Source organism: Chryseobacterium sp. WG14 (assembly GCF_024586945.1).
In the GTDB taxonomy this organism is placed as follows: Bacteria; Bacteroidota; Bacteroidia; order Flavobacteriales; family Weeksellaceae; genus Chryseobacterium.
This window is the reverse complement of the sequence record NZ_JALCZD010000005.1, coordinates 288357-346027: the sequence shown is the minus strand read 5'-3', so window position 1 is coordinate 346027 and position 57671 is coordinate 288357. Positions and strand designations below refer to the sequence as shown.

The following is a 57671-nucleotide window of genomic DNA, read 5'->3' as shown; positions in this document are numbered from 1 at the left end:
AGATTAGAATAAATTTACAATACAAAAAAAATAATTTATGGATAAGGAAACTTCTCACTTCTGGCTGGGATATTTTAAAAATGAGGAAGACTTTTATGACTTTGTAGAAGAGGATGAAAATTTTTATATAGAAGAAGAAACTGATGACCAATATGTTTCAAAATTTGCAGAATCACAGAATATAAAATGGTTTGATGACGATTTTATAGAGTATGGCTTTGAGAATGAAAATCTGGGAATTTATGAAAAGTTTTCAGAGTATTCGTATGCAGACCAATGGCTTCCTGTACTGGAAAGCAAACTCAATGAGCTTAGCCTCGATACTCCGGTCAACGCCATTATCTTTGCCAGCAGATTTGTTATTCCTAACCCTGTTTCTGTAGAGCAGGATGACAACAAACTGTATTATATTGGTGAGATTGAATTTGACGTTTAAATTATAACAGAGGTTTTCACATTCTTATGAACAGGAAATTCTTACTTCTTACTATCATCCTGATCCTGCTTACCATAGCAGTTTACATTTTTGAATATTATGTAGGGAATTATCCGCGCATGTTTAACCTCATCTATAGTAGTAAAGAATGCAGATTAGAATACCTGGCTGTAATATTCGGTGTTACAGCTTTGGTTTCTTATCTGATAAGCAGCTTGGATATTAAAGGTTTAAGTTTCAAAACTAAATTTTTAAGGATCTTTCCGATAGTCAATTTTCCGGTTCTGGCATTTTTTATTTATTTATCAATCAACGGATGGGTAGAAAAACAAAGAAAAGTCTCAGCAATAGAAAATAGGTATTCCCAACAGGCTACCCAGGATATTAAAAATGATCAGGTTACTATACAATTTGGCGGAGGGTTTCCATTATTATTACATGACCCTGCAACGCTCAATAAAATTGACAGTATTCGGAAAAGGTATGGAGTAAGATATATCAATACCGGTTGTGTGATTGATGGCTTTGAAACCACAGGCCAGGAAAAATATTCAGAAATAGTATATCCCTATCTTGACCGGAGAAACGGCAAAGGGTGGGAAGACAGAATGCAGAAAGAGATTAACACTGTGAAGAAAAATTCTCATCCTTAAAGCCATCCGACTCATAAACATCTTATTTTGAAAAGTACAGCTTCTTCTAAAGCCCCAAGAATTTCCTTTTTTACAGAGACTTTCTATTTCTATAGCTCTTATTTTCGCAATAACCAGTCTGCAGATTTACTGGTCTGTGGGACAGTTTTCCGACCATACCTCAAGTAGTTGTCTGGAATGCAGTCTCTTTGAATATACTATTTACATGTCTGCTGTTACGAGTGTATTCTTATCGGCTATTTTCCTTTTATTTTCCTTTGTAAAAAAGATTTTCATTAAGGTAGCTATTGAGTTTCTATTATTAATAAGTCTGTGGATATTCTGGAACTACAGCATTTTTGTGGACAGAGAGTCTTCGTGGAGTACCTATGACTTTAAATCAGAACTTTATTATACACTAACTCTTTCCTCTTTGTCGGTTATTATTCTTGGATGTATCTGCATTTTACTATTACATTATAAAGAAATAAAAGCTAGATGGATAGTTTATAAAAAACATAAACTTTAATTTTCAAAGTACGGCAAACCGTAAATAATTTTCAAATGTTCAAAATATTTTTGTACATGAAAAAATTATAATTATGTCATTAACTCAATGTCCTCAATGTCAAAAATACATAAATTCCACTGTTGTTTTTTGTCCTCAATGTGGTTATTCAATCAAAGCTGATCCAAAACAAAAAAATTCAGATGTTCCCTCTTCTCATACTCCTAAAAAACAAAATAACGGATGTGGTATTGTTTTGTTATTTATAGGGATATTGTTTATAATATTTTTAATTAAAACATGTTCTGAAACAAAAGATCATTCTAATTCTACAAGTGAAACAGTTAGCCAATTCTCTAAAGAGGACAGTATTAAAAATAAAGCAAAAATTGACAGCATAGATCAACAACAAAAAATTGAAAATGAAAAATTCTTAAAAACCAAAGCCGGGAAAATTCATAAAAAACATCCTGAATGGTCAAGAGAAGACTGCATTAAAATTTCTGAACATAAGATTTGGATTGGAATGCATTATGATATGCTGGTATATATAAGAGGCAGACCGAATAACATAAATACCTCAAATTATGGAGATGGGCCTAATTATCAGGCTTGTTGGCATGATTATGATCCGTCTTGTTTTTATTTTGCCGAAAGCCAAATTATTACTTCTTATAATTAAAAAAGGTGAGCTGATAGTGGCTCACCTTTTTAATTATTTTTTAGAATGTAACGTCTATTAATGCGCTTCCAGCCAGTTATCTCCGACACCAATTTCTACCAGTAAGGGAACCTGTGTTTTTAAGGCATTCTCCATTTCTTTTTTTATCAGTTTTGAGGCTGCTTCTACTTCATCTGCAGGGGTTTCAAATACCAATTCGTCATGTACCTGAAGGAGCATCTTTGTTTTTAACTGCTGTTCTTCAAGTTCTCTGTCTATTTTGATCATAGCAATTTTTACAATGTCTGCTGCGCTTCCCTGAACCGGAGCATTAACGGCATTTCTTTCTGCATGTCCTCTTACAACAAAATTGTTGGAATTGATATCTTTTAAATGGCGTTTTCGCCCCAGAATAGTTTCTACATATCCCATTTCACGTGCTTTATTCACCTGTTCTGCCATGTACTTCTTCAGTTTTGGATAAGTCTCAAAATAGGCCTCTATCATCTGCTTAGCTTCCGTACGGGACAATCCGGTCTGTTCTGCCAAAGCAAAAGCTCCCTGTCCGTAAATGATTCCAAAGTTTACCGTTTTTGCCTGGCTTCTCTGTACTTTAGACACTTCCTCCAATGGAATTTTAAATAGCTTAGCTGCTGTAGAAGCGTGAATATCTTCTCCGTCCTGGAAAGCTTTGATCATATTATCTTCTCCGGAAATCTCGGCAATAAGACGAAGTTCAATCTGTGAATAATCGGCAGAGATGATTTTCTTCCCTTCTCCGGAAACAAAAGCTCCACGAATCTGCTGGCCTCTTAATGTTCGGATCGGAATATTCTGAAGGTTAGGATTCACACTTGCCAGACGGCCTGTAGCGGCTGTAGTCTGTGAAAAATTGGTATGTACCCTGTTATCTTCTTTCTCAATCTGTGAAGGAAGAGCGTCTACATAAGTGGATTTTAATTTCTGATAGGTTCTGTATTCCAGGATATGCTTGATGATTTCATGTTTTGAAACCAGCTTTTGAAGTACATCTTCTGAGGTAGCATACTGTCCTGTTTTTGTTTTTTTAGCTTTAGGGTCAAGCTGCATTTTCTCAAAAAGAATTTCCCCGAGCTGTTTAGGTGAATTCATATTGAATTCTTCTCCTGAAAGTTTAAAGATGGTGCTTTCCAGCTGCTTCAGGTCATTTTCAAGATCAATACTTTCCTGTGCCAGCCACTTTTCATCCAAAGAAATTCCGGAAAGTTCCATTTTCGCGAGAACTTCCATCAGAGGCATTTCAATCGTATAGAAAAGCTCTTCTAAATTTTCTTTTTTCAGCTGTGGAGCAAACAGCTCATACAGCTGGAAGGTAACATCTGCATCTTCTGCAGCGTAATCTGTTTGTGTCCTAAGATCAGCATCTCTGAAAGTTCCCTGATTTTTACCTTTTTTTCCGATAATGGTTTCAATAGAAACTGGTTTATAGTTCAGATACACTTCTGAAAGATAATCCATACCATGCCTTCCATCCGGATTCAGCAGGTAATGGGCAATCATGGTATCGAACATAGCCCCTTTAACGGTGATGTCGTATTGTTTTAATATTTTATAATCAAACTTTAAGTTGTGAGCAATTTTCAGCAGATCTTCTTTTTCAAAAAACGGTCTGAAAATCTCCAGTGTTTGCAAGACTTCTCCTTTATCTTCAGACAAAGGAATATAATAAGCCAGACCTTTTTTATAAGAGAAACTCATTCCTACCAGTTCTGCTTCCAGTTCATTTAATGACGTGGTCTCTGTATCAAAGCAAACGGCCTGTTGTTTCAATAAATTATTAACCAGTGCCTTTTGGGCTTTTGGATTATCTACAAACTGATAAAGGTGGTCATTCTGCTCAATGGTGGATTTCGTGGAGGTTGCCTGATCCAGTTCTTCGAAATTAGCAAAAAGGTCAAGCTGCATCACCTGTCCTTTTACTTCAGTACCTGCCGGAGTTTGTTTTACTTCAATTTCGCTTACCACTACTGTTTCTGTTGCTGCAGGCGCAAAAGCTCTGTACAGGTTTTCATAGAGTCTTCGGAACTCAATTTCTTCAAAAACCTCCTTTACTTTTTCAAAATCCGGAGTCTCCAGGTCATATTGTTCCTGATGGAATTCTACAGGAGCATCACAAATAATAGTGGCCAGCTTTTTAGACAAAATTCCCCGCTCTGCAGAAGCTTCTACCTTTTCTTTTAATTTTCCCTTCAGTTTATCAGTGTTTGCCAATAAAGTTTCGATATTTCCGAATTCTTTCAGGAACTTCATTGCTGTTTTTTCTCCAACACCTTCCAGTCCCGGGATATTATCTACAGCATCTCCCATCATAGCAAGGAAATCGATAACCTGCTTGGGATCTTCAATTTCATATTTTGCCTTTACTTCTTCTACTCCCAGAATTTCTATATCTCCCCCTTTTAAACCCGGCTTATAAATTTTAATATGATCAGTAACCAGCTGTGCAAAATCTTTATCCGGTGTTACCATAAAGGTGGTATAGCCTTCTTTTTCTGCTTTGCAGGCAATAGTTCCTATCACGTCATCCGCTTCATAGCCTTCTACTCCCAAAATAGGAATATGCATCGCCTCCAAAATCCTGTGAATGTATGGAACAGCAATTTTGATTGCTTCAGGAGTTTCACTTCTGTTAGCTTTATAATCTGCAAAATCATCAGTTCTTACACTTGCTCTTCCTACATCAAAAACTACGGCCAGATGGCTTGGTTTTTCTCTTCTGATCAATTCAATCAAAGAATTTGTAAAACCGAAGATGGCAGAAGTATCCAAACCTTTGCTCGTGAGTCTCGGATTTCTGATCAGTGCGTAATATCCTCTGAAAATCATCGCATAAGCATCGATGAGAAATAGCCTTTTATCTTGTGTTGCGTCCATATTGTCTATAATGAACAAATATATGAAAATAGGAGCAAAATTCGAGATATGAGTTGTGAGGTTCGGGATGCGGGATGTGAGTTTTTGGTCTCCGTTTTTAAAATTTACAATAAAAGCTGTTGGTATTGGCTTCTATCTCTTATCTCGCACAGAAATCATAAAGTCACATAAGATTTATAACACTTTAGTTATCTGAGGTATCAGCTTTATGCATTAATAAAGTTGTGAAAATAATCTCACGTAATTTTAAAGAAAATCAAAGATTTTTTGCTTAAGTGTACTTTTTATTTTCAATCAGTTTAAACTTAAAATAAACTAAAGTGTTTATAGCATTTCACTCAGTTTTTGTGACTCAATTTTTAATTGGTTTAAACAGGTTGAGTATTATTACACTAATTAAAATGAAATAACGCTTTTAGAATAAAATTTTTTGTTTCTAAAAAACAGATGATCTGCAGGGTTCATTTTTTTACTTGGAAAAATTGTGACAGGTCTAAGCTATCCCCAGTTTAAAAAAAATCCCTTTACTGTTATAATAAAGCAAAACAGCATACCCAAGAGTACACTGTTCTGTATTATTTTTGTTTGGTTTACGGCTTATTTACCTGGCCATAATCCTGCATACTGAGAAGTACCGTAGTCGATTGTTTCAGCACTTACTACGAAACTGATCAACATACTGTTGCTGTCAATAGCATCGAAATCTACTTCGTGCTGAATTACATATCCGTTTTCCCAGTTCAAAGTAATTAATGTTCCTTCTTCGTGAGATTTGTTGAATGTAATTTCTCCTTTAGTAGGCTTATACTTTCCGTTCAATAAACTTTCAAGGATATCAGACTTTTCAGTTGCTTCTACTGTTACTTTAATTAATGCGTTAGAAGGATCTGATGCTACACGTCCGGATACATCAGTAGCTCTGGATACACTGTAGTTCATTTTTAATAATTTTTGTCCTTCGCCTCCGTTGAATTTTAAAATTCCTCTTGAATTTCTTTCTGCCATGATTTGTAAATTTTAATCGTTAGTAATAAATTGTTATTCAATAATTATATAGCAAAGATAAAGACCCTGGTATGGAAAAAAAAGCTTTTGATAAGAAATCTGAAATTTTGTAGTAGTTCTACGATTTTATGTCGTAATTCTACGACAATAGAGTTAAATGGCTCCCCAATCGCTTATTAATAAATATTTTATCCATAATTCAAAAACAGCAATAACATATACATTAATACACTTTTATGGGAAATATTTTAATATAAAGACTCTATTATTTTGATTTTTAAAATTATTCTGGCGGGTACTTTTTGTACAGGTTTGGATAAAAGACAATATTTAAAATTGAATGTTTGAATACCCAATTATCTATTTAATAATTCTTTCTTAAATATAAGGACCCCATCCAACTAAAAATATCTACCTTTTAATCTTGTCTATATGATTAAATTGAAGATTGCAAAAAAAATATTCTGATGCTTCATCTAAAATACAAAATATATTTATTGTTAATTTTGTTCGGCTTTGATTGTTACCCCACCTCCTGATTGGTTTTCAAATGAATCCGCTAATACATTAAAAGTCCATTCATTAAGAGGAGATACCAGTAAGGGAAGTATAAGCCCTACCCCATTTATTCCTCCAAAGCCTTTAGCGGTCTCAGCTTTCATGCCTTTGTTGGTTTCTGCCTTATGTTCATTAATTACTCTATTACCTTTATTGCTTGTTTTTATTCTTGGAAGAATTTTCCCGCTGTTTTTTCTCTTCATTGCTTCTACAGCCTGAGCTCCAGATCTGGTTTTCTTCATTTCAGCTACTATTTCCGCAATTCTCGCCTCACGTTGTGCACGGGTACCTTTCAGTTCCATGATTTCTTTGATATACTTTTCGTTCTGTTTTTGTCTGTACTTGTCATAAGAATGATAAAGAAGGTTTTCGGCTGCACTTGTTTGTGATGTCCCTATATATGGATCATCAGGTGTATCCACAGTAAAGGGTCCTTCTAATTCTTTACGGGAAGCCAGCATCTGATCGTAAGCAGTACTTTTGTCATCGCTACTGAACATTCCCTGCATTCCCTGTGCTTCCAAATAGGAAATGGGCTGAAATATAAGATATGCACCTACTATTCCTACTGCAGCTTCTTTTCCTCCTGCAAAAAGGCCTGCCCCTAATCCGCCACCGGTAGCAGTGAAGGCTGTTCCACCAGAAAATCCTATAGCGTAACCGAAAAGTCCACTGATTACAGCTGTTAAACTTACTTCGCCCCAATTTCTGAAAGCCACATTTTTCGCAGCAGCGTTCGCTTCTCCTTCATCTAAAAATGGTGTAAGAATTCCCGGGCCGGCAGAACAGGTAAGAAATGATTTTTGGGTAAGCGCTTTATGTCCTTCGAATTTAACACTTGCGTGAGGATTAACCCATTCTACAAGATTAGGATTACATTTTGTACTATTTGATGCTATAATCACTGTTGCCGCAACAGCCAGTGCTCCCAGAACGACAGCTCCCACTCCCAAAGTACAAACTGAAAACGCTACAGCAAGTCCAAGGGCTAAACCAGCCACTAAAAATGACCATGCAGCAGCTTTTCCCCAATTGCTTTTACACTCGAAATCATCCTTTAGTACCATATCTACTTCTGTAAGCAATGGTTGTTTTTCCGATTTATAGACAACAGAAAGATTCCACATTTTAGAATCTACAAGCAAAACTCCCGGGGAGGGATCCATCTGATAGCTACAGACTACATGTGTTTCCTGAGGAAGATACCTACTCATAATTTATAAATTTTCTTTATTTGGTTTTTATTTGTACCTACAGCAATTTCAGGGGAAAACACATTGAGCTCCCAATAATCACTAATAGAATTTACAATCTTTGGAGTCACAAAATTCAATGAATATGTATTTTTATCTTTTGTATAAAACAATATCCGCAAAACTTTATGATCACCCGCATTCTCTACAATATGTACTTCATTTACCTTTTTTTTCGGTAAAATAATTTGCCCGGAACCTTTAAAAATCAATGTATCTGCTGACAATTCAATAGTTTTAACTCCAGAAGTAAAATAAAAGTACAGATATACCAGAAAACAATATAAGAATAGGAAAGGAAGTGTTACCAAAATCTCTAAAAACACATTCCCAGTCCTTGTAATTACGCCAATATCATTTTTGAAAGGTTCCATTATATTCCTAAAAAGCAGCATAAATGCAAAGCCTGATACACAGAAAATAATGAACTTCATTTTTGGGTTTTTAATCAAAAAAGAACTCACCGGAATCTGCTCAGCACTAGTTATTCTCTTACTCGTTTTACCTCTCTGTAAATCCATTAAAAAGTCATTATATTCTTCTGCACTGCTTTGAAAAGGATGTTTTGAGACTGTAATTTTTTCGGCCTTCAATGGGAGAAGAATTTTATTATTCTCTATTTTTATTTCATTTTTGGATATTGTATAATTATTCTTTTTGTACTCAATACTGACTGATTGATCATCAACTTCCCTGATACTGCCGATTGGTGAAAAACTATAATCCAGAATTTTATAGAGAACAATACAGTGAAACAAATAAAACACAAAGAGTACAAAATACAGAAAAGTTCTATCTATTTTAAGACTTGGAGTATGAAGTACAAAATCAAGATATTCCCATCCCGGTACAAAATAAGAATATATAAGAACAATAAATAGTGCTGCAAGCACAACACCTATTTTTTTGCCACTGTTTAAAGTCTTTATAAAAATCATTTTTTTCTAGAATTATTAATGTTCCTTATATCTTTCTCAGATTAAATATGCATTCGGATTTTATATTATTCTCTATATTTTCAATAATTGACAATTCTGCTTTTTCCAGAGTTTTTGTCTTCAGATTATAAGTGAATAGATTTCTTAAATCCAGCTTATATTCAGAAAACTTATATTTTATAAGAGGCTGATGATACTTTTCATATCCTTTGGTTACTTTTTCCAAGAGTTCCTCAGATTCCACTGTTTCCCAAACTTTTCTAATAGTAATGAGGTCTTCTTCTTTTTTAATAATATCATATCTCACAGTCATAGGTACAAGTACATCAGGAAAAAGCTGAGATTGATAAGTGTATTCTTCTCTTTCCATATTTTCTTCGCTGCAATAAAGATATTTGTCCAATAATGTAAGGTAAAAAAGATCTCTGTTATAGTCCTTTTCATCATTATATTTATCAGAAAACTGAAAATCTCCTTCTTGCAGAAGCTTTACATATTCCTGCGGCTTGGTCTGTTTTATAACTTTTACAAATTCAATTTCATTGAGTCTTTCATTTTTAAATTTGTCCCAATTTACTTTTAATTTATCTTTATCAACAAGTCTGGAAAACCTCCCCAGCTTATCGATTTCTACCAAACAGTTATTTCTGATATAATCAACTTCAGACACGAAATCAAAAACACGTGACAATGCCGGTGGATTAAACTCATAAAAGAAGTCGCAAAGCTTAACCTGTACCAAGTGATGTGGCAGATTAAATTTCACATCATATTCTTTTTTAAGCTGGGAATAACTTTTTACCTCATCCTCAATTCTGGTTATATTCAGTTGCTCAGTTCTGTATCTGCTTTCTTGTTCAAATACGGTATAATCAATATTTTTTTTCTCCTCTTTATTCTTTTGATAAGGGATGATAACAGTCTTAATATGGATAGGCAGGTAATCCCCAAAAAATTGCTGGGTAAGGGGCGAATATAAATTATGAAAGGCTAGCAGCTCTTTGCCCGTCATCTGATATTTTTCTGCTATTGATTCTAATGTATCTCCTTTTTTTATCTGATGCGTACTGTATTCCATACAATGGATTTCTGGTTATTTTATAGTTAAAAATATGTATAAGATCCAACGATATATTTATCTGAAGATCTTATTTATATGCGTTAATTTATATCTACCTGGGTACCTTTGATTGTAACATTGCTATCTACAACCATTCCTGGACTTCCTTTTGCTTTTCCAACGTTGGTAATGCTCACCCCCTCTATGTTCACTGTATCAGCTTTCACCGTTATCTGATCTTTTGTAATCTCAATGCTGCTACTTCCAACTTTTAAAGTAACTTTTTCTGCTCCTTTAAGATCAATTACACCATCATTTCCCATTGTCAGTATGCTTTGACCTTCTCCTACGTTTGTTGTATGTTTACAGCCTACATTGGTAGTATTTTTATTCTTAACTGTTTTTGTATTATCATTTCCTACGGTTACCGTTTTATTGTTATTTGTATTGGTTTCCGCATTTCCCGCTCCATCAAAAAACATATTGGCTCCGCCCTGGTCTTTAAGATTCATTGATCCTGCTCCATTATCATATTTCAGTTCGGCTCCGCTTCTTCCGCTAAAGCTCATCACATTGTTTCCAGCTCCACCTCCTGCGCCGATGCCGCCATGAAACATTCCTCCCATCACGAATGGACGGTCAGGATGCTGATGTACAAAATTGATGATCACCTGGTCTCCCACTTCAGGAATTGACATAAAGCCCCGGTTTTTATTCACCTTATCACTGCTTCCGGCATCCGGAGACATTACGCGGATGAATTCTGTAGTATCAGGACCATTCTGCCAGTCAAACTGTACCTTAACCCGTCCCTGGTCTTGGGGATCTGTATTGGAAATTACTTTTGCAAACTGAGCTTCAGCTCTTGGAGTTTCAAATTCCGGGCGGGGGATAAATCCTGTATCTGCAGCAATGGCCTCAAATTTACCGTCATAATATCCTCTGGCATCTACTTCATGAGTGACTTCAAGAATCATCAGCTTGGTAAAATAGGACGTTTCATTGCTTCCGGATTTACGCATTTCAATATCAGCGGGGCATCCCGGATATAAGAACGGAACTGTGGTAGTTCCTGAAGTAATAAAAACTTCAGAAGCTTTACTTCCTGCCGTTCCTTTCTGAGAAGCATCGATATCCATAAAGGATGTAGCTTTTATAGGTGCTACTCTCAAAGAGGGTGTTGTAAATGTTCTTTCTGATATTTCGTAAGCACGCCGTGCAATATCTGAAGTATGGTTTATTTTTGAATTTCCGGTAATCAGTTTTTCATTTTTGCTGCTGTTGTACCCATAAAATGTTGGGTTGACATGCTGTGCTCTCATTTTGACAGCAATATCACTCACACTGCTGCCATAGGTAAGTTTCACAGGTTTCTCCTGTGGTGGAAGCTTTCCAAAATGCAGTACTTCACCATCATAATAAAACTGTTCGCCATAGGCTTCAGCTATTCTGGCAAGGTAGTTATAATGAGTCTCTTCATATTGAGAGCTGTAGGAAACGTTTCCATGCTGGGCATCTATCCGGAAATCAAATTTGTTCTGTCCCAGCCCTTCTCTGATTACCTGATCTGCAATACTGTTCAGGCTGACAGGCTGACTTCCCCCAAAACTCTGGATATGGGGTGCAGCATCTAAAAGTACCGTAGGACTATATCCTTTAAGGACAATATTTCCCAGGCTTCCTTTTTCCTGGCTGAAGCCTACTTCTGTAATGACTCCTACAAAGTTACGTTCAGCTCCTTTTTCAATATCTTTATATTTAAAGACTACTGTAATTCTTTTTCCCAAAAAATTCTGGGCTTCTTCTAAATTGTGGTTTTCCGCATTTCCTAAGGTATCATGAGCCAGTGTTAAGCTGAATTCATGATGTTTAGCGGCGCTCTGAACCAGCTTAAAATGTTTGAAATGCTTAATCATCCTCCCTTCAACAATAACATCCAGCTTTACCACACGGTTGATACCGGCAATAAAGCTTTCAGCAATGGCTGGAGCATTATGTATTTTTGAAGTGGGCTGTTTTGCCCATACTTTATTTTCAATGATTGAAGGTTTATTAGAAACCAGGGTCTGATTCATAAACATATCTGCACCCTGTGCAGCGCTTAAGCTTTGTTGTCCTGCTTTTGCTGCCTTCTTTACTTCTTCACCCGCTTTATTTAATTTTCCTTCTGCCTTTTGGATAGTTTTTTCCTTTACTGTGTTTTTCAACTTGCCGGCATCTGCCTTTGTTGTATGTTGGCCCTCTACTTTAATTGATTTATCATCCTGAAACATAGCGTCTTTGTTTGAATTAAATAATTATTGAATAAACTACTGCTGTACAGCATACATGGAATCAAAAATAGCAGAACATCTTATACTCTTTTTTTCTAAAAAATGATTCCTAATGTTCTTCTTAGTGTTTATAATGGAAAAAACAGAACAGCATACCCTCACGAGCGCGCTGTCCTGTACCAATTTTATTTTTACTAAGATGATGAATATCGGCTTATTTACCCGATGAAGGCCACAGTCCTGCGTACTGAGAAGTACCGTAATCAATTGTTTCTGCGCTTATCACGAAACTGATTAACATACTGTTGCTGTCTATAGCATCGAAGTCTACTTCATGCTGAATTACATATCCGTTTTCCCAGTTCAAAGTAATCAATGTTCCTTCTTCGTGAGATTTGTTGAATGTAATTTCTCCTTTAGTAGGCTTGTACTTTCCGTTCAATAAACTTTCAAGGATATCAGACTTTTCAGTAGCTTCTACTGTTACTTTTATTAAGGCATTAGAAGGATCTGATGCTACACGTCCGGATACATCGGTAGATCTCGATACGCTGTAGTTCATTTTTAATAATTTTTGTCCTTCGCCTCCGTTGAATTTTAAGATTCCTCTTGAATTTCTTTCTGCCATGATTTGTAAATTTTAATCGTTAATAATATTTTGTGATTCGGTGATTGTATAGCAAATATAGAGGGTCTTTTTTTCTAAAAAAAACTTTTGAATACAAATCTGAAATTTTGTAGTAGTTCTACGATTTTATGTCGTAATTCTACGACAATAGAGTTAACAATTATATATAAAAACATGATATACAATGATGTATAAATACATAAAAACATCGATCAAAATAGACATTTTCCACAGCAATGAGAAATATTAAGGTTTTTTAATATAATTTAGCATGCTTTAACAGATCTGAATTATAAAAATTTCGAAAATATTATTCGTTTATTTTTTTTAACCTTATAGATTTTAAAACCTCTAAGGCTGTGAACTGGCTGCAGGCTATTTTTACCAGGCTCCATTTTTACTGATCATATATTTGGCTCTTCAATTTCCATTTTACAGATTAGGTTTCAAAGAGATCAAATTAAAACAATACAAAATCTGACTATTATCATAATCAGATTCTTTATTTTTCGATATTTGCTATAAATTGTTACTGGGCACTTCCACCTTCTTTTATAGATCGCATAAGTATTTTATTTTTCCTCAAAAGAAAATCGGGCATAAGGTCTGTGGGAAGGTAGAAAGGACTTTCTCCTTTTTTCTGCAATTCTTCTACTATTCCCGGATTCCAGGCAAGGATTTTATCTACTTCCACATCCAGTTCATCTGCAACAACCTTTAAATTAAAGCCGGCATTGATTTCTGTTTCCGAAAGCGCTTCATTTGTTACATTGCTGCCGCCATTTTCAAAAAAGACTTTGTTAATTCTGGAGGCATTATAATTACTGAGGACACTCTGAAGTTCTCCTGTTGCATAGCAGGCGTTCAGGTATTTTTTTACATGGTTGATCGTCTCTTCGGGAAGGTATTTTGAAAACTCATGATATTGCGAAGAGCCTGCAGCCTGCATTGCTTTTGCTATATTTCCTTCTCCACAATTATAAGCTGCAACAACCGTTACCCAGTTGTTATACTTTTTATAAAGGTTTCCTAATGATAATACAGCTGTTTTTGTACTTTTATAGACATCGGTACGGTTCTGTTCTGTAAGTCCATATTGATTGGCATGTGCTGTCATAAGCTGCCAGATTCCTACTGCTCCGGCACCTGAGGTAATATTTCTGTTAAAATGGGACTCAATCAGGGCCAGGTTTCTCAGATGTTTGGGAAGTCCTTTCTGAAGGAGTAACTGCTCAATAAATTCCACAAGATCTTTATTGGAATTTATGATTCCTTTATATTTTTTCACGCTGCTTTCTGAAGTATCAGAGGCCGTTAAAAACTGTCCGTTTACAAATATACCGGTTCCTACCAGCATTAAACCTGTAAAGATATTTCTGACAATAGTTTTCATTTTAAATATGTTTATAAAGCTAAAAATAAAAAGGCTAAAGAGCAGATTTGCCAGTCAGCCTTTTTACTTTATTATGAGTCTACTTTCCAGCTCAGTTTGTCTTCTTCTGTATTCCAATCCACATGGATGGTCTGGCCGGATTTCACTTCTTCTCTTACAATCATTTTGGAGATAGGCCTTGCCAATTGGGCACGGATCACTCCGGAGATCTGTCTTGCTCCGTATTTACTGCTGAACCCTCCCAATGCAAGGTTTTTCACAGCCTCATCACTAATTTTTAAGGCTATTCCTAATCTCGTCAATGAAGTATGAAGTGATTTCAGCTGGATATTGAAAATTCTTTCTGCAATAGACTCTGTGATCGGTGCAAAAGGAATAATTTCTGTAATTCTTGCCAAAAACTCGGGTCTGAATCTTCCTGAACCTGACATGATCTGCATCAGTGAAGATGACTCCGGAATTTTTCCTTCTTCAAACTGTTTTACAATTTCTTCACTTCCGATATTGGATGTAAAGAGGATTAATGCATTACTGAAATCTCCTTCTTTTCCAAGTTTATCATGAACCTTTCCTTCGTCCATGATCTGAAGGAATACATCAAAAACAGAATGGTGAGCTTTTTCAATCTCATCAAATAAAACAACAGTATATGGCTGCTGTCTTATTTTGTTAACCAGCATACCTCCTTCTTCATATCCTACATATCCGGGAGGCGCACCGTATAGTAACGCGGCAGAATGTTCTTCTTTAAACTCTGACATATCAAAGCGTACCATTGCTTTTTCATCGTTGAAAAGCAATTCTGCCATTGATTTTGCAAGCTCAGTTTTACCGGTTCCTGTAGGTCCTAAAAGGAAGAACGAACCAATGGGCTGTCCCGGTTTATTCAATCCGCTTCGGTTTTCAACAATAGCATCGGAAAGGATTTTCAATGCATGATCCTGCCCTACTACTCTATTTAACAGAAGGGATTCCATGTTCAGGAGTTTTTCTTTTTCCTGAGCCTGAATTTTACCGATTGGGATATTGGTTTTAGCAGCCATCACAGCAGCCAGCTCTAATCTTCCTACTTTTTCTCTTTTCTTCGCTGCATGCTGCAGAAGCTCTTCGTAAGTATCATCAATAATTTTATGAATCTGCTCTACCGGCATTGAATTGTCAATAGCAGGTTGTTCGCTCAGTGATCCCCATAAAATAGGGCTTATTTTATCACGCAACAGATTATAAGTCCAGATCAATTCATCAGCCTGGTCTTTATTGTCTGTATATTCTTCTTTTAAAATCTCTTCATAGCTTGCTTTCCAGCTTTCCAGTTCTTTTTCTGAAAGTTCGTCAAGCATTTTAATAGCAGCCATGGTTCTGTCTAATAAATCGATGGCTGCATCGGGTAATTTTTTACCTTTTGCATATCTTTTAGCCAGACGTACACATTCCGGAATGGCAGTTTTTTCCACTTCAATACCATGGTGCTTTTTATAGCCATCAAGCAGTACATCGATCATTTTCACGCAAGTCTGCTCATCCGGTTCATTAACCGTCAGCACTTCAAAACGACGGTTGAAAGCCTGTTCCGGTTCTATAATTTTTCTATATTCTTCCTGGGTAGTAGCTCCAATGACCGTAATTTCACCTCTTGCCAATTCCGGTTTCAGAAGATTGGCAACATTTCCTATGCTGCCTTTCGGATCTAAAAGGGTATGAATTTCATCAATGAAAAGGATTGCTTTTTCAATTTTCTTACATTCATTGATTATTTTTTTCAGGCGGTCTTCTATTTCACCTTTATAAGAAGTTCCGGCCAGTAAAGCTCCTGTGTCCAGTTCTAAAAGAGTTCCGTTTTTAAGCATTTCAGGAACATTCCCTTTGGTAATTTCAATAGCAAAACCTTCTACTAAAGCTGTTTTTCCAACTCCCGGTTCACCAATAATAATGACATTCGGCTTACTTCTGCGGCAAAGAATCTCTACCAGCATTCTAAGTTCTTTGTCTCGTCCTATTATATTTTCCAGATCTCCGTTTCTGGCCTGTGCTGTTCTGTCTACACAATAGCTTTTAATAGATGGAAAGGAAGAGTCTGAAAAATCTGAACCATTTGAAAATAAAGACGCAAAATCTCCATTTTCAGATACGGTAAAAGGAGTATCTTTTCTATACAGGTTAAAGATCTCATGTTCTCTCAATGGAAGTGATTTCAACTGCTGAAGAGTAAATACAACCTGTGGTTTTACAATAGCAGTAAGGATACAGATCGGTGTGATCTCATCCAAACCTAATTTTAAACGGATATCGTCTGCTTCTTCCACAAGGGTATCAATGGCATCATCCTGAGCCACTTCATCAGGAAGGTGGGCTGTTTTAGGATATTCTTCAATACGGACATCTGCCCATTCGTAGAAATATCCCGGATCTTTATCGATGCTTTTCAAAAATTCATTAAGTCCGATATCTTTGTGCATTAAAGCCTGAAGAATATGAGGTCCACCATAAGTAGCATTATAATTTTCCTTCGCTATAGACTGAGCAATATGAAATAGCTGTTTTACTGTTTCGTTGGTTACTAGTACTCCCATTTATAATTTTTCTTATATTAATATTTGCGCTCTGTTTTGTAAGACTTATGATCTCATGGCGGAGAATCAGAAGCCATTATTTTTTATCTGCCTAAAATTAAATATTTTATTCTAAAACGAGATAAAGATAGTTAATTCTTCAATTAGAGAAGTAACCATGCTATTTTTTAATTTTCAGGACAGGTCTGCGTTGTCAAATGATTGCCTTTTTTCTATGTAGAATACAACATTTTATATTTTTAGAAAATAAAGTAAAATTAAACTTACCCATTGCAGGCCAATAAAGATATAGAACAACATAGCAGAAGGCTCTGCCAGTTCCTGAAGTTTTTCAATAAGTGCCACTTTAATGATATCTGAAAAATCTGCATTATCCGCAGATAAGTTCAGTTCATCGAATTTTATTTTGCCTAAAGCATAGCTTACAGCGCGTTTTACTATTTTATTTTCTGAGCTGTTTTTAAACTCATTCAACAGTTTGACTTTTGCAATGGCAAAATCTGAACCGGTTCGGATAACAGTAGGCTGCTTTGCCTTACATATCCCAATCACCTTTTCAATAAAAGGAACTACAATCGTTTTGGAATGATCCTGCAACAGTTTACTGATCACCACAGACATCGCATATTTTGTGGCAAACATAACAGTAAAGAAAGGGGCTATGATGATCAGCAGATAGAAAATACCCGCAGAAACTGGTTTTGCCGTAACAGTAGCCACTAAAAATGCGAGTGCACCACTGTGTCCTAATGACGAACCTAAACTGTCTGCTAAAATATAAATTCCCAGTACAAGGGTAATGATGGTGGAAAAAACTCCTATTGCGTAAATCTGCAGGACACTGAAAATAAATGCTGCAGATAGTTTTGAAAAGTATTTTAAATGGGTAGTAATGGTACTCATTGGCAGATTTTGTTTAATTGGTTTTATGGTTTTGTTTTTGGCAATATAGTGTAAAATAAACAAAGAGCTATAGAATAAATATTGGCTATGTAACCCTTTGATTCCGCTCTTCATATCAAATGGTATGGAGATTTTCCTTTTCATCACTGGAATCGTCGATATGGATTCTTCTCCTACGTTTATCTTAATTAAAAATTCTTTGTTGAGATAAGATTAATTGTTAATAAACTTCGATTCTTTTCTCGAAATTTCTTTGCCGGAAATACCATCTAAAATAATATTTTCAACTAAACTTGGCTTTTTAAGCCATTCTATCTCCCAAATAGGTTTTTCATTTTCTATTCTTCGGGTAATGATGGTATGAAAACCTGTACTTTGTAATACAGGACCTTTGGTTAAAGGAATCCCTTCTTTTTCACAGAATCTTAAGATATCTTCAAATGAAAATTTGTAAGGTTTGTCATAATCTATTTCCTTTATTAAATTTCCTTTTTCATCAAATTCATACCAAGTACCTTTTTGAAAACCTCCCCACACATTAAACTTCAGCCCTTTTTTTCTTATATTATCAGAAGGATAAAAATCTTTAAAAATCATAAAATATGATTTTGGAGGTGATTCATAATAGGCAGATCCTGAGTTTATTTTAATCCTTTCTATAATTGTCCCATCATTTAGTTTTTCATAAACAGAACTTGATTTGTTCTGATGGAGTTCATTATATCTGATATTATCAAATGTTTCAAATTTATTATCAACAATAGGCAACATATTTTTTGTATTTTGTGATTTGCAAGAAAGGATTATTAGTAAATTTAAAAAAAACATTATTTTTTTCATAGAATTTTATTTTGCATTGTCATTAGCGATTATCCACTGCCACTTCCAAAGATTATAACGTGTTTCCGGAATGTGATGTGAATAGTCCATAATATTTTCTGTTTTGGCATATTCATAAGTAAATTGTGCCTTTGCATCAGCCTCTGAATTGGTAAAACTATGTGGCAATGCAAAACTATGTAGAAATTCGTGAGCTGCTGTTTGATTATTTTTTGTAGGAAATAATACCACAAAATTCCCAGAACTATACCCATTAAGCCCCCTAACATTTCCTGATGCATCAACAAAACCTCCATTTTCACCTAAATAAATAGCGACATAGTATTTGTTATATTTTGTTTCAGGAATATTATTACTTTTTAAGTTTTCTTTCACTTTATTGTAAACATAGTTTTGTAATGCAACAAATCCGGAAGGAGCATTGCCAGCAGGCTCATAATAAGCTGCTATTTTCCCTCCAATCACATATCTACCTCCAATTTGAAAATGAGCATCACCAGACATATCTACAGTTTCGGTTTCTACATCTGCTTCTATAAGTGCTTGTCTCAAGTAACTTTCAAATAATTCCTTTTGACCAGTAGAATTCCCTGCCTTTTTACCATTTATATCGGTTTCTAAATTAATAATAAGTATTTTTGATTTTTTCCTTTTTGCAGCATGATTAGCCCAAACATTTAATCTGCCCGCTACTTCAGAAACTTCAAGACCAGCACTGTCTTTCTTAACGGCAATCACTTCTATAATCTGATCATCTGAAAATTCTTCCAGACATTCTATAGTTACAAAATCTTTAAGATCATGTTTACCTTTTGTTTTAGGTGTAATCTCCATGGGAGAAATTTTAAAAAGTTTATTTTCTTTAAATCTTAAAGTATCCGGTTCCTCATCAACTTCAATATTCAGGCTTAAAATAGCTTTGGTATTTTTAAAATTGGAAGCGGTAAGCTGGTTCGTTTTAGTATCTTTAATTTGTGAAGGATAAAGTGATAGCCAGGAGCAGTAATAATTTTCAAGCGTACCATCCGCTTTTTTCTTCCACGGAATACTGTATACACCATATACCTGCTTTAGCTTAGAATATAAAGTAGGAGCCTTTTTAAAACTTCCATCATATTCATTAATATCTCTTTCTAATGTGGCATAAGTGGCATCTGTATATTGCTTCGCTACAATATCTTCATAATTAACATCACCAAAATTGGATGTTTCACCTAATCTCATCCAGTCAAAACCATATTCTTCACCTTTCCATCCATTTTTACTACGAAAATGTACAACACATTTTGCTTTTATCTCTGATGGAGGAGGATCATTTGGTGTACCATGACTCACTCCTTTTTTATCACCCTTTTCTGTAAACCATTTATAGGCACGCGAAATAATATTCTCCTGAGAATACATATTGTGGTCTTCATGAGAGATTTTATTATAAGTACCTTTTACAATTCTTGTTCGGCTCATGATTAATGTGCTTTAGATTTCTCCCCACTATTATTTTGTACTTCCTTCTGTGCATGTTTATTAATCGAAGCATTAGAACTTATGTTCATTTCTTTTTCAGAAATCTCATTCCGTCCTTTCTTTGTTTCACTGTGCACATCTCCTTCAATAATTTCAGTCAGTTTTCCCGTAATAAATGTACTTGCATCACCCATTACGGAAGTCAGCTTCATTGCTCCCACACTTTTTGTATTATTCAGGCCAATACTGTCCGATTTATTCATCCCCACCGTTGTATTCATGCTTTCACTCACATTGATATTCATGTTCTTACAATTCAGGGTCATGGTCTCCGGTGCGGTAATATTAATATTGCTTCCTGTAGTATCCAGATGAATCTCATTTCCGCTCTTATCCGTGATAATGATGCTTTCATCTTCTGTGAAAACTACCTTGTGGCCGCTTCTGGTTTGGATCGATTTTACACGGTTATCTGCTCCGCCTCCAAGGCCTATTCCCCCATGGAACATTCCGCCCATAACGAATGGTCTATCGGGGTGGCTGTGAACAAAATTAACCATCACCTGGTCTCCTACTTCAGGAATGGCTACATAGCCCCGGTTTTGAGTAATTTGATCAGTTCCTCCCGCATCAGGACTCATCATTCTTATAAAATGGGTAGTATCATTCATCTGCCAGTCGAATCTTACCTGAACCCTTCCCTGTCCTTCAGGGTCGGCATTGGAAATGACTGTGGCAATCTGAGGTTGTGCGGCAGGTACTTTAAATTCCGGTTTCGGCAGGAAACCTGTATCGGCAGCTATAGATTCAAAACTGCCGGTATAATGTCCAATGGTATCAATTTCATGTACAGCTTCTGTCACCATCACTTTAGTAAAATAGGAGGTTTCATTGCTATCCGGTCTTCTCATATGGATATCTGCCACACATCCGGGGTGCAGAAAAGGGACTGTTGTAGATCCTGAAACTGAAAATACACTTACGGCTTCACTTCCGGAAGTACTTTTTTGGGAATGTTCTACATCCAAATGGGTAGATGCCTTTATAGGGGCTACCTGAAGTGCCGGAGTTTTATAAATTTTTTCGTTATGGCTGTATGCTGTCTTGGCAAGATCTCCCACATGGGTAACAGGTGTATCACCGGAAGTCAGCTTTTCATTTTTACTGCTGTTGTAGCCATAGTATTGAGGCTTGGTATGTACCGCTTTTAATTCTACTTTGATGTTATCTGCATTACTTCCGTAGATCAGTTTTATCGGTTTATTCTGTGGCGGGAGTTTTCCAAAGTGCAAAACTTCGCCGTCATAGTAAAACTGCTCGCCATAAGCTTCTGCCATTCTTGCAAGGTAGTTGTAATGGGTTTCATCGTATTGACTGCTGTAGATAATCTGGGAGTAATCGTTGGTATCAATTCTTATATCAAAACGTTCTTTGTCAATCCCCTGTTTGATAACATCTGCAGCAATAATTCCCATATTAACGGGCTGGCCTCCGCCAAAGCTCTGAATATGGGGAGCTCCATCCAATAATGTGGTAGGACTATACCCTGACAATACAATATTTCCGAGGCTCATTTTATCCTGGCTGAAACCTACTTTTGTAATAATCCCCACAAAGTTTCTTTCGGGGCTTTTCTCAATGTCTTTATAGGAGATAACTGCTGTAAGGCGTTTTCCTAAAAATTTATTAGCTTCTTCAAGGGTATGATTCTGCTGTTCTTCCAAAGCATCGTGGGCAAGGATAAGAGTAAATTCATGGTGACGATCTGCCCGTTGCTTAAGAGTGAAATGTTTATAGTATCTTATCATTTTACCTTCCACAACCAGTGATAATTTCACTAACCGGTTGATCCCTGCATGATGGTTTTCGGATATGGCATCTGCATTTTGTGACGGACGGAAGGAAGATCCGTTTAAGTCAGTTTTCATATGTATTTTGTGTTTGTGTTTGTTTAAAGATAGTAATATTTCACGAAATAATCATTTAGTATTTCCTATCGAAGTGATAAAAATGAATTTCCGTAAACCTTTATCTTAGAAAAAAAGACCGTCTTTGATAAGGACAGTCTTTTTTCGTATGAATGTGTGATAATGTGTCAATTTTAGCTGCTTGGCCAAAGTCCTGCATATTGAGAAGTACCGTAGTCGATTGTTTCAGCGCTTACTACGAAGCTGATCAACATACTGTTGCTGTCAATAGCATCAAATTCTACCTGGTGTTGGATGACATATCCGTTTTGCCAGTTCAAAGTAATTAATGTTCCTTCTTCGTGAGATTTGTTGAATGTAATTTCACCTACAGTAGGCTTATACTTACCATTCAGTAAACTTTCAAGAATATCAGACTTCTCTGTTGCTTCTACTGTTACTTTGATTAATGCGTTAGAAGGATCTGATGCTACACGTCCGGATACATCGGTAGATCTGGATACGCTATATTTCATTTTTAATAGCTTTTGTCCTTCTCCTCCATTGAATTTTAAGATTCCTCTCGAATTTCTTTCTGCCATGATTTGTAAATTTTAATCGTTAATAATATTTTGTGATTCGGTGATTGTTCAGCAAATATAGAGGGTCTTTTTCTCTAAAAAAAACTTTTGAATGTAAATCTGAAAAATTGTAGTAGTTCTACGATTTTGTGTAGTAATTCTACGACATTAGATTTATAAACATCCAGGTAACTCTCTCCAGTAAAGGGATTTAAGTAATTTCATTTTTTAAGTTAAAAAAGTAATTTTCCACTTAAAAGAGAAATAGAACTCTTTTCAAGGCATAAAAATTAAATTTACAGCACTAAAATGAGCCTCTAAATTTGTTTTTTGATTAAGAATTATGAATCAATATTTAAATGTTACTTGATGTATCCATACATCCTAGTAGGTCAAGCAAAAAACTAATATTCAATCTTAGGTATATACCATATCCTGCCTCTCAACTCTCAACTCTCAACTCCCAACTCTCAACTCTCAACTCTCAACTCTCAACTCTTAACTCTTAACTCCCTTCCTCCCCAAACAGACACAAAAAAAGCAGAAGTAGGTCTCTTCTGCTTTTGATATTATAAAAATAAACAATTAATGTTTAGTGTATTCCGGCTGCTCTGTTGGAATTCTTGTTGGGGTAAAATACTCGTTAAGCCAATAGAACGTCTGTCCGTTCTGCTGAATTTTCACTGCCGGGTTATTTCTGTTGGCAAGCATTCTATCTGCAAGGTCTTTATAATGATGGAAATAATTCTTCACGGTCTCACTAGGAACAATTTTAGATTTTCTCCAGCCTTTAAGCTTATATTTAGCCATCAGTTCTTCTTCTGTAAGATCAAATCCGGTACTCATTCCTATTGCATAAGACATCGGCTGTTCGTAAAGAGCTCCTTTATCAAGGAATTTTATTGTTGGATTGTATTTCTTCAGAAGTTTTACATATTCTTTAACCGCTTTTGACTGGTTAAATCCAGGCTTGTCAGCTTCTGTATTCCTGTATACTTCAGTATAGAAAGCTTTAAGATTATCATATTCCGATTCAGAAATAAGGATTCCTTTTTCTATTACCGGTGTGAATTCTTTTAAATCTTTCGGGATATATCCTTTTACCAGGAATGGGCTTCCATAGTTAATCAGCTGAGCTGCAATTCCTGCAGATACAGGATTGGTAAGTCCCGGATACAGATATTTATATTTTAAGTCAACATCCGTCTTTCCTGCTCCTACGGAAGAATGGAAATACTCATTAAGCGACTGATCAATAGCCTCATTATCGGCAGTAACCTGTGCTATAAGGCTATCCACAGATTTTTTCAGGTATCCCGGAGTTGCAATATCCCCTTTTTTAGGAAAAATAACATAGCCCTGAGACATACTCTGCTTAGGATAGGCCAATGAGAAGAACCCTTCATCCCCTTCTACAAGGCTGAAATTATTCTTGGTAAGAACATCATATTGATTGATGATCTTTTGTTTTTTAAGCTCCGCAATATTTTTCGCCGTATTGGTTACTATATTTTCGGCCATCAATACGAAGTCGTTATAAGTATCTGATGATCTTGCGCTTGTCTGGAACATAATTAGCCTTGCCTGAGCCTGGGTAAGAGAACTGATCACACTGTACATATTTCCGCTTTGGTTGGCAGAAGTTCCTACAGTTACTACAATATTCGTTTCATCCGGAACGTTTGAAAGAAGATTTCCTGCCGCAGAAAGTGCCTCTCCTACCGGTTGATAACCACTATTACTGCTACAGTTCATTTCATTTGTTTTTTCAGTAATGAATGTTGTGATTTTACTGTAGTCTGCACTTAAGTTCGAAACTGAAGTATTGCTTCCGCAAGGGTTATTTTTATACAAAACCACTCCATACTTAACGTTACTGAAATAAGATGGTTTTTCAAATCTAAGCTGTAAATCCTGTAATAATGATTTTACAATAGGTGCGTATGGTGCATTAGGCGCACTTACATCCAGTGCAAAAACAATATTGATATTTTTATCCCTTTCTGTAATTTCCCTGTAACGGTCAAAATAAATAGGTTCACCTAAAACATTGTAAACATAGTTTTTACTGTAATCTAAAATATTGGTAAAATATTTTGTTTTGATATCAGGAGTAGGAGCTTCATCCAACGGCAGATTCACCGGATAAATATTTTCCAAAGGTGATCTTTTGTTGATATCTGAAATAAGAATAGCTGTTTTATTAGTGGCATCTGAGGCTGATCCACCCGGATAACCTTCATGTATCCCTAATTCGGAATCATTAATTCCTGTGGTGTTTTTCAGCTTTATAGCAGAACGTTCTCCCCATGTAGAAATCACATTGGAGCTCACCCATCCGTAAAGACCTGTACTGATACTGTCTATGTCAAGAGAAGGCTTTTTACCTACCAGAAACCTCTTATTATTCTCAGCCTGCTTATAGACATACACCATCTGTCCGTTAGGAATTTTCACATTGGCAGTTTCAATAAGACTTGGTGAGTTAAATACAATGATAGAGTCATTCTTATAGTATCTTTCGGCACTTCTGATCACCTCGCTGTTATTAGGTACTACAGCTGCTCTTACAGGATATCCTGTTCTTTCACTTTTTAAAGAATTGTTCCATAACAAAAGGTCAGACTCAGGAATCCAGCCATATGTCTTAATAGACTTTGATGAAACTTTCTTCATTAAAGCATCCGGAACATATTCGGCCACCTTTACCATTCCGTCTCTATGTTTTAAAACCATTAAAGGTTCTAAAAATTTAACTTCTTTATATGATTTTTCGTCATTTTTATCTAAATAAGCTGTATTTCTTGACCGGTCTGAAATCACAATCCATGGAACGGATTTCTTGGGATATCCATTGACAACAGTTGAATTATCTACCTTTCCATACTGAGATGGTTCGGGAGTTTTCTTTGACGGAAGCTTTACCTGGCAACTCGTCAACAATACTGAAAGTCCTATATAATATGCTGCTAGAGGAAATGTATTTCTCATCCTATTTTATCTTTTTATGATTGGCGCATCCGGCAGGGCCGGAAGGTATTATTTGCTTTGGTTAATATCTACTTTAGTTACACAGCTTTGTGTATCATCAAAATTCACCTTTACGGTTTGAATCACGGTATTCTTGTCAAACTGAAGACCTGCACAGTACATATAGAAATTATTTACTTTGCTGTCATTTACTTTTACCACGGTGTTCTCATTGTTGCACAGGTAAGTTTTCAGCAAGTAGTTGTAGTGCATATTAAAACTGTTTCCATTGGCAATCTGCTGTAAATGATATTTAAAGTCGTTATCTATTTTATCAAATACATCTCCTACAGATACTTCATCCTCTTCCAGAGCATTGTAAGCAGGAAGAATTTTGATATTGTGATAGATAGGTTCCTGATTTTCTTCTGTGTATAAAGTCACCAGGTAATCACCCGGTTTTTTATAAGAATAGATTGCCAGCTTATCTTTCGAATCTGTATTTCCAGTTTCTCCAAATTTCCACGCAAACTGTTTAGCTTCAGAAATGGCACGAAATTGTACGTTTTCATTCTGCATTGCTTGGGTAGGGGCTTCAATGGTCGATTTGATTTTTGAGGTATCTTTAGCCTTCTGAAGGCTTCTTGCTGCCACCATTACAGGGAAAGATTTCGTGTACTTATTGTCAACGATTAAGCTGACCTGATAATATCCCGGTCTGTTGTAAAAGTGAATACCACTATTTTTGTCAGAGGTTGTACCATCTCCAAAATTCCATCTTTTGGTTTTTGCAAATTGGGTTTTATCTTCAAATAGAAGTGTATCTCCCACAGACAATGAGGACGGATAAACCACCCCAACAATATCATCCGCAGAGTGAATCACCTTTTTCTGCAGCCATAGTGCAACGAGTGCTGCTATGAGCAATGTTGCGATAACACCAATGATAATGTTCTTTTTGTTCTTTTGAAAATAATTCATAGTTAATAATTGTGATGTGTTCTGTTTAAGTTCCTAATATTTTATTCTGAGACTATTGGGTTCGTGCTTTCAGTGCACTTTCACGCTCATAGAGTTTATTCTGTTTATCTTTAAAGCCAATTCTGCAGTCTTCAACCTGTTTTTCGAATCTTTTGATATCTTCAGTAGTTGTTGAAATTACTTTTTTGTCTTCAAAATACATTTTATAAAACCTGGCAATTTGAGGGTAAGCATCTTTTCGGATATCGGAAATATCATAGTTGCTAAAGTAGTTATTCAAATCGTTAATACCGACCTGAATATTGTTTTCCACAAAGGGCTGCGGGGCTTCATCCGTAAGTTTGGTGATCATCGTATAGGTACTGTCCATGATAGGCAGAACAATCTTCTGGTGCTGTTCGAATTCTGCTTTCTGCTCGAGATTCTGGATGCCTCTTACATCTTCATCTGAAAATGGAGATTCAAATCCCTTTAAAAAGATAATTCCCAGAAAAAGCATAGACATCACAAGCATCAGTATTAAATAAAAAAACTGATAATGCCTTTCCTTTTTAGATAATGTAATTTGTCCTTGCATTGTTTTTCTTTTTTATTTTCTTCTTTTACTTCCGGTGAAATTTCTTGTAGGGTCTTTTCTCAGTTCGCTGTTGGCTCTTACCGTTTTACCCATGCATTCTTCAAGATCTCTGAAGACTATTTTCTTTTTATACTCTACTTCAATGATCTTACTTTTTAAATTCATGATAGATCCTATCTGTTTCATCAAAACAGCATAATGCTTAAGGCTTCCGGCACTATCCTTACTCATGATATTTTTGGCATCCCTTACATTATCCATAATACTGGTACGGAGAAAAACATCATTCTCCACCTTATTTATATTAAGTTGGGACATTTGGTCATAAATAATATCCACATGATTTTTCAGTACATCACTTCTTTGCATCAGTTCCTTATAGGCATCAGCTTCCTTGCTGATTCCCTCTCTCTGCATATCATAACTCTTAAAGAAGAGAAATAGACAGGCAAAAGAAACCACAGACAAAACGGCAAAAGATAGAATAAACTTCCAAATGCCCGTTCTGACGTCAGATTTGTTCAATTTTTTTTCCCGATTTGAAGACATAAATTGCGATTTGTTTGGCCTGTGAAAATATAAAAAAAAAATTTTATGCACAATACGTATTTTCCCCATGCTAATTTCGTGAAAACCCTGATTAACCCAATATTAATTTTCTCTTTGATAAGTTTTTCATAAATTAGGCCTCTGAATTTCAAATATCATTTGCCAAATCGATATTAAGAATGAGTAAAATATTATCTAATACCGTGCGTTTTTCCATTGCTGACAGCGATTTTTATTTTAAAAAAATAATGATCAAAACACTTATGGAAAACCCTTTCTATATGCTTCTGAACGACTGTAATAACGGCCATGAGCTGGTAAACAGAATCTACAGAAGACAGGAAGACGTGTTCATTATAGAGCTCTTTATGCCGGTATTAAGCGGAATTGAAGCCATAAAATACATCAGAAAAAGTAATGCAGAAACTCCTATTGTTACTTATTCCGGAACCTTTCAGGAAGATATGGCCGAAATTCTTGCAAAGATTCCCAATACTTATTACTGTCAGAAAAAAAGCAATACGATCAAGGATATCATTAAAGGTACTATTGCTTCAGATGAGTTTGACTACCATACTTATTCCAAAGAATGGGAACAGCAGCCACTTGCCGTACAGGAATACATGGACAGGCAGAAAAAAAGCCAGGAAGAACTTTCTCCTGCAGAAATACAGCTGATGCGCTTCTGCTACGAAGGATACAGCAATAAAGAAATTGCAGAAAAGCTTAACTTAAGCACAAGAACTATTGACACTTACATCAACAGGCTTACAGAAAAACTGGGATTAAAAACAAAACTTCACCTGATTCGTTTTTGTGTAGAAAACGGATATTATAATTCCAGTATGTAAAAAAGTTTGAATAATTATAATGTGTTAAAGAGGAGTTATTATTGCACCGGCTAAGGATGCTTCTTTTTCACTTTAACCATTGTCATACCGCTATATTATTAATTTATTAAATCATCATAAGTCTGCCTTAATATAGTGTTTACAATAAAAACTCAACGATCAGAACAAAAATATTTCGCCACTAATTTGCTAGTATTCAATTTTTTTAACTAAATTTGCACACCTAAAATTTAAAATTAAAATAAGGAAATGACAAAGGCAGAATTGGTAAACACCATCTCAAATAAGTTGGGAACAGAAAAGAATGAAACACAGAAAGTTGTAGAAGCTTTTATGCAGGAGATCAGAACTTCTATGTATAATGGGGATAACGTTTATCTAAGAGGTTTTGGATCTTTCATCATTAAAACAAGAGCTGCTAAAACAGGAAGAAATATTTCTAAAAACACTGCAATTGAGATTCCTGCTCATAACATTCCTGCTTTCAAACCATCAAAATCTTTTGTGGAGAAAGTAAAAACTAAAGTCGCAGTAAAATAAGAACATTAACTGAATATTAACTAGTTACTAAAAAATTAAAATTATGCCAAGCGGAAAGAAAAGAAAAAGACACAAGGTTGCAACACACAAGAGAAAGAAAAGAAGAAGAGCAAACAGACATAAGAAAAAATAATCTCTTCTTCTCGAGATTTACAATATAATAATATAGTTGGTGGTTTTAAGTTTTAAGGCCCACCGACTATATTTTTATTTACAACTATAAGATTCCGCGGAAGACAGCCGGTTTCAAATATTATTTTAATAAAAATATAATGGTTTTCATTCTAAATCCTTATATTTATATTTATGAATTAACAGAGACACCAGCCAATTTCCTATAATCTTAACAATTTTATCTTATAACAAAATGAAGAAAGAACTAATAGTTTCGCATGAAGATGATCTTACAAAGATTGCACTGCTGGAAGACGGAAGACTATGTGAACTTCATGAGCAAGAGGACAAAAGCGATTTTATAGTTGGAGATCTGTTTATAGGAAAAGTAAAAAAACTGGCACCTAACCTGAATGCAGCATTCGTTAATATTGGATATGATAAAGATGCTTTTCTGCATTATCAGGATCTGGGTCCACAATATCTTACATACAGAAAGTTTTTAAAAGATACTATTTCTAAAAAACAAAGCACTTCAAGCTTAAAAAATTTCGAGATACAACCCGAAATAGACAAGAACGGAACGGTAGACAAAGTAATTGCAAAGGATGACTTGGTTCTTCTGCAGATTACTAAAGAACCTATTTCCACAAAAGGCCCCAGGATTTCTACCCAGGTTTCTTTGACAGGAAGATTTTTGGTTCTGATTCCTTTCGATAATAAAGTTTCCATTTCCAAAAAAATAAGAAGTTTTGAGGAAAAAGAAAGACTCAGAACCCTTATTGACAGTATAAAACCTGAAGGATTTGGAGTTATTATCAGAACGGTAGCCGAAGGAAAAAAAGTAGCTGACCTGCATAACGATATGAATCAGCTGATTCAAAAATGGGAAAGCACTTTTAAGAACATCCAGAAAAATAAAGTTCCGTCTAAAGTTTTAAGCGAAGAAGATAAAGCTTCCGCTATTTTAAGAGACAATTTTAATCAGGATTTCGTCAGTATTATCTGTGATGACGAGCAGATGGTACAAGAGATGACCAATTACGTTGAAGTAATTGCTCCTGAAAGAAAAAATATTGTCCAGTTTTATGACTCTCATATTCCACTTCTGGAATATTACAATGTTGAAAAACAGCTTAAACAAAGCTTCGGTAAACACGTCAACATTCCAAGCTCAAAAGGAGCATATCTTGTTATTGAACACACAGAAGCACTCCATGTTGTGGATGTCAATTCCGGAAATAATATTACTACCGGAGCTGCTGTCAATAAGGAGCACGCTCTAAAAGTGAACAAAATGGCAGCCACAGAGATTGCCAGACAGCTGCGTCTTCGAGATATGGGAGGTATTATTGTTATCGACTTCATCGATATGCCTAATGCCGACCACAGAAGAGATCTTTACGAGCATCTGAAAGAAGAGATGAAGCGTGACAAAGCACGCCACAAAATCTTACCTCCAAGTAAATTTGGACTGATCCAGATTACCAGACAAAGAAACCGTCCGGAAAAACAGATCGACACCAAAGAGGAAAACCCTAATAAAGATGGAGAAATTACCGCTCCTATTGTTATTGTGGAAAAAATGGGTGATACCATCAGAACCATTATGCAAAAAGAAAAAGGTAAACTCTACCTTCATGTACATCCATTTGTAGAAGCTTACCTTACTAAAGGCATCAAAAGCATTCAGATGAAATGGTTTATAAAGTACAAAAAATGGGTAACCATTATCCCAAGGGATTCATTTAAGTATTTAGAATACCGGATTTACAATTCCAAAAAAGAAGAATTGATAGGACATTCTAATTAAATCAGAACAAAATTCAAACCTTCAGCAATGCTGAAGGTTTTTTTATTACATTTACGCCAAATTTATTTACACAGTGAAAAAAAGTTTATTTCTTGTACTCATTCTGATTATTCAGAGTGTGTATTCCCAGATCATTTCATATGACAACAGCTTTGCTGTAAACGGAAAATATGCTATTGCAGCAGGCACCAACGCCAGTTATCCCACTAAAATACTTCAACACACCGACGAAAACATTTATTTCACCTATGCCAGAGACAATGCTGTTTTAAGCAGCCCGGAATGTGTAGTATCAAAACTTAATCCTAATGGAACCCTTGATTCTGCTTTCGGAAATAATGGAGAAACCGTAATCAGTAATTATTTTGCAGGCATAGACAGCCAATTAGCTCAACAAGCAGACGGTAAACTGTTGATCTATGGTTTCAATACCGAGGGATCTGTTATCACAAGACTGCTATCCAACGGTCAGGTTGATGCTACTTTTGGAATAAATGGAGTTTCAAAAATTACCAATGTTTTTACCGACTTCAATGGGTATGGATATGGTTTATATCTGCAAAATAACAACATCATTATTTATGGATTATCAACTGACGGACAATCCAATTTTTATAAAGCAATATGCAGGCTGAACAACAATGGAAGTATTGACCATACATTTGGCAATAACGGCTTGATCAAGACAGTGGGAAATTACATATTTCTAGACAGTCAGTCAAATATTGTAAGTCTGATTAGCGATCACAGCCACACCAATGCAGGTACTCTATATCCTAATGGAGGTTTGGAAAAATACGGTCCGGATGGACAGCCTCTAACAAGTTTTGGAAGTAACGGAACTCTGGCTTTTAACAATTATCCGGGAATGGTAGGAAATGCTCTCATAGACAGCAATAATAATATTATCTGCTATAATATGAATAACGAAATTTTCAGAATTAATGCCAACGGAATCTATGACAGCTCTTTTGCATTTGACAGTATTAATTCCTATCCCTTTGCAATCATTAGCTTATCTTCTGTAATTGAAAAAAACAACAGTTATTATATTGCGGGACAGACAGGAGCAATGGGAGAAACTTTTTTCATTTCAAAGCTGACGCCTTCAGGAACGGTAGATCCCGTTTTTAATTATTACTCCGAAACTACTCCCACTTCAGAAGGAATTGGTGACATGATTATCAATAACAATTCGATCATTGCAGGAAAAGGAACCAATATTTTAAAATTTTTATTAAGTAATTCAACATTAGGAACCGCTGCCAAAGTGCCGGAAGCCGCTCTCCCTTTATTTTCATTTGAAAATCCTGTTAAGCAGAATCTGATTTACCATACAAAAGAAAGGTTGAAATCCATAGAAATATATAATTTAAACGGGAAGCGTATCAAAAATATAGAAAGCAACGGCACCAGTATTTCCGAGGTACCAAAAGGTGTTTATATGGTAAAAGTTGTCTTCGAGAATGAGAAGACGACCACAAAGAAGTTGATCAAGAATTAATACATACCTATTTTACAATATTTTCTAAAGTTTCTGCTTACTAACAACAGACACTTTTCATTTTTCAATTAAAAACTAAAAACTACAATGACAAAAAAATTATTTTTCGTACTGCTTCTTGCAGTACAGGCTGCTTTTGCACAAATTATCACTAAAGATCCAACATTTGCTTCAAATGGAGTCGCTGAAATCCCCAGCTATTCTATAAGTAACTCGTATCAAATGGTTCAAAATTCTAATGGAGAAATTTATTTCACTTATAATGTGGACGTTGCCACAGGAGTCACCCATGGATTTGTATCCAAGCTTACTCCTGATGGGGCCCTGGACCAATCTTTTGGAAATAATGGAACGGTTAAGCTAGCTTCCGAACCATTCATGAACCAAATAAAATTACAGACAGATGGGAAACTGTTAATTCTCGGTTTATGGGGCAATGCTCAAATACTAAGAATGCTCCCTAACGGTCAGCTGGATCCTTCATTTGGAACAAATGGTATTTCTCCTGAAATATATGCGGACCATGATGATTTTTATAATTCTTATGAATTTATTCTACAGAATGAAAAAATAATTGTGCATGGTATCCGGAGAGGTCAGAATCCGCATCATGCCATCTACCGGCTGAATACCAACGGAAGTATAGATCAAACTTTTGGTAGCAACGGATATGTAACCACACAGGGTAACATTACAGGCCGAACATTCGTATTCATTGATAATCAATCAAATATTATCAGTTTCAGTGATAACATCAGTATTGTTGAAAAATTTGACTCCAACGGACATACGATGACAAGTTTTGGAAATAATGGAGTGGCACAAATTAACATTAATGGCTCCCCTATAGGAAATGTTAGCACCGCAATGATAGACAGTGATAATAGAATTCTTTTCTCAACAAACGGGAATCATGGCATTTTCAGAATAAATCCGAGTGGAACCCTTGATACCACATTTAATTATGATTTATATACCAGTTTGGGCTTAAATTCAGGACCGGAGATTTTTAGTATACATGAAAAAAACGGATCTTATTATGTTGGAGGAAATGCTGGAAATACTTTATTTAATACTAATTATTTCATTTCAAAACTTAATCAAAATGGTTCTATGAATTCTACCTTCAACTATTATATAGAATCAAATTTCGCTGATCCTCCCTATCTTACTCCGCCTTTCTCAACAATAAGCGAAATGATTGTTAATAGCAATACTATTATCGTAAAAGGCAATAATTATATTGTAAAATACCTGCTTAATAATGCTACATTATCAGCAACAGATATTACAAAAACTGATTCTGATATTGCTTTTGAAAATCCAATTAAACAAAGCTTGGTTTACCATACAAAAGAAAAAGTACAATCCATAGAAATACATGATTTAAATGGGAAGCGTATCAAAAATATAGAACGTAACGGCACCAGCATTTCTGAGATACCAGAAGGTGTTTATATTGCAAAAGTTGTCTTCGAAAATGGGAAGACAGCCACAAAGAAGTTGATCAAAAACTAATATATATTTTCAACATTACCCTTAAAGTGTTTGATTACTATTAACAAGCACTTTTCATTTTCAATTAAAAACTAAAAATACAACAATGACAAAAAAATTATTTCTCGTACTGCTTCTTGCTGTACAAACTGCTTTTGCACAAATTATTTCCAAAGATCCAACATTTGCTTCAAACGGAATATACACTATGTCTGGTAATAATGCCTGGTCGAGAATGATTCAAAACCCGGACGGCAGCATTTATTTCACCTATAATACCCATAACAGCAACACAGGAATTGAAAAATCTTTTTTATCTAAGCTTAGCCCCGGCGGAATTATAGATACTTCTTTTGGAATCAACGGGGAACTTCTGCTACCTTATTCTGCTACAGACAGCCAGTTAAAAAAACAATCTGATGGAAAGCTTGTGGTATTTGGTTTTTCAGACACGGGAGCATCTATATCAAGAATACTTCCAAACGGGCAATTAGATCCTACTTTTGGCTCCAATGGCATTGCTTTCATAGCAGCACTTGGTAATGATGGAAATACCCGTTCCTACGGTCTTATCCTGCAAAACGAAAAAATAATTGTTCACGGCATTGACTACTCAAACGGTCAGGTTTATCAACACAGAATTTACAGGCTTACTGCCGCAGGAGCTATTGATAACACTTTTGGAAATAACGGTTCTGTATTCACTGAAGGAAGCTGGTCAAACGGAACATTTGTTCTTACAGATAATCAATCCAATATAGTGGTCATCACAAATACTGGTATTCTGAAAAAACTTACTGCAGACGGCCAGCCATTAGTAAGTTTTGGGAATAATGGTACTCTACAAATGACATCCGGTTTAAATCATGCAGGCTGTGTATTGATGGATACTAACAATAAAATTATTTATTCGAACATAAATGATGAAATTTTCAGAATTAATGCAGACGGCACTCCCGATACTACATTCAACTATGATTTATATTCACATTTCGGCATCAATGGTGGTGCATGGATTACAAGCATTATTGAAAAGGATGGGTATTATTACATTGGAGGAAGTGGTGAAGGAGATTTTAGACCTACTCATTTTATTTCCAAACTCAATCAAAATGGTAGTATAAATTCCAATTTCAGCTATTACTCCGAGACCAATCCGGAACTAACATTTATTGGTGATATGATTGTGAATGACACTAATATTATAGCCTGCGGAAACGGCTATGTTACTAAATATTTGCTAAACAATACGACTTTATCAACAACTGATATTACAAAAACGAACAGCATATTTTCTTTCGAAAACCCTGTTAAGAAAGATTTGGTTTTCAACACAAAAGAAAAAGTAATCAAAATAGAAATTTATTCTATGGACGGCAAAACCATAAAAGTTTTAAAAGACAATAATACTGATGTTTCAGATTTGTTAAAGGGGAATTATATTGCAAAAGTAATATTTGAAAGTGGAAAAACATCTGTAAAAAAACTTATAAAGGATTAATTTCCTTTTTAAATTTTTTCAGTCTGATAAAAGTATTTACTTACAGTTTAAGTAAATACTTTTTTGTTTTTAAGCTTAAACAAAATAAATTTACAGAATGAGTAAAGAGCACCACTACAAAACCATTGTCCAATGGACCGGAAATAAAGGAACCGGAACCAGCGGCTACAGAGATTATGAAAGAAGTCACACGATTTCAGCAGAAAACAAACCCAATATTGAAGGTTCATCCGACCCTTCCTTCCGGGGAGACAAAATGAAATATAACCCGGAAGAAATATTTTTGTCATCACTTTCCTCATGTCATATGCTTTGGTATCTCCATTTTTGTTCTGAAGCAGGCATTATTGTTATAGACTATACAGACGAAGCTACGGGAATAATGGCCGAAACATCCAATGGTAGCGGGCATTTCACCGAAGTAACACTACACCCCACAGTTATTGTAGCTGAAAAATCTATGATTGAAACTGCAGAACAGCTCCATTATAAAGCCAATGAATATTGTTTTATTGCCAATTCCGTTAATTTCCCTGTAAAACACATCCCATTGGTTTCAGTTATTGGAAAATAAAGTATTGAGATCATGAATCTTCAATGGTCAATCCATTTCGCTTGTTAATTATACACGTTCTATTCACTATTCATTTTGAGGAGCAAAAAATTCACTATTGACTTTGTGAAGCAAAAACTGACTCCTGCCAGTTCTATCACTCAAAAAACAACGTAGGTTAATTATTGTTAAGCCCTTTAATTCTTCAAGATATATTGTTAAATTTGAAGTATGGAAAATTTTGGAAAAGATTTATTGAGGAAAATAACTAATGTAGAGCTGCCTGGTGAGCACGCTCATGGGGTGTTCTCGCCCCCTTACCGTCCTGTTTTTACGTATGATGAAGTACTGGCAAAGAATCCCAAATTTGCAGCAGTTAATATTGTATTGTATTTAAAAGACAATGAATGGTATTTTCCTCTGATCCAAAGAACCATTAATGAGCATGACAGACATAGCGGCCAGATTTCACTTCCCGGCGGAAAACGGGAGGAAATGGATCAGGATTTTGCTGAAACAGCCATTAGGGAAACGTCTGAAGAAATTGGAATCGATAAACATTATCTGAGGATTATCAGGGAAATGTCTCCTATCTATGTTCCACCGAGTAACTTTTATGTATATCCTTATATTTCGTATACTAAAAAGAACCCGCTTTTCGTTCTTCAGCAGAGCGAAGCCGTGGAAACCATTGAATTTCCTATCACCTCTTTTCTAAATCTGTCTGACATTCCGGAAATGATGGCTCTTCCCAGTGCAGGAGGCCATGAAGTTCCTGTGATTAATTTCAATGGATATATTATCTGGGGCGCTACAGCGATGATATTAAGTGAATTCAGCCAGTTGCTGAAAAATATGTAACTTTGCACAACCGTGTTTAATTGAGAGATGGCGAAGAAAAATATTTTCACCGATGCATTCGGAACACCTTATTTTTTAAAAAGGTTAGTTATTTTTATTTTAGGAATTGTATCCTATAGGCGATTCAATGGCTTTAATAAATTGAAGATAACCGGCACAGAGCACCTTGTGGATCTTCCGGACTCCAATGTACTTTTTGTGTGTAACCATCAAACCTATTTTGCGGATGTGGCAGCAATGTATCATGCATTCTGTGCCGTAAATAATGGCTATTTAAATACCATAAAAAACCCGATCTACCTGTTGAATCCAAAGATTGATTTTTACTATGTAGCAGCCGAAGAAACCATGAATAAAGGTATTCTTCCGAAAATTTTCAAAATTGCAGGAGCTGTAACCGTAAAAAGAACCTGGAGAGCAGAAGGTAAGAATGTCAACAGAATGGTAGATATGAGTGAAGTTGACAATATTATGAAGGCTTTGGACAATGGGTGGGTAGCCACTTTCCCACAGGGAACAACATCAGCTTTTGCCCAGGGAAGAAGAGGTACAGCCAAACTGGTGAAAAACCAGCGTCCTATTGTCATTCCCATTAAAATAAACGGGTTTAGAAGAGCTTTTGATAAAAAAGGCCTTCGTGTAAAAGTCACCGGAGTAAAGCCAACGATGGAATTCAAAGCCCCTCTGGATATCGACTATGATAATGAAAAAGCACCGGAAATTTTATTAAAAATTATGACTGCTATTGAGCAGACCGAGGATTTCAACCTCCTACACACTTATGATGAAGAACTTAAAGCTAAAAAATTAGAACAACAGGACCCTAATAATTAAAGTAAATTAAAAAATTATGAACAGAATAATAGGAATCTTATTCGCCATCATAGTATTAGTTTCGTGTAACAGCCAAAAAGTATATTCAGATTTTGATATAAGTTATTCCAAAAGTGGAGGATATGCACCGGTATATGAAAACCTGCTTATAAGAGGTAATAATGCACACTATTCTTTCGAAGGGCAGGATAAAAAATACAAACAGGATTTTAAAATCTCAAACGAAGATTTAAAAAAACTGGATCAAACCCTTTCTCAGAACAATTTTAGAAGAATTCAGGAAAGCCGTAAAAAACTTTACGATAACATTACCACTTCTATCAACATCAAGAAAGGGCCCAATGAAGGCAGTAAAACAGATGCAAGCCTGATTGTTCCCAACTACCAAACCAATTGGGACAATATACTCCAGGCTTTCCAGGAGCTCATTAATAATAATGTTAAAAAACAGTAAATACAATTGAAAACCCACTTCATTGCCATTGGCGGAAGCGCTATGCATAATCTTGCTATTGCGCTAAAAGATAAAGGATATCAGGTTACAGGTTCAGATGATGCTATTTTTGAGCCTTCAAAATCCAGATTGGAAAAAAAAGGACTCCTGCCACAGGAAATGGGCTGGTTTCCGGAAAAAATAACCTCAGATATTGACGCTGTTATTCTGGGAATGCATGCTCACCAGGATAATCCTGAATTGGCAAAAGCAAAAGAATTGGGCTTAAAGATATATTCCTATCCGGAATTTTTATACGAACAGTCAAAAAATAAAACCAGAGTGGTAATTGCCGGTTCACATGGTAAGACAACCATCACTTCAATGATCCTTCATGTTCTGAACTTCCATCAGAAGGAAGTGGATTTCATGGTAGGAGCACAGTTGGAAGGTTTTGACTGTATGGTAAAACTTACTCAGGATAATGATTTTATGGTGCTGGAAGGTGATGAATACCTGTCCTCTCCTATTGACCTGCGTTCAAAGTTCTTATTATACCAACCGAATATCGCTTTAATGAGCGGTATTGCCTGGGACCACATCAATGTTTTCAAAACTTTTGATGATTATATTGAGCAGTTCAGAAAATTTGTGGCAAGTATTACTGCCGGCGGGGTTTTGGTTTACAACGAAGAAGACCCGGAAGTGGTAAAAGTAGTGGAAGATGCTGAAAATTATTTCAGAAAAATCCCTTACAAAACACCTGAATATGAAATCAATAATGGACAGGTATACTTACAAACTGAAATGGGAGATGTTCCTCTTTCTGTTTTCGGGGCACATAATCTATTAAATATGGAAGGGGCAAGACATATCTGCCGCCAGCTTGGGATTATGGACGAAGATTTCTATGAAGCAATTATGAGCTTCAAAGGAGCTTCCAAACGTCTTGAAAAAGTAGAAAGAGAAGATAAAGGAATCCTTTACAAAGATTTTGCCCATGCTCCAAGTAAAGTGAAGGCAGCGGTAAAAGCCTTCAAAGAACAATTTGAGAATAAAAAGAAATATGGGTTCCTGGAGCTTCATACATATTCCAGCTTAAATCCTGCCTTTTTAGAGCAATATGACCATGCAATGGATGGGTTGGAAGAAGCTATTGTATTTTATTCTGAAGACGCCCTAAAAATCAAAAGAATGGAACCTATCTCTCCCGAATTCATTAAAGAAAAATTCAAAAATGAAAATATAAAGGTTTTCACCAATGCTGAAGATCTTCATGCCTACTGGAACACTTTAGATAAGACCAATGGTGTTTATTTGATGATGAGCTCCGGAAACTTCGGTGGCCTGGATCTTACGAAGTAATGCTAATCTGAAAATGAATTTCATTTCAGAATTCTGTATAAAACAAACCTCCTTTCAGCTGAAAGGAGGTTTTTCATTTAGTTAATTCGTTTAAAATACCTTTTCTTTTAATAACAGCTTGGGTTAATCTGGAAAGATAATAGTACTATTTTTTAAAGTTTACCTACATCGGTAATGAGATTCCTCAGAATGTCTTCTGTAGAAAGCTCACTGTAATGATGAATGGACTGCCCTACCCAAAGTCCCAGAAAATCTGAGTTCTGTAAATATTTTGCAGCTTTACGCAGCTGATTGGTCAGTTTATTCTGATACGGATAAGGTAAAATATATTCCGAATTTTCAAGGACTTCAATGTATTTATTTTTAACCCCTCTGGCATATCTTCCTGAAAAACTTTTCGTTAAAACAATCTCGTTCTCTTTCACTTTCTTTAGACGCTCTTTTTCAAAAGGCTGCAGAGCACTTTCTGTAGACGCTAGCAAAAGATTACCTACCTGGAAACCCTGTGCTCCCAAATCATTGATTGCCTGTACTGTTTTAGCATTATAAATTCCTCCTGCATAAATCAAAGGAACATTCACATGATCATAAACCTGTGACAATAGAGACAAGCCTCCAATCTGGGGAATATCATCCGCATCAAAACTTCCTCTATGCCCTCCCGCTTCTATTCCCTGAACACAAATCATATCAATTCCTGATTTCTCCAGAACCAAAGCTTCTTCTACAGAAGTACAGGTTCCAATAAGGGTTAGCCCGTTTTCTTTTAGTTTCTGAATACTTTTATCATCTAAATTTCCAAAAGTAAAGCTTAGAATACTGCACTTCTCAGCTATTACAGCATCTACCTGCTCATGATAGGTGCTTAATTGAATAGCTTCAAGATCCGGAAGTCTGATTTCAATAGTATGCTCTCTGGCCAGCTGTTCTATGAACTCTTTGGTTTTGACAAATTTCGTTCTTAGATCTGCTGTGACTTCTGGAATAGAATGTACAAAAATATTTGCTGCAAAAGGCCTATCAGTAAGTTTCCGGGTTTCTCTGATCAGCTCAATAGACTGATCGGCTGAAAGATCAGCCAGCGCCAAAGATCCCAGACAATTTGCTTTTGTTGCTGCTGCAACCATCTGTGGTGTACTTACTCCAAACATTGGAGCCTGAATTACAGGATATTTTACTCCTAATTTTTTACTGATTGTATCCGGCCAAAACATAAGGATTATTTTTATTAGAAGTTACGGATAAGCAGACAATGCTCATTATTAAAATAATATGACATTGCTCACAAAGATAATTTTAATAAGAATCCCACAGATCCCACCGGGCATAAAGACCTTTCGAATCTTAAAATTTGTGGAATCTGTGGGGAATTATTTCAACTTTTTAGTACTAAATATCTGCTACAGCATTCAGCATCTTCTGTTCCCATTCCGGATCTTTCGGATCAAAAAACAGTCTTTTTCCTGTATCTAAAGAACGGACAGCATTCATCTCATCTTCTGTCAGCTCAAAGTCGAATACATTAAAATTTTCTTCAATCCTTGATGGAGTTACTGATTTGGGGATGACCACGAAACCTTCCTGTAAATGCCATCTTAAAATAACCTGAGCTACAGTTTTACCATATCTTTCGGCAATAGCCTTTAATTCAATATTGTTCAAAAGATTAGCATTTCCGTTTCCAAGCGGGCTCCAGGGTTGTGTTACAATATTATTTTCTCTGTCGTAAACCTGTAATTCTTTCTGTTGGAAGACTGGGTGTAGCTCAATCTGATTGATTACCGGTACAACAACTGAATGAGCTTTTAATTCTTCCAGTTTCTCAACCGTAAAATTACAAACTCCTATTGCTTTAATTTTTCCTTCCTGATACAATTCTTCCAGAGCTTTCCAGGTTCCTAAAAAGTCTCCATAAGGCCAATGGATTAGATACATATCAAGATAGTCCATTTGTAATCGGTTTAATGTTCTCTGAAATGCACTGTTTGTTTTTTCATATCCATGATCCTGGACCCAAACCTTTGAAGTGATAAACAGCTCATCTCTATTGATTCCACTATTTTTCACAGCAGCTCCCACCGCAGTTTCATTCTGATAAATAGCAGCCGTATCAATCATTCTGTATCCTGTCTGAATAGCTTTAATGACTGCACTTTCACATTCCTTCAGGTCTTCCATCTGCCATACTCCAAATCCTAAAGCAGGAATATCTATCCCATTATTTAAGGTTACCACAGGCTGCCCTGTGTAGGTTTTCTTTTGCATAAACTCTTAGTTTTAATTTTTAATATAAAGTGATTAAACAAATTTGCAATAAAAAATTGAAATTTTCACCTACCATTTTTACTGGTTGTGTCAAGAATTGGTATTTAATAAGCTCTTTGAAACGTTATTTTTTGAGATCATAAAGTGTTGGAAAAACGAAAAGGCGCAAAAGATTTTTATATACTTTACACGATAAGACGCAAGGATTTTATCTTCGATAAAATTGAACCCTGCTCATCTAAAGCAGTAATATCATAAAACTTGCTGAATATCTTTGATTTTCTTGCGCCTTAAAAGCTGTTTATAATGAAATTTCTTTGCGCCTTCGCGTTTTTCCAACACTTTATAACATAAACCTCATTCAAATAATAGAATGTTGGAAACGCAAAGGCGCAAAGGGTTTTTACATACTTTATGCTATAAGACGCAAGGATTTTATCTTCGATAAAATTGAGTGCTGCTCATCTAAAACCACAAATATTCATTTGATAAAACTTGCTAAAAATCTTTGATTTTCTTGCGCCTTAAAAGCTGTTTATAATGAAATTTCTTTGCGCCTTCGCGTTTTTCCAACACATTATAACATAAACCTCATTCAAATAATAGAATATTGGAAACGCAAAGACGCAAAGGGTTTTTACATACTTTATGCTATAAGACGCACGGATTTTATCTTCGATACAATTGAACGCTGCTCATCTAAAGCAGCAATATCATAAAACTTGCTGAAAATCTTTGATTTTCTTGTACCTTAAAAGCTGTTTATAATGAACTTCTTTGCGTCCTTGCGTTTTTCCAACACATTATAAACTTCCTTTTCTAATTTCTAATTTTCTATTTTTGTCTAAATCTTAAATCATGTCACATCAAATAAGGCTTGCCACTACTGAAGATTATCCAAAAATCATGGAAATATGGGAATCTGCCGTAAAGGCTACCCACGATTTTCTTACTGAAGAAGATTTTAATTATTTCAAAGAAGCCATTCCAAGGGACTATCTACCCAACCTGGAAGTCTATGTAATTACTGAAAACAGCGAAAGTAAAGGCTTCTCATCCGTTGCTGAAGGCAATCTGGAAATGCTTTTCATCCATAATGACGTCCGTGGGAAAGGCTATGGAAAAGCTCTTTATCAATTCATGAAAGAGAAAACAGGCCTTACCAAAGTAGATGTTAACGAACAGAATCCACAGGCCATTGGATTCTATGAGAAGATGGGCTTCAAAACGATAGGAAGATCAGAAAAAGACAGTTCAGGAAAGGAGTATCCACTTATTCATATGAGCTTATAATGGAAAATTTCACTTTCATCAGTATTGAATCTGGTTCGAAAATTCCATACGAGCTGCTATTATTGGCAGATGAAACTGTAGAAGCTATTGACCGGTATATTTTCAAATCTGATATTTATCTTTTACAGAATGGTGTGGAGGATATTGCTGTTATGGCATTGTACAAGAACAGCAATACCGAATTGGAAATTAAAAACATTGCTGTTGTAGAAAGCTATAGAAGCAAGGGAATAGGAAGTATTCTGATGAATAAAGCAAAAGAAATTGCAAAAGAACATGACTATAAAACTCTGACAGTTGGAACCTCGGATACCGGCTTCCAACAGATCAGATTTTATGAGAAAAACGGTTTCATTAAAAAGGGAATTCTTAGGGATTTTTTTATTGAAAATTATCCGGATCCTATTTATGAAAACGGATTACAAATGCGGGACATGGTTCTACTTACCCATCACCTTACGGAATAGCCCCTTGATATGTTCTATTTCCGTTTGATAGTTGGTATTTTTCCGGCATCCGAAATACAGGGTATTTTCCAGCTTTTTTTTGCCTTCCCAGATCAGCTTTACATCTCCGCCGTCTATTTCGTTTTTGCATAAAAAATCAGGAACAACGGCTAGTCCTGCCCCTCCTTTTAAACAACGGATAATTGAGTTTAAATTGGGAACGATATAATTGGGTCTAAAATTCGGTTTGTGACCAAAGTTTAGGGTCCAAAATTGAAAAAGATGCTCCATGTCTCCTGTGGTTCCATACCATTTTTCTTTTTTCAGCCACTCTTCTATCTGTTCTGCATTTTTTGTTTTCAACACTTTTTTAAAATCATCCGTATCCACCTCTTTTCCTCCAACAAGGACAATCTGTTCAGAAGAAAATGCTTCATGCTCTATATTGGGAGAAGATCCTTTTTTAGGAGTGATGATAAGATCCAGAATTCCTTTATCCAGCTGATCAAGCATTTCCGGATATTCCCCAAAGCTGATGATCAGATTAAAGGGCAGGGAAGAAACATATTGCTCTAAAGTCGTCTGAAAAGTTTCAAAACACATTCCCACACTAATGGTCGGAGTATGTTTTTCCGTAGATTTCTGAAAATTTTTCTCTACATCTTCGAGTTTCGTGATAGGTTCGGCTACTGCATTAAACAATACTTTCCCCCGCTCCGTAGGAATCATCTTCCTGCCGGTTCTGTCGAACAGTTTATATCCTACATAAGCTTCCAATGAACTTAAATGTAAGCTCACTCCGGGCTGTGATATAAATAAAGCATCAGCAGCTCCTGTCAGAGTCCCGGTTTTATAGATCGCCTTAAAAGTACGGTACCATTCTAAATTGACCATGAATTAATTATTAATATTATAATACAAAGCTACAACATAATTATAATATTAATACATTTTGATTTCTTAAAAACGAGGCATAATAATCAGGAATCTCGCTTTCCAGTATCTTAAGAACGGTTTCATCAAGCGGATAGCTCAGTTGTATGATCTCCGGAATAATCTTTTCTTCATCTAAAGTAAGTATTACATATGAAGCTAATCTATTCTCTTCCTTAGAGCGGCCTACAGAGCCACAATTAACGGCCCAGCTATTATTATCAAACTGCTTTTTAAACGATAAATGAGTATGCCCCATCACAATAATATCAGATTTGGACTCTTCCAGCATTTTTATAAAGACCTCATCACTCTCAGATTTATACAGATAAGTATCATTACTCGATAGACTTGCGTGCATAAGCTGAATATTCCAGTGCTTCTTCCCTATTTTATAGTTTAATTTCAAATGAAAAGGAAGCTCAGAAAGAAACTTTTTATTTGATTCTGTAATGTGTTTTTTAGAATGATCAATAGCAACGAACCGGGCAAGAGTTTCTTCTTCGGTATGCTTAGATAATGGAACCACAGGAATATCGAAAGCAATCCTTTCGTCATGGTTTCCCATTAAACAGGGAATATTCAGCTCTTTAATTTTTTCAGTCACTTCATTTCCCCATGGAGCAAAATCTACAAGATCTCCCAGACAGAATTTTTGACGGATTCCCCTTTTCTCTATATCTTCCAACACCGAATTCAACGCGGGAAGATTTCCATGCACATCACTAAAAACTGCAATCTGTATCATATTCATTCTGTTTATCATAACAAATGTACAAGAGAGAAAGGAATTTTGACTCAGATCTGATATGACATTTCACCATACAACCTTGAATAGTCTGTTTTTACCGCATCAATATAATCGTAGATTTTGTACAACAGGCAAAGCACATTAATCTGAGACTACAAACTATCATTATTATAATAGTTCAGTATAATTTATACTATTTTTATTATGCATAAATCCACCCTAACTTTGCATCATAAAATGTAAACAATCATAAAAATGAAAAAAGTATTAATCATCAACGGAGGGCAAAACTTTGGACATTCCGGAGGAAAATATAATGACACTATCGCAGAAAATACACTGGAGGTTCTAAAATCATTTGGCAATATAGAGGTAAAAGTAACCAACGTAAGTGAAGGATATGATAAACATGAGGAAGTGAAGAAATTTGTTTGGGCAGATTATATCGTTTACCATACTCCGATCTGGTGGTTTCAGCTTCCTAATGGCCTGAAAAAATATATTGATGAAGTTTTCACAGCAGGTCATGCAAAAGGAATTTATATGAGTGACGGCAGAAATGCAGAAAATCCGGAGATTAATTATGGTACCGGAGGAATGCTTGGCGGTAGAAAATATATGCTGACAACAAGCTGGAATGCTCCTGCAACAGCCTTTACACTTCCCGGAGAGTTTTTCGGTGAAAGAAATGTAGATGACGGACCGCTATTTGGTTTTCATAGAATGAATGCTTTTGTTTCTCTAAAAAAAATGGAAAGCTTCCACTTTCATGATGTGGAAAAGAATGCCAATATAGAGCGCGATATGAAGCTGTACAGAGCACATGTTAAAAATGTATTTGAACAGGAACTAAAACCACAATTAGCCTAATGAAAAAAATACTCATAACAGGCATCACCGGTTATATTGGTGGTACTGTTGCAAAGAAACTGGTTGAAAAAAACTACAGTGTAACAGGGCTTGTCCGTAATGCAGCTGCTGCAGAAAAGCTACAGCAGCTAGGAATTGAATATATAATAGGTGATATACATGATGAAGCTGTTCTGAATGCTGCAGTTTCTAAAGTAGATGCCGTTATCCACACTGCTGATTCTGCTGATGACGCCTACGCAGCAGACAGTTTTATAAATGCTTTGGAAGGGAGTGGTAAAACTTTTATTTTCACCTCAGGCTCAGCCATCTTTGGAGGAAAAGAAAATGGAGAAAAAAATGACTTTATTTTCACAGAAGATTTCCCCCTGAATCCAAGACTGGAAATGGCTTCAAGGGTATTAATCAATAATTATGTTCTTCAATCTGCTAAAAAAAGGATAAGAAGCATAGTCATTGTACCTACTATGGTTTACGGAGAAGGACTGGGTCTGAAAAAAGACAGTATTCAGCTTCCGGCTTTAATCAATCTATCCAAAGAAAAAGGATTTGGGGTTTATTTTGGAAAAGGTGAAAACATATGGTCGAACCTTCATGTTGAGGATTTAGCAGATATGTATGTGCTTGCTTTGGAAAAAGCAAAAGCCGGTTCAATGTACTATGCAGAAAACGGTTCTTCAACAATCAAAAATCTGGCTGAAAACATAAGTCTGCATTATCATTTACAGCCTGCACAATCTGTCAGCATACAAGAAGCTGTACATACATTTGGTCCCGCAGGCGGATATTTCGGATTTGCTTCAAACAGCTTATGCAATTCCGACAAAGCAAGAAGAGAATTGGGATGGAGCCCTCAATATAAATCAATCGAAAATTTTATTTAATATGAAAATTCACCTTACAGCCATAATAAAATCCAAAGAAGAACATCAGACAGAAGTATTGGAAGTTCTTCAGAATATGGTAAAAGAAACAAGAAAAGAAGAGGCTTGCGAGCTGTATACCCTGCATCAGGGAATTGAAGATAAAAACCAGTTTGTTTTCTATGAAATCTGGAAAAGTGAAGAAGGGCTGGCACAGCATAATCAGCAGCTTTATATTCAGGCTTTCGGAGCTTTGGCAGATGAAAAGCTTCAGGAGAAACCTCAGATTTATATCACAAATATTATATAAGTATGAAAAAACTGGCACTTTTATGTCTTAGCCTGTTCACCATAGGATTTATTCAGGCACAACACCAAAAAACAAAACATATGAAAAAGAAAATTTTATTTGTCGTAACCAGCCATGATAAGAAAGGCAATACTGGTGAAGACACAGGATACTATTTGGGAGAAGTTTCTCATCCATGGGAAGTTCTTCACCAGGCGGGCTATGAGATCGACTTTGTAAGCCCTAAAGGCGGAACACCTCCGGTAGATGGATTCGATCTAAAAGATCCTGTAAACAAAGAGTTTTGGGAAAATAAAGAATACAAAAATAAGATTGATCATTCTCTGACTCCATCCCAGGTTAATCCTAAAGATTATTCAACCATATTTTATGCAGGAGGGCATGGAGCAATGTGGGATTTTGCAGATAATACTGAATTAGCAAGTATCGCCTCAGCAATTTATGAAAATGGTGGTATTGTAGCAGGCGTATGCCATGGCCCTGCAGGTTTGGTTAATATCAAACTTAACAATGGAAAATACCTCGTTGACGGAAAGAGAATCAATGCTTTTACCAACGAAGAAGAATCTGAAGTAAAATTAACAGATGTTGTTCCTTTCTTATTGGAAAATAAACTAAAAGAAAGAGGAGCAAAATTTGAAAAATCAGGTCTTTGGCAGAATCATGTAGTAACGGACCAAAGAGTGATCACAGGACAGAATCCGCAATCTGCAAAAAGCGTCGGAGAAGCAATTTTAAAAGAATTAAATAAATAACAATTCATTTTTAATCCCAAAACCCAACACTCAAGAAGTAAAAGTTAAGATGTTTGTGAAAAAGAATACTTATGTTCTCGATAACGCTCACAAATTTTACAATTAATACAGGACAGAGCTACTCCGTCTCATTGTTTTATACAAAAAGAGCTTTTCAGTTTTGAAAAGCTCTTTTATAAAGTAAATGGTAAGCAATGATTTCATCCTCATAAATTTCTTTCTCCATGCTTCCTGCGACCTTACTTTATTTCTATTTTGCAACTGGAAGATGGGTACTTATTGCAATTCTGTTCCATGCATTGATGGTTACAATAGCCATGATGATCTGTGCGATCTGATTTTCATCAAAAATTGACTTAGCTTTTTGGAAAGTCTCTTCCGTCAATCCTGCATGACTGATTAAAGTGATCTCTTCTGTCATTTCCAACAGTACCTGTTCCTCTTCTGTAAATAATTCTTTGGCTTCTCTCCATCCGTCAAGGATAAAAATTCTCTGAGTAGTTTCACCATATTTAATGGCATCTTTAGTGTGCATATCAAGGCAAAAAGCACATTTATTAATCTGTGAAGCCCTGATTTTAATTAATTCCTTCTGGATATGGTTTAAAGAAATAGTCTGTAGGTATCCTTCCAACCCCATCATCGCTTTATACGCTGCTGAATCTACTGTTGCAATATTTAATCTTGCGCTCATTATGATATTATTTTTTGGTTAATTGATCTATACTAAAAGAATATTGTTGCTGAGAAGCCAATAAAAATGCCCCTGCACATCCTACCCAAACAGAATAATCAAGAGGGGCTTTGAATCCCAATGCAATAGTCATTGACACCGCAAAAATCAGCAGAAGAAGGCCGCTTCCATAGGCTGCAATTTTTGTTTTAAATCCTAAAATCAGCATCAGCGGAAGAAGGGTTTCCAAAAGTGTTGCTGCATATGCGGAAATCGTACTTAAAGCTTCGGGAAGAAAAAATGTCAGTTTTCTTGTGTATGCTTCAAAATTGGCCATATTTCCCCATGCAGCGTTGGCGCCCCAAAAGCCAAATCTGTCTGCTACTGCAGAGAGCATAGTCACTGAAAGGGCTAATCTTAAAAATAACTGCGGAAATTGATTCTGTTGATTCATCATTGTATTGGCTTTTAATAACATGACAAATTTCCAAATTATAAATGATAAAAATCTTAAACTGGTTTAAGATCGTAATTTTGCTCTGATTTCGCTGAGATATTCCGGAGTAAGATTTAAAAAAGAAGCAATCAGATATTGTGGAATCCTTTGAATAAACCAAGGATACAATGTACTGAAATGAACATATAATTCTTCCCGCGACATTTCATACAAATACCGTATTCTCCTCTCTGATGCGGCATATGCCCTTTGATAGATCATTCGAAAATAGCGCTCCATCACAGGGTGCTTCTGCAGTAACAACTCCTGATCTTCCAGGTCTATGACCAAAATGGAAGAATGTTCCACTGCCTGAATAGAAAAATCAGACTGTATTTGTCTTTCATAAGCAAATGTATCCGTGATCCACCAGTTTTCTATCGCAAATTCAGTAGTTTGCTCTACTCCTTTTTCATTGATAAAGAATTTTCTCAGACAGCCTTTATTAACAAAATACATATGTTTACAAATTTCTCCATCAAGCATTAAATTTTGTTTTTTTCTGACCTCCAGCACCTTAAAAAAAGAAAGAATAGAAATATATTCCTCTTCGGTTACACTGATAAATTTGTCTAAATGTATCTTAAAACTATCCATCTTTAGATTTAAATACTCAAACTTAACTTTATTTTTTTAGTTTTACAATGACAAAATAGTAAATCATGGAACTCATTGCTAAAATTCTGATAGCAGTTGTTGCGTTAGAACATATTTATATTCTCTGGATGGAAATGTTTGCTTGGGAAACAAAAGGAAAAGAAGTTTTTAAGGCGGCGTTACCTGCAGAAATGTTTAAGCCTACTAAAGGGCTTGCAGCCAATCAGGGCTTGTATAATGGTTTTCTGGCTGCCGGGCTGCTATGGTCGTTTCTCATCAAAGATCCTCAATGGCAGGATAATATCGCCCTTTTCTTTTTAGGATGTGTTGCGGTAGCAGGAATCTACGGAGCCATTTCTGCCACTAAGAAAATATTTTTTGTACAAGCTCTGCCTGCAATTCTGGCTATTATTGCTGTTTTATTGAAATAATTTTATAGGTCGTATTTTAAAAATCTTCTTAAAAATACGGACATTGTAAATACTCTTTTCTCCTGAATGATAAGAGTAAAATCTCTATGAATATCTCGGTTCATAACCAGACTTAAAACCAGCTTTTTAAGGTTCAAAAAATCCATTTAATATAAAATTCGTAAATTTGCACCGTCATAAGAAATTGATATACAGATTTTTTATGCTGATCTGCATTTTGATGGAATGTAGAAATTCAAGTTGTTCAGTACACATATCTTTATTACTTCATCAGTAATTTAATTGTAGAATCTATGTAAAAGATTAATTTCTTTTTACGTGATACACTCTTTTTCTAGAGTATAATCTATTGACATATTTAAAATAAACATAAGGCCTGAGGTCTTTATGGTCTTATTTTTTTGTGAAAAGCTTTTATTACCAGAAGCTTATATAGATTATTTTTTACTATTGCCATCAGCAGAACAACTGAGATAAAGCATAACAACGGATTGGTTTACAATCTCTTATACTATTTATTAATTGAAAAACCCTGAATATGGAAAAAAATGAAGACAGTAGAAAAGTAAAACTTAAAGTTGAAGATCTGACTATTATTTTTGGTAAAAACAAAGAAAAAGCACAGGAACTTTTAGACAAAGGTTTTTCCAAAAAGGAAATTCTTGAAAAAACCGGTTGTACGGTAGGAATCAACAAAGCCAGTTTTGAAATTTATGAAGGTGAATTCTTTGTGATTATGGGGTTATCGGGAAGTGGAAAATCTACTTTACTGCGCTGCCTCAACAGACTGAATGAGCCCACCTCCGGAAAAGTATTTATCAATGATGATGATATTACCAGTAAAAATAATAAAGAGCTTCTGGAAGTAAGAAGAACGGAAATGAGTATGGTATTTCAAAAATTTGGATTACTACCCCATCATACTATTTTAGACAATGCAGGTTTCGGACTTGAAATCAGAGGAGAAAGCAAAGCTTCCCGTGATGAAAAAGCCCAGAAAGCCCTGGATATTGTAGGATTAAATGGTTTTGAAAATCAGTTTCCTTCCCAACTTTCAGGAGGAATGCAGCAGAGAGTAGGATTAGCAAGAGCCCTGGCCAACGATCCTGAGGTATTGCTTATGGATGAGGCTTTCTCCGCACTGGATCCTCTGATAAAATCTGAAATGCAGGATCAAATGCTTGAATTGCAAAATACATTACAGAAAACCATTGTTTTCATTACCCATGATTTGGATGAGGCTATTAAAATTGGAGACCGTATCGTCATTATGAAAGATGGTGTGATAGAACAAATAGGAACAGCCGAAGATATTTTAACCAATCCTGCCAGTGACTATGTAAAAGCTTTTGTAGAGAAAGTGGATCGTAAAACAATCATTACTGCTAAATCTTTGATGTTCGACAAAGCTACAGTGGTGCGTTTCAAAAAAGACGGACCTGAAGGAGCTTTAAGAAAAATGAGAACAACAGGATTAGAAAACTTACCTGTCGTAGATTTTCAAAATAAATTTCTGGGCTTTGTAACGCTTAATGATATCGTCCGGATTGCAAAGAAAAAAGAACCCACAGTAGAATCGGTGATCAACAGCAACGTTCCTTCCGTCTATCCGGAAGTTACTGTAGAAGAAATGTTACCGCTAATTTCCGGAAACAAATCAGCCATTGCCGTGGTAGATGAAAACAATAAATTCTTAGGTCTTATCACCCAGCTATCTCTCATCATAGAAGCTACAAAGTTTAACGAAGAAGAGATCATTGAATTAAAAGAAATCGCAAACAATCAATAAGATGAATAAAACTATAGATATAGGTCAATATGTAGAAACTGCAATCAATTGGCTCACAGAAAATGGAAAACCTGTATTTGATGTCATAAAACATATAGGAAACGCCTCTATTATGGGGATTGAATGGGTGCTGGTAAACACTCCCTTTTATGTTATCATTCTCTTTTTTACGCTACTGGCATTGTGGAAAGCAGGAAAAGGCATCGCTGTGGTGACTGCAGCAGGGTTGAGTTTAATATTTTTAATGGGATTATGGAAAGAAACCATGGAAACCCTTGCCCTAATTTTTGTAGCTACCCTTACTGCACTTATCATTTCTATTCCCTTAGGAATTTGGGCTGCCAAAAGCAAAATAGCAGCAAAAATCATCCGCCCTTTACTGGATTTGATGCAAACAATGCCTGCATTTGTATATCTGATTCCTGCTGTATTATTTTTCAGTATCGGTAAAGTACCCGGTGCTTTTGCAACGATCATTTTTGCAATGCCACCAGCGGTACGGTTAACGACATTGGGAATTGAAGCTGTTCCGAAAGATATTGTAGAAGCAGCCAGAGCTTTTGGTGCTACCAACCGCCAGATTCTATTTAAAGTAGAACTTCCTTTAGCTATGAAAACTATTTTAACAGGAATTAATCAAACGATACTATTATCCTTATCCATGGTTGTTATTGCAGGAATGATTGCTGCAGGCGGTTTAGGTGAAAAAGTATTGGAAGGAATTAATAATCTGGACATCGGATTAGGATTTGAAAGTGGATTATCAGTTGTGATTTTAGCTATTATCCTCGACCGGATTACTCAAGGATTTGTAAAGAAAAAACAATAAGATGAAAAGTTTAAAATATCTATTTTTCCCAATTTTCATGGGAATATGCTCTGTATTAAATTCATGTGAAAATATAAAAAACTCTAAGTATATAACCATCGGAATGGTAGACGGCTGGGCCGAAGATGTTGCCATGACGCATGTTGCCAAAGCTATTTTGGATCAGCAGGGATATCATGTAATTATTCAAAAAGCGTCTACAGATATGATTCTGGCTTCGATGAATAATGAAGATACAGATATTTTCATGGGGGTTTGGCTGCCTTATACGCACGCTAAAAAAGTGGCTAAATTTCCGGGATTAATAAATATGGGAACAAATTATGAAAGCGGCCGTATAGGATTGGTAGTTCCGGAATACATTCCTGTTACCTCCATTGAAGAACTTAATCAGCATAAGGATCAGTTCAATCACAGGATCATTGGAATTGAGAAAGGAGCAGGATTGACATCCGGAACAGATCAGGCTATTATTGATTATAAACTGGATTATAAACAAATCAACTCCTCTACTATTGCCATGATCACTGAATTACAGAATGCCATACAACGTAAACAATGGATTGTTGTTGCAGGATGGCAGCCTCACTGGATGTTTGGAAAAATGAAACTTAAGTTTCTTAATGATCCGAAAAAGACATTTGGCGAAGCAGAGCAGATTAAAACATATGCCAGAAAAAGCTTTGGTAAAGATCATCCGGAGTTGGCAAAATTCTTTTCTAAACTCCATTTTGATGATGAACATATGGCTGATCTTCTAATCAAAATGGAACACAGTAAAAATAAAGAAGCTACTGCCATAAAATGGATGGAAGAACATCCTGAAGTGGTAAAATTATGGTTAGATAAAAATTAACGGAACGGTGCAATTAAGCATCATCTAAATCCTCAACTCTTCACCGGGTCTGAGGATTTTTTGATCAATTTATAATTCAGAAGCATTCATGGATTCTTTGATCTTCTCCCGATGAAGTACTCCCCAATTAACCAATGTTTCCGTCACCGGGAATACTGATTTTCCGTATTCGGTAACAGCATAGGTTACAGTAATGGGTTTTGTATCCTGAATCGTTCTGGTGATCAGAAGGTTAGTCTCCAGTTCTTTCAGTTCTTTACTCAGCATCTTGGCGGAGATTCCTTCAATACCCCGTTCCAGCTTTTTAAAATGAATTCTCTGATCAGGTCTGTTGGTCAGATATCGCAGGATCATCAGTTTCCATTTTCCGCCTAATACATCCAGACTATCACGCATCGCGAACAATTCTTCCGTGCAGCTCGCTTCTCTTTCTATTCCGTTTTCAATGATTTTTGCCATAATAGTTTCATAAAGGTAACTAGTTACCATTTGTTAACTAGTAGCAAATATAAACTATTCCCTCTTTACATTTGTGTATCATATTAACAGTATGAAATCGCAATGATTTCTCAAACGCAACCAATCGTGAGGACGATGCGATTGCATATGCCCTTGAAAAAAAATAAATATCAACATATGAAAGCAGTTATTTTAAATAAGAATTTTCAGTTAGAGGATGGAATGGTAGAAAAACCACCTGTAAAGAATAATGAAGTTTTAATCCAGATCAAAGCAAGTGGATTCAACCCCATCGATTATCAGATGCTGGAAAACGAACTTGAGCGAAAACTAATCAGTTCCCCGATCTTAGGAAGAGAATTATCCGGAATTATAGTAGACAAAGGTCCCGAAGCTACACAATTTAATATCGGTGACGAAGTCTATTGTGGTAGTGGTTCTATGGGAAGCAATGGTACTTATGCTGAATATATAGTTGTCCCTGAATCCATTGTTTCTTTTAAACCAAAGAATATTTCGTTTGAACAAGCGGCTTCCATTCCTTCAGTAGGACTTACTTCTTTGCAGGTTTTTAACCGGTTGAAACTAAGTCCAGAAAATACAGTTCTTATAACGGGTGCAACCGGAGGCGTTGGTTCATTTTTGATTAAACTTTTATTAGCCCATAATATCCGGAAGATCACAGCAACGGTTGGCAGTGAGGCAAACAGACAAATCCTGCTTAATATGGGGCTAAAAAATCATCAAATCATCAATTATAGACAAGAAACCCTTATTGAAAACATTTTAAAAGCCAATAATAATCAGCCATTTGAGTTTGGAATTGATCTGGTAGGAAATTACATGTCAGAAGTGACGGCAGAAGTTTTAAAGATCAACGGAACTTATGTAGATGTAACAGCTTTAGTCACTAAAGACGCTCATGAAATTCTTTTCAACAAAGGAAGTCTGATTATGAATATCTCCAATTACACGTATGGAATGGTCAAAAAATATGAGTATTACAAAAACAGTTTACTTGAAATAAAAAAGCTCATCGAAACCGGAACTATTACGCCGCCTCAGCATAAGATAATAGGAAATCTTTCTTTGGAAACTGTTCTGCAGGCACATTCTGTTTTAAAAAACAATCAGGCCCAGGGTCATAAACTCATTATGAAACATTAATCAATGAACAAAATACCAAGAAGAATCGTAACAGGAATTCAAGACGGAAAATCTGTTATTCTCGAAGATCAGCCGGTAGAAAATGTGGCAGAACATTTCCCGGGGCTTATTATTTCTGATGTATGGAATACACAACAAGCACCGGCAAGCTTAAACTTTGAAGCCCCAATTCCTAATACCGGATTTCCGCAAACGCCAAAAAATGGTACTTATTTTAGATATGTAGTGGTACCTCCGGATAAAGATTTAGGAGTTGAGCTTAAAGACAATGAACCTCATCCGATGATGCATCAGACCCCTACACTGGATTATATCATTATTCTTTCCGGTGAACTCTATCTGATCATGGAAGAAGGTGAAACTCTTCTCAAGCCCGGAGACATCGTCATTCAAAGAGGTACAAATCACGCGTGGAGCAACCGGTCTGATGAACCTTGCATTCAGCTGGCTGTGTTGATCGATGCTGAAGGAGAGAATTAAAAGATTTAATTATCTAAAAATTTAAAGAATGGAATAGTTCTCACAAATTTTAAAAATGTATTAAATAAAAAAATCTGGGGAATCTGTAGTCTGTGAGAAATAAGAACAAGATTTTGTAGGTAAGTTGGACAAACACAAAGGCGCAAGAAAATCAAGGATTTTCAGCAAGGATTATATTCCTCATAAATAAGTATAATCGTAATCAACAGCACTCAATTTTATCACAGATAAAATCTTTGCGTCTTCATAGCATAAAGTATCTAAAAACCTTTTGCGTCTTTGCGTTGCCAACAATTATTTGAATGAGATTTATGTTATAATATGTTGGAAAAACGCAAAGGCGCAAAGATGTTTCATTATAAATAGCTTTTAAGACGCAAGAAAATCAAGGATTTCAGCAAGGATTATATCCTCATAAATAAGTATAATGGTAATCAACAGCATTCAATTTTATCACAGATAAAATCCTTGCGTCTTATCACGTAAAGTATGTAAAAACCTTTTGCGTCTTTGCGTTGCCAACAATTATTTGAATGAGATTGTTATAATGTGTTGGAAAAACGCAAAGGCGCAAAGATGTTTCATTATAAATAGCTTTTAAGACGCAAGAAAATCAAAGATTTCCAGCAAGGATTATATTCCTCATAAATAAGTATAATGATAATCAACAGCACTCAATTTTATCACAGATAAAATCCTTGCGTCTTATAGCATAAAGTATGTAAAAACCTTTTGCGTCTTTGTATTTTCCAACCAAAAACAGCACCTTACAAAGCAGAAACTTCCAACAGTTTCTGTTTCATTTTTTCAGCAGTAAACTGTCCCTCATGATAATAGATCAGCTTCTGATCTTTATCCAGGATGATCCACAGCGGATATACAGGTTGGTTTTTATTTTTTGACAATGCCAGCGCCAACTCATGGATTCCAGAATTCCCATTCTGTAGATAGTCAAACTCCTGATTCTGGAAATGGATTTTTCCCTTCGTTTTCTCTGCCTCAAAATTGATAAAATAAAAGTGCTCATTCATCATTGTAACCAAGTCTTTATCTTTACTTAAACGGAAAGATTCAATTTTACAAATGGCACACCAGTCTGTATAAAGATGGATGACAGTAGGCTTAGCTTCTACTTTTCGCAAAGCTTCTACTTCAGAAAAAGTGCCTGTCTTCATCTGCGACAGATAAAAACAGGGCACTAACATTAAAAATAAAGCTAATTTTTTCATTTCAAAGTATATTTTACACCCAAAAACCCTCTGATACGCTGCATGGGAGCATACCCATACGCCGTATCAAAAGTATAATGATTGGGGTTGCTGATGGGATCATCAACATGATTGTCAAATGGGTCAAACGGTCTCATCAAAGGATCTTTGGGCGTAAAATTGAATAAGTTTTTTACTCCGCAATACACTTCAAAGCCGGATGTAAAGCTCTTTGAAACCTGAATATTGGCCAAAGAATAGAATGGTGAATATTCCGGACGGAAATCATTAAGTAATACAGGAAGTCTCATCGGCCCATAAAACTGCCCGGTAAAATCTACCGTAATATTACTTGGAAATTTATACGTCAGGTTATAGGTCCCGCTCCATTTTGGGGCATGTAATTGTTGTGTTTTTTGATTTTCATTATCAAATTTCTGATATACATCAAGATAAGTTACTCCTAAGTTGACACTTAAAGGAAAGCTGAAGCTAAAATCTACATTCAGTGAAGCCCCTCGTGAAATTCCATATCCGTGAAGATTATCATAAATAATTTTATTAGGATCAGCATCAAAATCACCTACGATTTTATTACTGAAATAGGTATAAAATGCAGAAGCATCAAGATTCACCATACGGGTACCCACGGGAATTTTCCAGATATAGTTCAGGTTTCCATTAACCGACCTTTCAGGTTTAAGGTCAGACTTTACGACTACTTCACGGGAACC

The 57671-nt window shown here is 35.7% G+C and carries 55 protein-coding genes (2 of these 55 cut by a window edge); 27 read left to right on the top strand and 28 right to left on the bottom strand.

Going from position 1 to position 57671, the window contains the following annotated elements; translation table 11 throughout:
* From MP478_RS11600 to MP478_RS11585, 4 genes are all read left to right on the top strand, one after another.
* A protein-coding gene (locus MP478_RS11600) for a YdeI family protein (RefSeq protein WP_257200533.1) crosses the window boundary here: on the top strand, positions 1–12 show its final stretch. The gene continues 546 nt to the left of window position 1, outside the view; the window shows 12 of its 558 coding nt (coding positions 547–558); its start codon lies off the left edge, out of view; its stop codon occupies positions 10–12.
* A gap of 25 nt (positions 13–37) precedes the next feature.
* The gene (locus MP478_RS11595) at positions 38–436 is read left to right on the top strand and encodes an immunity 22 family protein (protein WP_230040859.1); all 399 of its coding nucleotides are present in this window, start codon (positions 38–40) and stop codon (positions 434–436) included.
* Between the two features lie 26 nt (positions 437–462).
* Positions 463–1089: a hypothetical protein gene (locus MP478_RS11590; protein WP_257200532.1), complete on the top strand. Its 627-nt coding sequence runs from the start codon at positions 463–465 to the stop codon at positions 1087–1089.
* Between the two features lie 581 nt (positions 1090–1670).
* On the top strand, positions 1671–2258 hold the full coding sequence (locus MP478_RS11585; protein ID WP_230040862.1) for a hypothetical protein: 588 nt from the start codon (positions 1671–1673) through the stop codon (positions 2256–2258).
* 57 nt (positions 2259–2315) lie between these two features.
* Here the strand turns inward: MP478_RS11585 and polA are convergent, their stop codons facing one another.
* The 18 genes from polA to tssO form a co-directional block, all read right to left on the bottom strand.
* The gene (gene polA, locus MP478_RS11580) at positions 2316–5150 is read right to left on the bottom strand and encodes a DNA polymerase I (protein WP_257200531.1); all 2835 of its coding nucleotides are present in this window, start codon (positions 5148–5150) and stop codon (positions 2316–2318) included.
* Between the two features lie 597 nt (positions 5151–5747).
* Positions 5748–6155, bottom strand: a complete 408-nt coding sequence (gene tssD, locus MP478_RS11575) for a type VI secretion system tube protein TssD (RefSeq protein ID WP_257200530.1) — start codon at positions 6153–6155, stop codon at positions 5748–5750.
* A gap of 500 nt (positions 6156–6655) precedes the next feature.
* Entirely contained in the window at positions 6656–7927 is a 1272-nt protein-coding gene (locus MP478_RS11570) for a DUF4280 domain-containing protein (RefSeq protein WP_257200529.1), read from the bottom strand.
* The gene (locus MP478_RS11565; protein WP_257200528.1) at positions 7924–8904 is read right to left on the bottom strand and encodes a hypothetical protein; all 981 of its coding nucleotides are present in this window, start codon (positions 8902–8904) and stop codon (positions 7924–7926) included. Before MP478_RS11565 ends, MP478_RS11570 begins: the two co-directional genes overlap by 4 nt.
* A gap of 25 nt (positions 8905–8929) precedes the next feature.
* On the bottom strand, positions 8930–9982 hold the full coding sequence (locus MP478_RS11560) for a LysM domain-containing protein (protein ID WP_257192243.1): 1053 nt from the start codon (positions 9980–9982) through the stop codon (positions 8930–8932).
* 83 nt (positions 9983–10065) lie between these two features.
* Positions 10066–12237: a type VI secretion system Vgr family protein gene (locus MP478_RS11555; protein WP_257200527.1), complete on the bottom strand. Its 2172-nt coding sequence runs from the start codon at positions 12235–12237 to the stop codon at positions 10066–10068.
* Between the two features lie 214 nt (positions 12238–12451).
* The gene (gene tssD / locus MP478_RS11550; RefSeq protein WP_230040876.1) at positions 12452–12865 is read right to left on the bottom strand and encodes a type VI secretion system tube protein TssD; all 414 of its coding nucleotides are present in this window, start codon (positions 12863–12865) and stop codon (positions 12452–12454) included.
* Positions 12866–13394: 529 nt separating this feature from the next.
* The gene (locus MP478_RS11545) at positions 13395–14258 is read right to left on the bottom strand and encodes a lytic transglycosylase domain-containing protein (protein WP_230040878.1); all 864 of its coding nucleotides are present in this window, start codon (positions 14256–14258) and stop codon (positions 13395–13397) included.
* Positions 14259–14329: 71 nt separating this feature from the next.
* Entirely contained in the window at positions 14330–16828 is a 2499-nt protein-coding gene (locus tag MP478_RS11540; RefSeq protein WP_230040880.1) for an ATP-dependent Clp protease ATP-binding subunit, read from the bottom strand.
* Between the two features lie 231 nt (positions 16829–17059).
* Complete coding sequence (locus MP478_RS11535) at positions 17060–17731, bottom strand: hypothetical protein (RefSeq protein ID WP_230040882.1); 672 nt, start codon at positions 17729–17731, stop codon at positions 17060–17062.
* A gap of 213 nt (positions 17732–17944) precedes the next feature.
* On the bottom strand, positions 17945–18571 hold the full coding sequence (locus tag MP478_RS11530) for a hypothetical protein (protein ID WP_257200526.1): 627 nt from the start codon (positions 18569–18571) through the stop codon (positions 17945–17947).
* Between the two features lie 6 nt (positions 18572–18577).
* Positions 18578–20035: a hypothetical protein gene (locus tag MP478_RS11525; RefSeq protein WP_257200525.1), complete on the bottom strand. Its 1458-nt coding sequence runs from the start codon at positions 20033–20035 to the stop codon at positions 18578–18580.
* 2 nt (positions 20036–20037) lie between these two features.
* On the bottom strand, positions 20038–21963 hold the full coding sequence (locus MP478_RS11520; protein WP_257200524.1) for a type VI secretion system Vgr family protein: 1926 nt from the start codon (positions 21961–21963) through the stop codon (positions 20038–20040).
* A 173-nt stretch (positions 21964–22136) separates the two neighbouring features.
* Positions 22137–22544 carry a type VI secretion system tube protein TssD gene (tssD, locus tag MP478_RS11515; protein ID WP_047494621.1) on the bottom strand — a complete coding sequence of 136 codons (408 nt, stop codon included), beginning with the start codon at positions 22542–22544 and terminating at the stop codon, positions 22137–22139.
* Positions 22545–23108: 564 nt separating this feature from the next.
* Positions 23109–25514 carry a type VI secretion system protein TssR domain-containing protein gene (tssR, locus tag MP478_RS11510; RefSeq protein WP_230040897.1) on the bottom strand — a complete coding sequence of 802 codons (2406 nt, stop codon included), beginning with the start codon at positions 25512–25514 and terminating at the stop codon, positions 23109–23111.
* A 48-nt stretch (positions 25515–25562) separates the two neighbouring features.
* Complete coding sequence (locus tag MP478_RS11505; RefSeq protein WP_230040899.1) at positions 25563–26474, bottom strand: PKD domain-containing protein; 912 nt, start codon at positions 26472–26474, stop codon at positions 25563–25565.
* A gap of 52 nt (positions 26475–26526) precedes the next feature.
* A complete protein-coding gene (locus MP478_RS11500; RefSeq protein ID WP_230040901.1) occupies positions 26527–27051 on the bottom strand; it encodes a type VI secretion system transmembrane protein TssO in 525 nt (174 codons plus the stop codon).
* A 12-nt stretch (positions 27052–27063) separates the two neighbouring features.
* Positions 27064–27576, bottom strand: a complete 513-nt coding sequence (gene tssO / locus MP478_RS11495) for a type VI secretion system TssO (RefSeq protein WP_230040903.1) — start codon at positions 27574–27576, stop codon at positions 27064–27066.
* Positions 27577–27779: 203 nt separating this feature from the next.
* Here tssO and MP478_RS11490 point away from each other — a divergent pair, with 203 nt between their 5' ends.
* From MP478_RS11490 to murC, 11 genes are all read left to right on the top strand, one after another.
* On the top strand, positions 27780–28451 hold the full coding sequence (locus MP478_RS11490; protein ID WP_230040905.1) for a response regulator transcription factor: 672 nt from the start codon (positions 27780–27782) through the stop codon (positions 28449–28451).
* 249 nt (positions 28452–28700) lie between these two features.
* A complete protein-coding gene (locus tag MP478_RS11485; protein ID WP_002984212.1) occupies positions 28701–28991 on the top strand; it encodes an HU family DNA-binding protein in 291 nt (96 codons plus the stop codon).
* A gap of 367 nt (positions 28992–29358) precedes the next feature.
* Positions 29359–30918: a ribonuclease E/G gene (locus MP478_RS11480; RefSeq protein ID WP_230040907.1), complete on the top strand. Its 1560-nt coding sequence runs from the start codon at positions 29359–29361 to the stop codon at positions 30916–30918.
* A 73-nt stretch (positions 30919–30991) separates the two neighbouring features.
* Positions 30992–32422 carry a T9SS type A sorting domain-containing protein gene (locus MP478_RS11475; protein ID WP_257200523.1) on the top strand — a complete coding sequence of 477 codons (1431 nt, stop codon included), beginning with the start codon at positions 30992–30994 and terminating at the stop codon, positions 32420–32422.
* A gap of 87 nt (positions 32423–32509) precedes the next feature.
* Complete coding sequence (locus MP478_RS11470) at positions 32510–33940, top strand: T9SS type A sorting domain-containing protein (protein ID WP_230040917.1); 1431 nt, start codon at positions 32510–32512, stop codon at positions 33938–33940.
* Positions 33941–34025: 85 nt separating this feature from the next.
* Positions 34026–35420, top strand: coding sequence for a T9SS type A sorting domain-containing protein (locus MP478_RS11465; RefSeq protein ID WP_257200522.1), 1395 nt, complete (start codon positions 34026–34028; stop codon positions 35418–35420).
* Positions 35421–35517: 97 nt separating this feature from the next.
* Positions 35518–35994 carry an OsmC family protein gene (locus MP478_RS11460; protein ID WP_230040928.1) on the top strand — a complete coding sequence of 159 codons (477 nt, stop codon included), beginning with the start codon at positions 35518–35520 and terminating at the stop codon, positions 35992–35994.
* A gap of 210 nt (positions 35995–36204) precedes the next feature.
* Positions 36205–36834, top strand: a complete 630-nt coding sequence (locus MP478_RS11455; protein WP_230040930.1) for a CoA pyrophosphatase — start codon at positions 36205–36207, stop codon at positions 36832–36834.
* 27 nt (positions 36835–36861) lie between these two features.
* Positions 36862–37668 (top strand): 1-acyl-sn-glycerol-3-phosphate acyltransferase, encoded by an 807-nt coding sequence (locus MP478_RS11450; RefSeq protein WP_047494666.1) that lies wholly within the window; start codon positions 36862–36864, stop codon positions 37666–37668.
* Between the two features lie 16 nt (positions 37669–37684).
* Positions 37685–38122: a hypothetical protein gene (locus MP478_RS11445; protein WP_257200521.1), complete on the top strand. Its 438-nt coding sequence runs from the start codon at positions 37685–37687 to the stop codon at positions 38120–38122.
* Between the two features lie 6 nt (positions 38123–38128).
* Positions 38129–39466, top strand: coding sequence for a UDP-N-acetylmuramate--L-alanine ligase (gene murC, locus MP478_RS11440; protein ID WP_257200520.1), 1338 nt, complete (start codon positions 38129–38131; stop codon positions 39464–39466).
* Positions 39467–39618: 152 nt separating this feature from the next.
* Here murC and MP478_RS11435 read toward each other — a convergent pair whose 3' ends face one another.
* Both MP478_RS11435 and MP478_RS11430 read right to left on the bottom strand, forming a co-directional pair.
* On the bottom strand, positions 39619–40680 hold the full coding sequence (locus tag MP478_RS11435) for a nitronate monooxygenase family protein (protein WP_257200519.1): 1062 nt from the start codon (positions 40678–40680) through the stop codon (positions 39619–39621).
* Positions 40681–40855: 175 nt separating this feature from the next.
* Complete coding sequence (locus MP478_RS11430) at positions 40856–41731, bottom strand: aldo/keto reductase (RefSeq protein ID WP_257200518.1); 876 nt, start codon at positions 41729–41731, stop codon at positions 40856–40858.
* Between the two features lie 858 nt (positions 41732–42589).
* Here MP478_RS11430 and MP478_RS11425 point away from each other — a divergent pair.
* Entirely contained in the window at positions 42590–43024 is a 435-nt protein-coding gene (locus MP478_RS11425; RefSeq protein WP_230040941.1) for a GNAT family N-acetyltransferase, read from the top strand.
* A complete protein-coding gene (locus MP478_RS11420) occupies positions 43024–43491 on the top strand; it encodes an N-acetyltransferase (protein WP_257200517.1) in 468 nt (155 codons plus the stop codon). Before MP478_RS11425 ends, MP478_RS11420 begins: the two co-directional genes overlap by 1 nt.
* On the opposite strand, the gene MP478_RS11415 is transcribed toward MP478_RS11420, so the two are convergent.
* Both MP478_RS11415 and MP478_RS11410 read right to left on the bottom strand, forming a co-directional pair.
* Positions 43465–44364, bottom strand: a complete 900-nt coding sequence (locus tag MP478_RS11415) for a LysR family transcriptional regulator (protein ID WP_230040945.1) — start codon at positions 44362–44364, stop codon at positions 43465–43467. The two genes, MP478_RS11420 and MP478_RS11415, sit on opposite strands and share 27 nt — an antisense overlap.
* A 40-nt stretch (positions 44365–44404) precedes the next feature.
* Entirely contained in the window at positions 44405–45151 is a 747-nt protein-coding gene (locus MP478_RS11410) for a metallophosphoesterase (RefSeq protein WP_230040947.1), read from the bottom strand.
* A gap of 258 nt (positions 45152–45409) precedes the next feature.
* On the opposite strand from MP478_RS11410, the gene MP478_RS11405 reads away from it, so the two are divergent.
* The 4 genes from MP478_RS11405 (at position 45410) to MP478_RS11390 (ending at position 47952) form a co-directional block, all read left to right on the top strand.
* Positions 45410–46024, top strand: coding sequence for an NAD(P)H-dependent oxidoreductase (locus MP478_RS11405; protein WP_257191549.1), 615 nt, complete (start codon positions 45410–45412; stop codon positions 46022–46024).
* Positions 46024–46908, top strand: coding sequence for an NAD-dependent epimerase/dehydratase family protein (locus MP478_RS11400; RefSeq protein ID WP_257200516.1), 885 nt, complete (start codon positions 46024–46026; stop codon positions 46906–46908). The genes MP478_RS11405 and MP478_RS11400 overlap by 1 nt, the downstream gene beginning before the upstream one ends.
* A 1-nt stretch (position 46909) precedes the next feature.
* Positions 46910–47197, top strand: a complete 288-nt coding sequence (locus MP478_RS11395) for a putative quinol monooxygenase (RefSeq protein WP_257191547.1) — start codon at positions 46910–46912, stop codon at positions 47195–47197.
* Positions 47198–47277: 80 nt separating this feature from the next.
* Complete coding sequence (locus MP478_RS11390) at positions 47278–47952, top strand: type 1 glutamine amidotransferase domain-containing protein (protein ID WP_257191546.1); 675 nt, start codon at positions 47278–47280, stop codon at positions 47950–47952.
* Between the two features lie 250 nt (positions 47953–48202).
* On the opposite strand, the gene MP478_RS11385 is transcribed toward MP478_RS11390, so the two are convergent.
* From MP478_RS11385 to MP478_RS11375, 3 genes are all read right to left on the bottom strand, one after another.
* Entirely contained in the window at positions 48203–48646 is a 444-nt protein-coding gene (locus MP478_RS11385) for a carboxymuconolactone decarboxylase family protein (protein WP_230040956.1), read from the bottom strand.
* Between the two features lie 7 nt (positions 48647–48653).
* Entirely contained in the window at positions 48654–49082 is a 429-nt protein-coding gene (locus MP478_RS11380; RefSeq protein ID WP_257200515.1) for a DoxX family membrane protein, read from the bottom strand.
* 63 nt (positions 49083–49145) lie between these two features.
* Positions 49146–49718, bottom strand: a complete 573-nt coding sequence (locus MP478_RS11375) for a Crp/Fnr family transcriptional regulator (RefSeq protein WP_257191544.1) — start codon at positions 49716–49718, stop codon at positions 49146–49148.
* A gap of 65 nt (positions 49719–49783) precedes the next feature.
* Here MP478_RS11375 and MP478_RS11370 point away from each other — a divergent pair, with 65 nt between their 5' ends.
* The 4 genes from MP478_RS11370 to MP478_RS11355 all read left to right on the top strand — a co-directional run bounded on the left by MP478_RS11370 (position 49784) and on the right by MP478_RS11355 (position 53623).
* Positions 49784–50149 (top strand): DUF1304 domain-containing protein, encoded by a 366-nt coding sequence (locus tag MP478_RS11370; RefSeq protein ID WP_230040962.1) that lies wholly within the window; start codon positions 49784–49786, stop codon positions 50147–50149.
* Positions 50150–50687: 538 nt separating this feature from the next.
* On the top strand, positions 50688–51938 hold the full coding sequence (locus tag MP478_RS11365) for a glycine betaine/L-proline ABC transporter ATP-binding protein (protein ID WP_257191543.1): 1251 nt from the start codon (positions 50688–50690) through the stop codon (positions 51936–51938).
* A 1-nt stretch (position 51939) separates the two neighbouring features.
* Positions 51940–52767, top strand: a complete 828-nt coding sequence (locus MP478_RS11360; protein ID WP_230040965.1) for a proline/glycine betaine ABC transporter permease — start codon at positions 51940–51942, stop codon at positions 52765–52767.
* 1 nt (position 52768) lies between these two features.
* A complete protein-coding gene (locus MP478_RS11355) occupies positions 52769–53623 on the top strand; it encodes a glycine betaine ABC transporter substrate-binding protein (RefSeq protein WP_257200514.1) in 855 nt (284 codons plus the stop codon).
* A gap of 69 nt (positions 53624–53692) precedes the next feature.
* Here MP478_RS11355 and MP478_RS11350 read toward each other — a convergent pair whose 3' ends face one another.
* Entirely contained in the window at positions 53693–54082 is a 390-nt protein-coding gene (locus MP478_RS11350) for a helix-turn-helix domain-containing protein (RefSeq protein WP_257200513.1), read from the bottom strand.
* A gap of 177 nt (positions 54083–54259) precedes the next feature.
* Here MP478_RS11350 and MP478_RS11345 point away from each other — a divergent pair, with 177 nt between their 5' ends.
* Positions 54260–55249: an NADP-dependent oxidoreductase gene (locus MP478_RS11345; protein WP_257200512.1), complete on the top strand. Its 990-nt coding sequence runs from the start codon at positions 54260–54262 to the stop codon at positions 55247–55249.
* A gap of 3 nt (positions 55250–55252) precedes the next feature.
* Positions 55253–55729 (top strand): cupin domain-containing protein, encoded by a 477-nt coding sequence (locus MP478_RS11340; RefSeq protein ID WP_257191539.1) that lies wholly within the window; start codon positions 55253–55255, stop codon positions 55727–55729.
* Positions 55730–56496: 767 nt separating this feature from the next.
* Here the strand turns inward: MP478_RS11340 and MP478_RS11335 are convergent.
* Together MP478_RS11335 and MP478_RS11330 are read right to left on the bottom strand one after the other, a co-directional pair.
* Positions 56497–56958, bottom strand: coding sequence for a thiol:disulfide interchange protein (locus tag MP478_RS11335; protein ID WP_257191538.1), 462 nt, complete (start codon positions 56956–56958; stop codon positions 56497–56499).
* A protein-coding gene (locus MP478_RS11330) for a TonB-dependent siderophore receptor (RefSeq protein ID WP_257200511.1) crosses the window boundary here: on the bottom strand, positions 56955–57671 show its end. Its footprint extends 1353 nt past the window's final position; only the last 717 of its 2070 coding nucleotides appear in the window; its start codon lies beyond the right edge, outside the window; its stop codon occupies positions 56955–56957. Before MP478_RS11330 ends, MP478_RS11335 begins: the two co-directional genes overlap by 4 nt.

Excerpts from the sequence above, each read along its gene's own strand:
- MP478_RS11485 (WP_002984212.1), top strand. The coding sequence starts at position 28,701 with ATGACAAAGGCAGAATTGGTAAACACCATCTCAAATAAGTTGGGAACA.
- MP478_RS11540 (WP_230040880.1), bottom strand. The coding sequence starts at position 16,828 with ATGGGAGTACTAGTAACCAACGAAACAGTAAAACAGCTATTTCATATT.
- MP478_RS11470 (WP_230040917.1), top strand. The coding sequence starts at position 32,510 with ATGACAAAAAAATTATTTTTCGTACTGCTTCTTGCAGTACAGGCTGCT.
- MP478_RS11340 (WP_257191539.1), top strand. The coding sequence starts at position 55,253 with ATGAACAAAATACCAAGAAGAATCGTAACAGGAATTCAAGACGGAAAA.
- MP478_RS11430 (WP_257200518.1), bottom strand. The coding sequence starts at position 41,731 with ATGCAAAAGAAAACCTACACAGGGCAGCCTGTGGTAACCTTAAATAAT.
- MP478_RS11405 (WP_257191549.1), top strand. The coding sequence starts at position 45,410 with ATGAAAAAAGTATTAATCATCAACGGAGGGCAAAACTTTGGACATTCC.
- MP478_RS11385 (WP_230040956.1), bottom strand. The coding sequence starts at position 48,646 with ATGAGCGCAAGATTAAATATTGCAACAGTAGATTCAGCAGCGTATAAA.
- MP478_RS11370 (WP_230040962.1), top strand. The coding sequence starts at position 49,784 with ATGGAACTCATTGCTAAAATTCTGATAGCAGTTGTTGCGTTAGAACAT.
- MP478_RS11395 (WP_257191547.1), top strand. The coding sequence starts at position 46,910 with ATGAAAATTCACCTTACAGCCATAATAAAATCCAAAGAAGAACATCAG.
- MP478_RS11410 (WP_230040947.1), bottom strand. The coding sequence starts at position 45,151 with ATGATACAGATTGCAGTTTTTAGTGATGTGCATGGAAATCTTCCCGCG.
- MP478_RS11360 (WP_230040965.1), top strand. The coding sequence starts at position 51,940 with ATGAATAAAACTATAGATATAGGTCAATATGTAGAAACTGCAATCAAT.
- MP478_RS11530 (WP_257200526.1), bottom strand. The coding sequence starts at position 18,571 with ATGAAAAAAATAATGTTTTTTTTAAATTTACTAATAATCCTTTCTTGC.
- MP478_RS11445 (WP_257200521.1), top strand. The coding sequence starts at position 37,685 with ATGAACAGAATAATAGGAATCTTATTCGCCATCATAGTATTAGTTTCG.
- MP478_RS11420 (WP_257200517.1), top strand. The coding sequence starts at position 43,024 with ATGGAAAATTTCACTTTCATCAGTATTGAATCTGGTTCGAAAATTCCA.
- MP478_RS11345 (WP_257200512.1), top strand. The coding sequence starts at position 54,260 with ATGAAAGCAGTTATTTTAAATAAGAATTTTCAGTTAGAGGATGGAATG.
- MP478_RS11555 (WP_257200527.1), bottom strand. The coding sequence starts at position 12,237 with ATGTTTCAGGATGATAAATCAATTAAAGTAGAGGGCCAACATACAACA.
- MP478_RS11375 (WP_257191544.1), bottom strand. The coding sequence starts at position 49,718 with ATGGATAGTTTTAAGATACATTTAGACAAATTTATCAGTGTAACCGAA.
- MP478_RS11400 (WP_257200516.1), top strand. The coding sequence starts at position 46,024 with ATGAAAAAAATACTCATAACAGGCATCACCGGTTATATTGGTGGTACT.
- MP478_RS11490 (WP_230040905.1), top strand. The coding sequence starts at position 27,780 with ATGAGTAAAATATTATCTAATACCGTGCGTTTTTCCATTGCTGACAGC.
- MP478_RS11425 (WP_230040941.1), top strand. The coding sequence starts at position 42,590 with ATGTCACATCAAATAAGGCTTGCCACTACTGAAGATTATCCAAAAATC.
- MP478_RS11535 (WP_230040882.1), bottom strand. The coding sequence starts at position 17,731 with ATGAGTACCATTACTACCCATTTAAAATACTTTTCAAAACTATCTGCA.
- MP478_RS11570 (WP_257200529.1), bottom strand. The coding sequence starts at position 7,927 with ATGAGTAGGTATCTTCCTCAGGAAACACATGTAGTCTGTAGCTATCAG.
- MP478_RS11460 (WP_230040928.1), top strand. The coding sequence starts at position 35,518 with ATGAGTAAAGAGCACCACTACAAAACCATTGTCCAATGGACCGGAAAT.
- MP478_RS11465 (WP_257200522.1), top strand. The coding sequence starts at position 34,026 with ATGACAAAAAAATTATTTCTCGTACTGCTTCTTGCTGTACAAACTGCT.
- MP478_RS11350 (WP_257200513.1), bottom strand. The coding sequence starts at position 54,082 with ATGGCAAAAATCATTGAAAACGGAATAGAAAGAGAAGCGAGCTGCACG.
- tssR (WP_230040897.1), bottom strand. The coding sequence starts at position 25,514 with ATGAGAAATACATTTCCTCTAGCAGCATATTATATAGGACTTTCAGTA.
- tssD (WP_257200530.1), bottom strand. The coding sequence starts at position 6,155 with ATGGCAGAAAGAAATTCAAGAGGAATTTTAAAATTCAACGGAGGCGAA.
- MP478_RS11455 (WP_230040930.1), top strand. The coding sequence starts at position 36,205 with ATGGAAAATTTTGGAAAAGATTTATTGAGGAAAATAACTAATGTAGAG.
- MP478_RS11520 (WP_257200524.1), bottom strand. The coding sequence starts at position 21,963 with ATGAAAACTGACTTAAACGGATCTTCCTTCCGTCCGTCACAAAATGCA.
- MP478_RS11585 (WP_230040862.1), top strand. The coding sequence starts at position 1,671 with ATGTCATTAACTCAATGTCCTCAATGTCAAAAATACATAAATTCCACT.
- MP478_RS11565 (WP_257200528.1), bottom strand. The coding sequence starts at position 8,904 with ATGATTTTTATAAAGACTTTAAACAGTGGCAAAAAAATAGGTGTTGTG.
- MP478_RS11560 (WP_257192243.1), bottom strand. The coding sequence starts at position 9,982 with ATGGAATACAGTACGCATCAGATAAAAAAAGGAGATACATTAGAATCA.
- MP478_RS11500 (WP_230040901.1), bottom strand. The coding sequence starts at position 27,051 with ATGCAAGGACAAATTACATTATCTAAAAAGGAAAGGCATTATCAGTTT.
- MP478_RS11505 (WP_230040899.1), bottom strand. The coding sequence starts at position 26,474 with ATGAATTATTTTCAAAAGAACAAAAAGAACATTATCATTGGTGTTATC.
- MP478_RS11415 (WP_230040945.1), bottom strand. The coding sequence starts at position 44,364 with ATGGTCAATTTAGAATGGTACCGTACTTTTAAGGCGATCTATAAAACC.
- tssD (WP_230040876.1), bottom strand. The coding sequence starts at position 12,865 with ATGGCAGAAAGAAATTCAAGAGGAATCTTAAAATTCAACGGAGGCGAA.
- MP478_RS11525 (WP_257200525.1), bottom strand. The coding sequence starts at position 20,035 with ATGAGCCGAACAAGAATTGTAAAAGGTACTTATAATAAAATCTCTCAT.
- MP478_RS11480 (WP_230040907.1), top strand. The coding sequence starts at position 29,359 with ATGAAGAAAGAACTAATAGTTTCGCATGAAGATGATCTTACAAAGATT.
- MP478_RS11450 (WP_047494666.1), top strand. The coding sequence starts at position 36,862 with ATGGCGAAGAAAAATATTTTCACCGATGCATTCGGAACACCTTATTTT.
- polA (WP_257200531.1), bottom strand. The coding sequence starts at position 5,150 with ATGGACGCAACACAAGATAAAAGGCTATTTCTCATCGATGCTTATGCG.
- tssD (WP_047494621.1), bottom strand. The coding sequence starts at position 22,544 with ATGGCAGAAAGAAATTCGAGAGGAATCTTAAAATTCAATGGAGGAGAA.
- MP478_RS11365 (WP_257191543.1), top strand. The coding sequence starts at position 50,688 with ATGGAAAAAAATGAAGACAGTAGAAAAGTAAAACTTAAAGTTGAAGAT.
- MP478_RS11595 (WP_230040859.1), top strand. The coding sequence starts at position 38 with ATGGATAAGGAAACTTCTCACTTCTGGCTGGGATATTTTAAAAATGAG.
- MP478_RS11380 (WP_257200515.1), bottom strand. The coding sequence starts at position 49,082 with ATGATGAATCAACAGAATCAATTTCCGCAGTTATTTTTAAGATTAGCC.
- MP478_RS11355 (WP_257200514.1), top strand. The coding sequence starts at position 52,769 with ATGAAAAGTTTAAAATATCTATTTTTCCCAATTTTCATGGGAATATGC.
- MP478_RS11335 (WP_257191538.1), bottom strand. The coding sequence starts at position 56,958 with ATGAAAAAATTAGCTTTATTTTTAATGTTAGTGCCCTGTTTTTATCTG.
- MP478_RS11390 (WP_257191546.1), top strand. The coding sequence starts at position 47,278 with ATGAAAAAGAAAATTTTATTTGTCGTAACCAGCCATGATAAGAAAGGC.
- MP478_RS11435 (WP_257200519.1), bottom strand. The coding sequence starts at position 40,680 with ATGTTTTGGCCGGATACAATCAGTAAAAAATTAGGAGTAAAATATCCT.
- MP478_RS11590 (WP_257200532.1), top strand. The coding sequence starts at position 463 with ATGAACAGGAAATTCTTACTTCTTACTATCATCCTGATCCTGCTTACC.
- MP478_RS11545 (WP_230040878.1), bottom strand. The coding sequence starts at position 14,258 with ATGAAAACTATTGTCAGAAATATCTTTACAGGTTTAATGCTGGTAGGA.